53 protein-coding genes (1 of these 53 cut by a window edge) are annotated in these 55,867 nt (G+C 72.1%); 21 read left to right on the forward strand and 32 right to left on the reverse strand.

All coding sequences use genetic code 11. The features are described from left to right. Positions 1-59: 59 nt before the first annotated feature. Positions 60-1,940, reverse strand: coding sequence for a M14 family zinc carboxypeptidase (locus ACFQGL_RS21195; protein ID WP_377513945.1), 1,881 nt, complete (start codon positions 1,938-1,940; stop codon positions 60-62). A gap of 211 nt (positions 1,941-2,151) precedes the next feature. Between ACFQGL_RS21195 and ACFQGL_RS21200 the strand changes: the two genes are divergently transcribed. After that, a complete protein-coding gene (locus tag ACFQGL_RS21200) occupies positions 2,152-3,507 on the forward strand; it encodes a C39 family peptidase (RefSeq protein WP_377513946.1) in 1,356 nt (451 codons plus the stop codon). A gap of 70 nt (positions 3,508-3,577) precedes the next feature. Here ACFQGL_RS21200 and ACFQGL_RS21205 read toward each other — a convergent pair whose 3' ends face one another. The 3 genes from ACFQGL_RS21205 to mqnE all read right to left on the reverse strand — a co-directional run bounded on the left by ACFQGL_RS21205 (position 3,578) and on the right by mqnE (position 5,556). Beyond that, on the reverse strand, positions 3,578-3,853 hold the full coding sequence (locus ACFQGL_RS21205) for a DUF4229 domain-containing protein (RefSeq protein ID WP_377513947.1): 276 nt from the start codon (positions 3,851-3,853) through the stop codon (positions 3,578-3,580). Between the two features lie 72 nt (positions 3,854-3,925). Further along, positions 3,926-4,363 (reverse strand): hypothetical protein, encoded by a 438-nt coding sequence (locus ACFQGL_RS21210; protein ID WP_377513948.1) that lies wholly within the window; start codon positions 4,361-4,363, stop codon positions 3,926-3,928. A 23-nt stretch (positions 4,364-4,386) separates the two neighbouring features. Beyond that, positions 4,387-5,556, reverse strand: coding sequence for an aminofutalosine synthase MqnE (mqnE, locus tag ACFQGL_RS21215; protein WP_377513950.1), 1,170 nt, complete (start codon positions 5,554-5,556; stop codon positions 4,387-4,389). 233 nt (positions 5,557-5,789) lie between these two features. Here mqnE and ACFQGL_RS21220 point away from each other — a divergent pair, with 233 nt between their 5' ends. The 4 genes from ACFQGL_RS21220 (at position 5,790) to ACFQGL_RS21235 (ending at position 12,129) form a co-directional block, all read left to right on the forward strand. After that, entirely contained in the window at positions 5,790-7,331 is a 1,542-nt protein-coding gene (locus ACFQGL_RS21220) for a C40 family peptidase (RefSeq protein ID WP_377513951.1), read from the forward strand. A gap of 114 nt (positions 7,332-7,445) precedes the next feature. Next, the gene (locus ACFQGL_RS21225; protein WP_377513953.1) at positions 7,446-9,107 is read left to right on the forward strand and encodes a hypothetical protein; all 1,662 of its coding nucleotides are present in this window, start codon (positions 7,446-7,448) and stop codon (positions 9,105-9,107) included. A gap of 253 nt (positions 9,108-9,360) precedes the next feature. Beyond that, positions 9,361-11,394, forward strand: coding sequence for a DEAD/DEAH box helicase (locus ACFQGL_RS21230; RefSeq protein WP_377513954.1), 2,034 nt, complete (start codon positions 9,361-9,363; stop codon positions 11,392-11,394). A 114-nt stretch (positions 11,395-11,508) separates the two neighbouring features. Beyond that, complete coding sequence (locus ACFQGL_RS21235) at positions 11,509-12,129, forward strand: putative glycolipid-binding domain-containing protein (protein ID WP_377514135.1); 621 nt, start codon at positions 11,509-11,511, stop codon at positions 12,127-12,129. Between the two features lie 16 nt (positions 12,130-12,145). Here ACFQGL_RS21235 and cds1 read toward each other — a convergent pair whose 3' ends face one another. The 3 genes from cds1 to ACFQGL_RS21250 all read right to left on the reverse strand — a co-directional run bounded on the left by cds1 (position 12,146) and on the right by ACFQGL_RS21250 (position 14,724). Continuing rightward, positions 12,146-13,237 (reverse strand): L-cysteine desulfhydrase Cds1, encoded by a 1,092-nt coding sequence (gene cds1 / locus ACFQGL_RS21240; RefSeq protein WP_377513955.1) that lies wholly within the window; start codon positions 13,235-13,237, stop codon positions 12,146-12,148. 32 nt (positions 13,238-13,269) lie between these two features. Further along, positions 13,270-14,100 (reverse strand): SDR family NAD(P)-dependent oxidoreductase, encoded by an 831-nt coding sequence (locus ACFQGL_RS21245; protein WP_377513957.1) that lies wholly within the window; start codon positions 14,098-14,100, stop codon positions 13,270-13,272. A 165-nt stretch (positions 14,101-14,265) separates the two neighbouring features. Further along, positions 14,266-14,724, reverse strand: coding sequence for an Lrp/AsnC family transcriptional regulator (locus ACFQGL_RS21250; RefSeq protein ID WP_377513959.1), 459 nt, complete (start codon positions 14,722-14,724; stop codon positions 14,266-14,268). Positions 14,725-14,993: 269 nt separating this feature from the next. Between ACFQGL_RS21250 and ACFQGL_RS21255 the strand changes: the two genes are divergently transcribed. Continuing rightward, positions 14,994-15,260 (forward strand): BldC family transcriptional regulator, encoded by a 267-nt coding sequence (locus tag ACFQGL_RS21255; RefSeq protein ID WP_377513961.1) that lies wholly within the window; start codon positions 14,994-14,996, stop codon positions 15,258-15,260. Positions 15,261-15,392: 132 nt separating this feature from the next. Here the strand turns inward: ACFQGL_RS21255 and ACFQGL_RS21260 are convergent, their stop codons facing one another. Next, a complete protein-coding gene (locus ACFQGL_RS21260) occupies positions 15,393-16,022 on the reverse strand; it encodes a UbiX family flavin prenyltransferase (RefSeq protein ID WP_377513962.1) in 630 nt (209 codons plus the stop codon). Positions 16,023-16,173: 151 nt separating this feature from the next. On the opposite strand from ACFQGL_RS21260, the gene ACFQGL_RS21265 reads away from it, so the two are divergent. Continuing rightward, on the forward strand, positions 16,174-17,181 hold the full coding sequence (locus tag ACFQGL_RS21265) for a terpene synthase family protein (protein ID WP_377513963.1): 1,008 nt from the start codon (positions 16,174-16,176) through the stop codon (positions 17,179-17,181). A gap of 49 nt (positions 17,182-17,230) precedes the next feature. On the opposite strand, the gene mqnP is transcribed toward ACFQGL_RS21265, so the two are convergent. Together mqnP and ACFQGL_RS21275 are read right to left on the reverse strand one after the other, a co-directional pair. Further along, positions 17,231-18,142, reverse strand: a complete 912-nt coding sequence (mqnP, locus tag ACFQGL_RS21270) for a menaquinone biosynthesis prenyltransferase MqnP (RefSeq protein WP_377513966.1) — start codon at positions 18,140-18,142, stop codon at positions 17,231-17,233. Then, complete coding sequence (locus tag ACFQGL_RS21275) at positions 18,142-19,602, reverse strand: menaquinone biosynthesis decarboxylase (protein ID WP_377513967.1); 1,461 nt, start codon at positions 19,600-19,602, stop codon at positions 18,142-18,144. The genes mqnP and ACFQGL_RS21275 overlap by 1 nt, the downstream gene beginning before the upstream one ends. Positions 19,603-19,722: 120 nt before the next feature. On the opposite strand from ACFQGL_RS21275, the gene ACFQGL_RS21280 reads away from it, so the two are divergent. Then, positions 19,723-20,649 carry an alpha/beta fold hydrolase gene (locus tag ACFQGL_RS21280; protein ID WP_377513969.1) on the forward strand — a complete coding sequence of 309 codons (927 nt, stop codon included), beginning with the start codon at positions 19,723-19,725 and terminating at the stop codon, positions 20,647-20,649. A gap of 40 nt (positions 20,650-20,689) precedes the next feature. On the opposite strand, the gene ACFQGL_RS21285 is transcribed toward ACFQGL_RS21280, so the two are convergent. Further along, complete coding sequence (locus ACFQGL_RS21285) at positions 20,690-21,244, reverse strand: carboxymuconolactone decarboxylase family protein (RefSeq protein ID WP_377513971.1); 555 nt, start codon at positions 21,242-21,244, stop codon at positions 20,690-20,692. A 97-nt stretch (positions 21,245-21,341) separates the two neighbouring features. Between ACFQGL_RS21285 and ACFQGL_RS21290 the strand changes: the two genes are divergently transcribed. The 3 genes from ACFQGL_RS21290 (at position 21,342) to ACFQGL_RS21300 (ending at position 23,681) form a co-directional block, all read left to right on the forward strand. After that, positions 21,342-21,818, forward strand: coding sequence for a MarR family winged helix-turn-helix transcriptional regulator (locus ACFQGL_RS21290; RefSeq protein ID WP_377513972.1), 477 nt, complete (start codon positions 21,342-21,344; stop codon positions 21,816-21,818). Between the two features lie 151 nt (positions 21,819-21,969). Next, on the forward strand, positions 21,970-22,245 hold the full coding sequence (locus tag ACFQGL_RS21295; protein WP_377513973.1) for a hypothetical protein: 276 nt from the start codon (positions 21,970-21,972) through the stop codon (positions 22,243-22,245). Between the two features lie 77 nt (positions 22,246-22,322). After that, positions 22,323-23,681, forward strand: a complete 1,359-nt coding sequence (locus ACFQGL_RS21300) for a hypothetical protein (protein ID WP_377513975.1) — start codon at positions 22,323-22,325, stop codon at positions 23,679-23,681. Positions 23,682-23,759: 78 nt separating this feature from the next. On the opposite strand, the gene ccsB is transcribed toward ACFQGL_RS21300, so the two are convergent. Genes ccsB through hemL form a run of 6 tightly spaced genes read right to left on the reverse strand, consistent with a single transcriptional unit; the run spans position 23,760 to position 29,851 of the window. Continuing rightward, positions 23,760-24,740 (reverse strand): c-type cytochrome biogenesis protein CcsB, encoded by a 981-nt coding sequence (ccsB, locus tag ACFQGL_RS21305; RefSeq protein ID WP_377513977.1) that lies wholly within the window; start codon positions 24,738-24,740, stop codon positions 23,760-23,762. Beyond that, positions 24,740-26,395, reverse strand: coding sequence for a cytochrome c biogenesis protein ResB (gene resB, locus ACFQGL_RS21310; protein WP_377513978.1), 1,656 nt, complete (start codon positions 26,393-26,395; stop codon positions 24,740-24,742). Before resB ends, ccsB begins: the two co-directional genes overlap by 1 nt. After that, positions 26,395-27,294 (reverse strand): cytochrome c biogenesis CcdA family protein, encoded by a 900-nt coding sequence (locus ACFQGL_RS21315; protein WP_377513980.1) that lies wholly within the window; start codon positions 27,292-27,294, stop codon positions 26,395-26,397. Before ACFQGL_RS21315 ends, resB begins: the two co-directional genes overlap by 1 nt. Next, positions 27,294-27,860 (reverse strand): TlpA family protein disulfide reductase, encoded by a 567-nt coding sequence (locus ACFQGL_RS21320; RefSeq protein ID WP_377513982.1) that lies wholly within the window; start codon positions 27,858-27,860, stop codon positions 27,294-27,296. Before ACFQGL_RS21320 ends, ACFQGL_RS21315 begins: the two co-directional genes overlap by 1 nt. Next, positions 27,860-28,507 (reverse strand): histidine phosphatase family protein, encoded by a 648-nt coding sequence (locus ACFQGL_RS21325; RefSeq protein ID WP_377513984.1) that lies wholly within the window; start codon positions 28,505-28,507, stop codon positions 27,860-27,862. The genes ACFQGL_RS21320 and ACFQGL_RS21325 overlap by 1 nt, the downstream gene beginning before the upstream one ends. A 6-nt stretch (positions 28,508-28,513) precedes the next feature. Next, positions 28,514-29,851 carry a glutamate-1-semialdehyde 2,1-aminomutase gene (hemL, locus tag ACFQGL_RS21330; RefSeq protein ID WP_377513985.1) on the reverse strand — a complete coding sequence of 446 codons (1,338 nt, stop codon included), beginning with the start codon at positions 29,849-29,851 and terminating at the stop codon, positions 28,514-28,516. 155 nt (positions 29,852-30,006) lie between these two features. Between hemL and ACFQGL_RS21335 the strand changes: the two genes are divergently transcribed. Then, on the forward strand, positions 30,007-30,342 hold the full coding sequence (locus tag ACFQGL_RS21335; RefSeq protein WP_377513987.1) for an STAS domain-containing protein: 336 nt from the start codon (positions 30,007-30,009) through the stop codon (positions 30,340-30,342). Positions 30,343-30,357: 15 nt separating this feature from the next. Here the strand turns inward: ACFQGL_RS21335 and ACFQGL_RS21340 are convergent, their stop codons facing one another. Beyond that, the gene (locus ACFQGL_RS21340; RefSeq protein ID WP_377513988.1) at positions 30,358-30,912 is read right to left on the reverse strand and encodes a response regulator; all 555 of its coding nucleotides are present in this window, start codon (positions 30,910-30,912) and stop codon (positions 30,358-30,360) included. Beyond that, complete coding sequence (locus tag ACFQGL_RS21345) at positions 30,909-35,276, reverse strand: HAMP domain-containing protein (protein ID WP_377513989.1); 4,368 nt, start codon at positions 35,274-35,276, stop codon at positions 30,909-30,911. Before ACFQGL_RS21345 ends, ACFQGL_RS21340 begins: the two co-directional genes overlap by 4 nt. A 302-nt stretch (positions 35,277-35,578) precedes the next feature. On the opposite strand from ACFQGL_RS21345, the gene ACFQGL_RS21350 reads away from it, so the two are divergent. Beyond that, entirely contained in the window at positions 35,579-37,645 is a 2,067-nt protein-coding gene (locus tag ACFQGL_RS21350; RefSeq protein ID WP_377513990.1) for a SpoIIE family protein phosphatase, read from the forward strand. Between the two features lie 34 nt (positions 37,646-37,679). Here ACFQGL_RS21350 and ACFQGL_RS21355 read toward each other — a convergent pair whose 3' ends face one another. Beyond that, entirely contained in the window at positions 37,680-39,038 is a 1,359-nt protein-coding gene (locus ACFQGL_RS21355; RefSeq protein WP_377513991.1) for an FAD-binding oxidoreductase, read from the reverse strand. A gap of 96 nt (positions 39,039-39,134) precedes the next feature. On the opposite strand from ACFQGL_RS21355, the gene ACFQGL_RS21360 reads away from it, so the two are divergent. Together ACFQGL_RS21360 and ACFQGL_RS21365 are read left to right on the forward strand one after the other, a co-directional pair. Then, positions 39,135-41,231: a S9 family peptidase gene (locus tag ACFQGL_RS21360; protein ID WP_377513992.1), complete on the forward strand. Its 2,097-nt coding sequence runs from the start codon at positions 39,135-39,137 to the stop codon at positions 41,229-41,231. Positions 41,232-41,417: 186 nt separating this feature from the next. Then, positions 41,418-41,600, forward strand: coding sequence for a hypothetical protein (locus ACFQGL_RS21365; RefSeq protein ID WP_377513994.1), 183 nt, complete (start codon positions 41,418-41,420; stop codon positions 41,598-41,600). 9 nt (positions 41,601-41,609) lie between these two features. On the opposite strand, the gene ACFQGL_RS21370 is transcribed toward ACFQGL_RS21365, so the two are convergent. From ACFQGL_RS21370 to ACFQGL_RS21385, 4 genes are all read right to left on the reverse strand, one after another. Further along, positions 41,610-43,136 (reverse strand): FtsX-like permease family protein, encoded by a 1,527-nt coding sequence (locus ACFQGL_RS21370; protein ID WP_377513995.1) that lies wholly within the window; start codon positions 43,134-43,136, stop codon positions 41,610-41,612. Next, complete coding sequence (locus ACFQGL_RS21375; protein ID WP_377513996.1) at positions 43,133-43,834, reverse strand: ABC transporter ATP-binding protein; 702 nt, start codon at positions 43,832-43,834, stop codon at positions 43,133-43,135. The genes ACFQGL_RS21370 and ACFQGL_RS21375 overlap by 4 nt, the downstream gene beginning before the upstream one ends. Beyond that, entirely contained in the window at positions 43,831-44,367 is a 537-nt protein-coding gene (locus ACFQGL_RS21380; protein ID WP_377513997.1) for a PadR family transcriptional regulator, read from the reverse strand. Before ACFQGL_RS21380 ends, ACFQGL_RS21375 begins: the two co-directional genes overlap by 4 nt. Positions 44,368-44,504: 137 nt before the next feature. Then, positions 44,505-45,074, reverse strand: coding sequence for a TIGR03086 family metal-binding protein (locus tag ACFQGL_RS21385; protein WP_377513998.1), 570 nt, complete (start codon positions 45,072-45,074; stop codon positions 44,505-44,507). A 31-nt stretch (positions 45,075-45,105) separates the two neighbouring features. Here ACFQGL_RS21385 and ACFQGL_RS21390 point away from each other — a divergent pair, with 31 nt between their 5' ends. After that, complete coding sequence (locus ACFQGL_RS21390; protein ID WP_377514000.1) at positions 45,106-45,921, forward strand: DUF6597 domain-containing transcriptional factor; 816 nt, start codon at positions 45,106-45,108, stop codon at positions 45,919-45,921. A gap of 2 nt (positions 45,922-45,923) precedes the next feature. Here the strand turns inward: ACFQGL_RS21390 and ACFQGL_RS21395 are convergent, their stop codons facing one another. Genes ACFQGL_RS21395 through ACFQGL_RS21420 form a run of 6 tightly spaced genes read right to left on the reverse strand, consistent with a single transcriptional unit; the run spans position 45,924 to position 51,519 of the window. Next, complete coding sequence (locus ACFQGL_RS21395) at positions 45,924-47,462, reverse strand: SpoIIE family protein phosphatase (protein ID WP_377514136.1); 1,539 nt, start codon at positions 47,460-47,462, stop codon at positions 45,924-45,926. 2 nt (positions 47,463-47,464) lie between these two features. After that, a complete protein-coding gene (locus ACFQGL_RS21400) occupies positions 47,465-48,826 on the reverse strand; it encodes a sensor histidine kinase (protein WP_377514001.1) in 1,362 nt (453 codons plus the stop codon). Further along, the gene (locus ACFQGL_RS21405; RefSeq protein ID WP_377514139.1) at positions 48,823-49,836 is read right to left on the reverse strand and encodes a SpoIIE family protein phosphatase; all 1,014 of its coding nucleotides are present in this window, start codon (positions 49,834-49,836) and stop codon (positions 48,823-48,825) included. The genes ACFQGL_RS21400 and ACFQGL_RS21405 overlap by 4 nt, the downstream gene beginning before the upstream one ends. Further along, on the reverse strand, positions 49,833-50,252 hold the full coding sequence (locus tag ACFQGL_RS21410; RefSeq protein WP_377514002.1) for an ATP-binding protein: 420 nt from the start codon (positions 50,250-50,252) through the stop codon (positions 49,833-49,835). Before ACFQGL_RS21410 ends, ACFQGL_RS21405 begins: the two co-directional genes overlap by 4 nt. After that, positions 50,249-50,659 carry an STAS domain-containing protein gene (locus ACFQGL_RS21415; protein ID WP_377514004.1) on the reverse strand — a complete coding sequence of 137 codons (411 nt, stop codon included), beginning with the start codon at positions 50,657-50,659 and terminating at the stop codon, positions 50,249-50,251. The genes ACFQGL_RS21410 and ACFQGL_RS21415 overlap by 4 nt, the downstream gene beginning before the upstream one ends. Further along, entirely contained in the window at positions 50,659-51,519 is an 861-nt protein-coding gene (locus ACFQGL_RS21420; protein WP_377514005.1) for an STAS domain-containing protein, read from the reverse strand. Before ACFQGL_RS21420 ends, ACFQGL_RS21415 begins: the two co-directional genes overlap by 1 nt. A 166-nt stretch (positions 51,520-51,685) precedes the next feature. Here ACFQGL_RS21420 and ACFQGL_RS21425 point away from each other — a divergent pair, with 166 nt between their 5' ends. Next, a complete protein-coding gene (locus ACFQGL_RS21425; protein WP_377514006.1) occupies positions 51,686-52,042 on the forward strand; it encodes an STAS domain-containing protein in 357 nt (118 codons plus the stop codon). A 13-nt stretch (positions 52,043-52,055) separates the two neighbouring features. Here the strand turns inward: ACFQGL_RS21425 and ACFQGL_RS21430 are convergent, their stop codons facing one another. Continuing rightward, positions 52,056-53,339, reverse strand: a complete 1,284-nt coding sequence (locus ACFQGL_RS21430) for an MFS transporter (RefSeq protein WP_377514008.1) — start codon at positions 53,337-53,339, stop codon at positions 52,056-52,058. A 50-nt stretch (positions 53,340-53,389) separates the two neighbouring features. Here ACFQGL_RS21430 and ACFQGL_RS21435 point away from each other — a divergent pair, with 50 nt between their 5' ends. The 4 genes from ACFQGL_RS21435 to ACFQGL_RS21450 all read left to right on the forward strand — a co-directional run bounded on the left by ACFQGL_RS21435 (position 53,390) and on the right by ACFQGL_RS21450 (position 55,383). Continuing rightward, complete coding sequence (locus ACFQGL_RS21435; RefSeq protein ID WP_377514010.1) at positions 53,390-54,082, forward strand: FadR/GntR family transcriptional regulator; 693 nt, start codon at positions 53,390-53,392, stop codon at positions 54,080-54,082. Positions 54,083-54,122: 40 nt separating this feature from the next. Then, the gene (gene mscL, locus ACFQGL_RS21440; protein WP_377514011.1) at positions 54,123-54,596 is read left to right on the forward strand and encodes a large conductance mechanosensitive channel protein MscL; all 474 of its coding nucleotides are present in this window, start codon (positions 54,123-54,125) and stop codon (positions 54,594-54,596) included. A 79-nt stretch (positions 54,597-54,675) separates the two neighbouring features. Beyond that, positions 54,676-54,927: a hypothetical protein gene (locus ACFQGL_RS21445; RefSeq protein ID WP_377514013.1), complete on the forward strand. Its 252-nt coding sequence runs from the start codon at positions 54,676-54,678 to the stop codon at positions 54,925-54,927. An 81-nt stretch (positions 54,928-55,008) separates the two neighbouring features. Continuing rightward, a complete protein-coding gene (locus tag ACFQGL_RS21450) occupies positions 55,009-55,383 on the forward strand; it encodes a hypothetical protein (protein ID WP_377514014.1) in 375 nt (124 codons plus the stop codon). Here ACFQGL_RS21450 and ACFQGL_RS21455 read toward each other — a convergent pair. Further along, positions 55,296-55,867, reverse strand: the end of a protein-coding gene (locus tag ACFQGL_RS21455; protein ID WP_377514015.1) for a benzoate/H(+) symporter BenE family transporter. The gene runs 700 nt beyond the window's last position; the window shows 572 of its 1,272 coding nt (coding positions 701-1,272); the start codon falls outside the window, past its right edge; it ends in the stop codon at positions 55,296-55,298. The genes ACFQGL_RS21450 and ACFQGL_RS21455 overlap by 88 nt on opposite strands.

Consider the following 55,867-nt stretch of genomic DNA (forward strand, 5'->3'; position numbering starts at 1 on the left):
GGGAGGGTGGGGGGAGGGGGTGGTGGGGCCCCGCAGGGGCGGAACGGGGCCCCACCTGATTAGGAGGCGGTGATGGTTACGTTGTCTATGGCTGCTTCCACCAGGCTGGCGCCGGAGGCGTCCGCTGCCTCGACGAGGATGCGGACCGACTGGCCGGCGTACGGGGTGAGGTTGAGGTTCGCCACCGCCCAACTCCCGTTGCGGTTGGCCGCCGTGCCGGCCTGGGTGAGCAGGGCCGTGGTGCCGCCGTTGTGCACCACGCTCACCCGCAGGTAGTCCGCCGACGAGGCGTTCGAGCCGTGCGCCAGGTACCAGGCCAGCGAGAGGGTCAGGGTGCCCGAGGACGGCAGGGTCACCGCCGGGGACCGGGCGCTGGTCACGCCGCCGTCGAGGTCGTAGTCACCGGCCGCCGAGCCGGCGAGCCGGCCGGTGACCAGGTCGTTTGCGCCGGCGTACGGGGTGAGTTGCTTCGCGCCGGAGGAGGTGGTCGCCTGGGCGGCACCCCGTTCCCAGGCCCCGATGGTGGCGGTGTCGGTGCCGGAGGGGTTGGTGGTCCACCCGGTGGCGGTCTCGAAGGTGTCCGACCAGACCGTGGTGCCACCACCACCGCCGCCGCAGTACTGCGCCTGCTTGCCGATGGCCCGGTACGGGCAGTCGGCGTACTCGCTGAGCAGCAGCACGGCCTCCCGGTTGCGGCTGGTCTGCGCGGGGATCACCTCGTCGGGCGGGTAGAAACCGCCGCCGCCGGCCGAGCCCGGGTACATCTCGAAGGTGTACGCCCAGATGCCGTGGGTGGCCCACAACCAGTCGAGGCTGTCCCCGTCGGTGATGTAGAGGTCGCTGGACTGCTCCGGGGTGTAGCTGTTGGTGGCCGCCATCTGCTGGCCGATGGTGGCGAAGGTGTTGTACTGGTCCGCGCTCATCCCGGGCCCGGTGTTCGCAGTGGTGTAGCCGTACGGCCAGAGCACCAGCTGCGAGTACGTGTGGAAGTCGATGTTCGCCTTGATCTGCTGGGTACCACCGACCACCCGGCTGTTGACGAAGTTGCGCAGCGCCTGCGTCTCGGGGGCGGAGAACGCGGACGGGCCACGGTAGGTCTCGGACGAGGTGGAGCCGGACGAGCCGCCGCAGCAACCCCAGTTGTAGCCCCAGTTGCGGTTGAGGTCGGTGCCCACGTTGGACGAACCGCTGTTGGGCTGACGGTTCTTGCGCCAGGACCGGTACGAGCCGGTGGCGATGTCGTACTCGCTGCCGTCCGGGTTGACGGTCGGCACGATCCAGATCTCCCGGCTGTTGACGATGTTGGTGATCCGGGAGTCGCTGCCGTAGCTGTCGGTGAAGAGGTTGAGCAGATAGATCGCCATCTCGACGGTCAGGTGCTCCCGGGCGTGCTGCTGGGCGTTGAACAGGATCTCCGGTTCGCTCTCGTCGGTGCCCACGTTGTCGGAGATCTTCACGGCCATCAGGTCGCGGCCCTCGTACGACGAACCGATGCTGATCTTGCGGGCAATGGCCGGATGGTCGGCGACGGCCTGGTTCACGACGGCGGTCAGTTCGGCGTAGTCGTGGTAGTTGGAGTCGGCGGGCGGGAAGGCCAGCGTGCCCACCTCGCCGGCGCCGCGCTCGACGGATGGTGGCGGGGCGAGTGGTTCGAGGCGGAAGCCGAGCCGGCCGATCGCGGCGGCCTCGGTGGCGGTGGCCGAGATGTGCAGCACGCCGTGCTCGGAGTAGTCGATGGCGGCCCCGGTGCGGGCCACCGCGTCGCGGTCGGCGAGGGTTCGGGGGCCGAGCACCCGGTAGCTGGCGGCGGCCGGCTCGGCGGTCCGGTCCGGAGCCGGCCGGGCGGCGACCGGACCGGCGGCGACGGTGACGATTCCCAGCCCGGTGACGACGGCGAGCACCAGGACGCGGCGGAGGGAAATGGGTGTGCGGAGGGCCATGGACAACCTCCTCGATGGGCGGGAGATCCCGCTCGGTGGAGGACACTTCACCACCAGTCACATGGTCATATCAATATTCGTCGCTGCCTTGTGCATCCCAAGCGGATCATCACGGCGGCAATGATTTTCCACCTAGGAATGTCTGGCGAAACTTCCCGCCAAGCGGAAAACTGACCAGCGACGATGCCCCTCTCGACACCGCGGAGCACCCATGGCCAGATCCCGCCTGCGCACGGCCGCCCTCGCCGGCGTCACCGCGCTCGCCCTGCTCGCCGCCGCCACACCTGCGGCAGCGGCCCAGCCACTCGCCGGTGGCCGGCTGCCCACGACCGTCCACGACGAGCAGATCACCTTCCAGGACTGGTCCGGGCCCGTCGACTGGCACCGGGGCAGCCGGGCCGGCACCCGCGTGGTGCCCGGCCTGCGCGCCGGCGTCACGCTGGCCCGCCCGGCCGGCACCACCGAGTACGCCGATCCGCACACCGGCGTCACCCGCAGCTGGGAGTACGGCACCTGGACCTCACCGGTCAACCGGATCGGGTTCGACGCCACCGAGCTGATCGCCTCCTGGAACGCGGAGACCCCGGCCGGCACCTGGATCCAGGTGGAGATGCAGGGCAGCTACACCAGCGGCGACCAGACCCCGTGGTACGTCCTGGGTCGCTGGGCGTCCGGCGACACCGACATCAAGCGGACCAGCGTCAACCGACAGGGCGACCCCTGGTCGACGATCTGGACCGACACCTTCAGCATCGACGACGCCACCGCCGGGGTGCTGCTGCAGGCGTACCAGCTGCGACTGACCCTCTACCGGGCACCCGGGCAGACCGCCGCGCCGGTGGTCCGGATGCTCGGCGCGATGAGCTCCGCCGTACCGGACCGGTTCACCGTCACGCCGAGCGCCGGGCACATCGCCTGGGGCCGGGAGTTGTCGGTGCCGCGCTACTCGCAGAACGTGCACGCCGGGCACTACCCGGAGTACGACGGTGGCGGCGAGGCGTGGTGCTCCCCCACCTCCACCGAGATGGTGGTCGAGTACTGGGGCCGTAAGCCGTCCCCGGCCGACACCGCCTGGGTGGACCCGACCTACCCCGACCCGACGGTCAACCACGCCGCGCGGATGACCTACGACTACACGTACGACGGTGCCGGCAACTGGCCGTTCAACACCGCGTACGCGGCCAGCTTCCCGGGCCTGGAGGGGCGGGTGACCCGGCTGCACTCACTGGACGAGATCGAACGCTTCATCGCCGCCGGCATCCCCGTGGTGACCAGCCAGTCCTTCCTCGCCAGTGAGCTGGACGGAGCGGGCTACGGCACCTCGGGACACCTGTTCGTGGTGGTCGGCTTCACCGCCGACGGCGACGTGATCGTCAACGACCCCGCGTCGTCCAGCAACGACGTGGTGCGCAACGTCTACCCGCGCGAGCAGTTCGAGCAGATCTGGCTGCGTACCAAGCGGATCAACGCCACCGGCGGTGTCTCCGGCGGTTCGGGCGGCGTCGCGTACCTGATCAAGCCACTGTGGAAGCCCTGGCCGCACGTCGCCGGCTCCACCAACTGGTGACGGCGGACGAGCCCGGCCCTGTCGCAGCCGACCGTGCCGGGCTCGTCGCCCACCCAGGCGACCGCCCGTCCTACTCTTCCCGGCGCTCGGCCTCACCCGGCTGGTCGTCGCCGGCCAGGGCGGCGCGCAGGCGCTCCTTCTCGGTACGGCGACGCTCCGCCGCTCCGGCCATCTCCTCGGCCATCTCGTCGCGCCAGCCGCGCAGCAGGAAGAAGGAGAGCGCGGCCGAGAAGGCCAGCGCCAGGATCAGCTTCAGGAACGGGTTCATGTCGATCAGCCAGAGGCCCGCCAGCACGGCGACGAACAGCCCGACCCGGCCCAGCGTGTACTTGACAGCCGCGCTCACCTGCACCACTCCGTTCTCTTCGTCAGCCGCCGATGCCAGCGGAAGGTCGACCCGCCCGGCGGGCGGTCGGGGTCAGCCGGTCCGGCGGGCCAGCCAGCGGACACCCGGGAACCAGACCGTCGCGTACGCCACCGTGAAGGCCGCCGCGGCCAGCGCCCCGCCGAGCAGTGGCGGCAACCCGGACCCCAGGCCGGCCACCAGCAACCCGACGAACACCCCGACGGCTGCCGCGACCAACGCCGCCACCACCCGGGCCGCACCGAACTCCCAGGCCCGGAAATCATCCCAGAGCAGCCAGGCCGGCAGGATCACCGCCAGCCAACCGTTGGTGTGCCCGAAGTCGCCGGCACCGATCGAGGCGAACGCCCAGTCGAACAACACCAGCGCGAGCGCACCGATCACCAGGCCGGCGAGGCTCACCCCGAGGAGATCGCCGAGGGTACGGATGCGCCCCTCGGCGTCCCGTCGGGGAAAGCCGCCCTGCTGCTCGGAACTACGCTGCTCGGTCATCGACTGCGAGGGTACGGGCCGACTCAGGCCCAGACCTGCTGCGGCTCGGCGCGGCGCTCGGCCAACGACGGGGCCTTGTCGTACTCCTTGACCACGTTGTAGCGGGTGTCCCGCTCGACCGGCTGGAAACCGGCGTCCCAGATCAGGTGCAGCAGGTCGTCACGGTGCATGGTGTTCGGGGTGCCGTACGAGTCGGCGTCGTGCGTGATCTTGTATTCGACCACCGAGCCGTCCAGGTCGTCCACGCCGAAGTTCAGCGAGAGCTGGGCCACCGAGAGCCCGTGCATCACCCAGAAGTTCTTCAGGTGCGGGATGTTGTCGAACAGCAGCCGGGAGACGGCGAAGGTCTTGAGCGACTCGGCCGGGGAGGCCATCGTGGTGCGCGCCTGGATCCGGTTACGGATCTTGCCGTCCGCCGAGTCGACGAAGTCGTGCTGGTAGCGCAGCGGGATGAAGACCGCGAAGCCGCCGGTCTCGTCCTGCAGCTCACGCAGCCGCAGCACGTGGTCCACGCGGTGCCGGGGCTCCTCGATGTGGCCGTAGAGCATGGTCGCCGGGGTCTTCATGCCCTTGCTGTGCGCCAGGGCGTGGATCCGCGACCAGTCCTCCCAGTGGCAGGCGTGGTCGACGATGTGCTGGCGGACCTCCCAGTCGAAGATCTCCGCGCCACCGCCGGTCAGCGACTCCAGGCCGGCGTCCATCAGCTCGTCGAGGATCTCGCTGGCGCTGAGGCCGCTGATCTTCTCGAACCACTGCACCTCGGTCGCGGTGAAGCACTTGAGCTTGACGTTCGGCAGCGCCGCCTTCAGCTCGCGCAGCACCTTGGGGTAGTACCGCCAGGGCAGCGTCGGGTGCAGGCCGTTGACGATGTGCAGCTCGGTGAGCTGCTCGTCCTCCATCTCCTTGGCCTTGCGGACCGCCTCGTCGATGCGCATCGTGTACGCGTCCTTCTCGCCCGGCTTGCGCTGGAACGAGCAGTACGCACAGGACGCCGAGCACACGTTCGTCAGGTTGAGGTGCCGGTTGACGTTGAACATCACCCGGTCGCCGTTGAGCTCGGTGCGCTTGTGGTGGGCCAGTCGACCCAGCCAGGCCAGGTCGTCGCTGTCGTAGAGGGCGACCCCGTCCTCCCGGGTCAGCCGCTCACCGGCGTACACCTTCGCTTCGAGCTCACGCTTGAGTCCGGCGTCCATGGCACGTCCCTTCAACCTGCGGTCCGGGTCGAGCGTACGTCGGATCGCCGACGGTCTCCGCAGCACGGTCCGCGGCAGCGATCCACTTCACCAGACTCTCAGGCTCCCGTAACCCGGCGATGCATCGACATCACTGCCCGGGTGAGGTAAGACAGAACGGGGCGGAACACACACTGGTACCGTCCCGACGGTCGCGCCACCGAGCGCGGCGACAGCACCGGACGGGGAGCGGAATGGTCGACAGCGGGCGCGGGCGACGGCAGCGACGGCGGAGCCCGGTGATCTCGCCGGTGCTACGACCAAGGCTCTGGGCCGCCCTGCTCGGCGCGATCGCCGCAGCGGTTATGGCCACCCCCGCGTACGCCGAGCCGGCACTGCCCACGACGGTGCCCGACACCGGCTCGCGGCCAGCGGCGGTCGGCGCGCTCCAACTGCCCGGCAACGCGCCCGTCCCCGGCGTCCCGGCCCCGCCGGTGGTCAACATCGGCGCCGGCCCACTGGCCGCCCAGATCGCCGTCGGCGAGAGTCAGGTCGGCCTCCTCGGCGACCAACTGCTGGCGAGTCGACAGAAACGCACCGACGCGCAGACCCAGCTCGACGCGGCCGGCAAGGTGCTGGAGGTCGCGCAGGACGCGCTGCTCCGTGCTCAGCAGGCGGCCGACGTGGCCGCCTCGGACGCGATCAAGGCAGCCGCCGCGCTGCCGCCCGGCGATCTCGCCGACGACATCGAGGGGCTGAGCCGGCTCCAGCGGATCACCCGTGGCGAGAAGGTCCAGGGCGCCACCACCGGGGTGGCCGGGGAGTTGTCCCGGGCACGCGCCAGCGAGCAGGACGCCTACCAGAAGCACGCCGCGGCCAAGAGCCTGCTCGACGCCGCCGAGGCGGAGTTCACCACCGGCGAGAAGGCGCTGCGGACCGCCGAGGCCAACCTGCTCAAGCTGCGCCGGGACAACGCCGCCCAGCTGATCGAGATCGAACGCCAGCAGGAGGCCGCCGAGCAGCAGCTCGGCGCCGGCTACGTCGCTGGCCAGAGCATCAGCGGAATGGTCGCGCACCCCCGGGCCCTGGCTGCGGTCCGGTACGCCCTCGCCCAGCTCGGCGACCCGTACAAGTGGTCGGAGGAGGGGCCGGACCGATTCGACTGCTCCGGCCTGATGTGGGCGGCATACCGGTCCCCGGGTGCCGACTACTTCGACCTGCCCCGGGTCTCCCGCGACCAGTACGCCGCCACCCGCACCCGGACGGTGCCACAGACCGCGCTACTCCCCGGCGACCTGCTCTTCTTCGCCTCCGGCAGCAGCTACACCACGATCCACCACGTCGCCATGTACATCGGCAACGGCAAGATGGTGCAGGCGCCCACCACCGGCGACGTCGTCAAGATCTCGGTCGTCCGCTGGTCCCGGCTGTACGCCGCCACCCGGGTGATCGGCGCGGTGCCGGCCCCGATCGTGTCCACCCCGACGCCGACGCCCACCCCGAAGCCGACGCCCACGCCCAAACCGACGCCCACGCCGACGACCAAGCCGACGCCGACCGGATCGGCCACTCCGAAGCCCACCGGCAGCGCGACGCCGACGCCGACCACCTCACCGACCCCGACGCCCACCCCGAGCACCACCAAGCCGGCGACTCCGCCCCCGCCGCCGACCAGCGCACCGGCCACCTCGACGGCCACCCCGTCGCCGACCGGCGCGCCATCGGTCAGCCGGAGCGGGACGGGCAGCCTGAGCCCGGCGGCGAGTGCGGGAGGCAGCCCGAGCACCGGGCGCTGAGCCGCCACGATCGTCTCCGGCTGTCGACTGGGGGCGATCTGTGGCACCGTGACATCCAGGCACATCCGGTCCGACGTCACGGATCCGGGTGCGAGCGTGGCACGGAGGGCGGAGATGGCCGAGCAGAGAGATCCGGCGGAGACTGGAGACCCCGTCGACATCGACCGGGCCGACCCGCCGCCGCGCATCGCTGACCCAACAGGTTCGACCGACAGCGACGGTTCTGCCGACGACAATGCTGTCAATGCCGCCACCGACACCAGCGCAGCCGCGGACGCGGCCGCTCCGGGCGACGCCGACGCTCCGGGCGACGCCGACGCTCCGGGCGACGCCGACGCTGACGCCGGGACCCACGCCGACGAGCTGGCAGATGCCGACCGGCCGGACGTGCCCGGCGGGCGGCCGGCTCCGGATCTGGACGCCGGGGCGCCAGCCCAGGATGAGGAGCGCGCCGCCCCGGTACGAGCCCGGGCCAGTGTCACGACCGCCGCCGCGCTGCCCGACGAGCTCCCGGCCAGCGCCCCGGTCAGCGCGACCACCTACCGTGCGACCGGGTCGGCCGGCGGCCTGCTGCCCGGGCAGCGGGACGGCACGACAACCCCCGCCCGTGCCAGCGCCACGGTGCCCGGCAGCAGCCGGGTCGTAGCCGGTTCGGCAGAGGCTTCCAGCGCGCGGGCGAGCGCGCCAGCCGTCTACCGGTCCGGTCCGGATCCCGAGTCGCCCCAGCCACTGGAGCCGGAGCCGGCCCCGACGCCGTCGACCCCGGAGCCGGAGCCGGCCCCCGCGCCGCCCGCGCCCCGGCCGACCCTGCCGTCGCCGTCGGAGCCCGAGCCCGCGCCGACCCCGGGGCCGTACCCGCCCGGCCCGGTGCCGGCTCCGGGGCCCCGTCCCACGCCGTCACCCGGCCCGGTGCCGCCCGTCCCGGGCCCGCCCACGCCGCCGCCGTCGCCGATGCCGCCGATCCCGGGGCCGCCGGCACCACCCGTCCCCGGTCCGCCGGCACCACCGCCCGGCCCGCCGGTACCCGCGCCACCGCCGCCACCCGGCCCGATGCCGGCACCGCCGTTCCCACCACCGCCGGCGATGCCCGGCGCGTCACCGGCCGTACGCGCCACCGCCTCGGTGTCCGCTCCACCGAGCAGCCCCGTCGAGCGGGCCTCCGCCCCGACGTACGGCTCGCCGGCCGTACGCGCATCGGCCTCGGTCTCCGCCCCATCGGGAGGTTGGCCGTCCGTGCAGGTCCCGGCGCAGCCCACCCGGGGCGGCACGCGGGCCGAGGCGCCGGTCTCCGCCCCGCCGGTGGTGCCCGCACCCGCACTGCCCAGTTGGCCCCCGTCCACCACCGGCGCACCCTCCTCGGCTGGGACCGGCCCTGGCGGCTACCGGCCGACCACGACGGTCGTCGGCGGAACTCCGACCTCAGACACGCCCGGCGTCACATCGGCGGGCGGCCTGGCCGGGCAGGTCTCGGCCGACGTCCGCGGCGGACGGTACGACGGGGGCTCCGACCTGGCCGGCACCGTCTATGGCGGCGGGGACGGGCCGGGTTTCAGCACGGTCACGTTGCCGGCCAGCGCGGTGGAGAATTCCGGCTCGCTGACCGGGCACATCCTGGCCCAGGGCTGGGCGGACACACCGGCCGAGCGGTCCAGCACCGGCCGCGTGGTGATCGTCCTGGTCGCCGCGTTGGCGCTGCTGGTGACGGTCAGCGTGCTGGTCGTCCTGCTCGCCAACGACGCTTTGGACGGGCTGGTCGGCAGCGTCCTCAGCGGCTGAGTCGACCATCGGGAGCGATGGTGAGTCGGCCCACTACCGTCGGGCAACCGGCTGGCGGGATCGCCAGACCGCCGTACACTTGGCGAGATCACTGACCCGGCGCGCGTGGTGTGCGCCCATAGGCGATCTTGCGGGCGATCCGACGGCACAGCCGCGGCAGAGGCCATCGCGAAGATGCGCCCCGCTCGAGAGGCATTTGTTGACCACCTCTGCTGACCCCAGCATCGTTCCGTCCGTTTTCGATTCCGCTCCGATGGCGGCCGACACCGTCTCGGAGACCCCCGAGGCCGCCCCGGCCGGCACCGCGCCGGCAGCCGCCGCCACCGGTTCGGTCGAGCCTGCGGCCGTCCCGGCCGAGACCGCCGAGGCGATCGACTTCGCCGCGCTCGGCCTGCCCGAGCCGCTCGTCCGCGCGCTGGCGCGGCAGGGCATCACCGCCCCGTTCGAGATCCAGCGGGCCACCGTTCCGGACGCGCTGGCCGGCCGGGACGTGCTGGGCCGGGGGCAGACCGGGTCGGGCAAGACGCTCGCCTTCGGCCTGCCGCTGCTGGCCCGGGTCGCCGCCGGTAAGCCGGCCCGGCCGCTGCGGCCGCGCGCCCTGGTCCTGGTCCCGACCCGGGAGTTGGCCATGCAGGTCAACGACGCTCTGCTGCCACTGGGCAAGGCGCTCAACGTGTTCCTGAAGACCGCTGTCGGCGGGGTCCCGTACGACCGCCAGATCGACGCGCTGCGACGCGGCGTGGAGATCATCGTGGCCACCCCGGGCCGGCTCGGCGACCTGATCGAGCGGGGCATCTGCCAGCTCGACGACGTCGAGGTGACGGTGCTCGACGAGGCCGACCAGATGGCCGACATGGGCTTCCTGCCCGAGGTGACCGATCTGCTGGCCAAGACCCCCGCCAACGGTCAGCGGCTGCTCTTCTCGGCCACCCTGGACGGTGACGTCGACGCGCTGGTCAAGCGGTTCATGAACGACCCGGTGACCCACTCCACCGCACCCTCGACCGCCTCGGTGTCCACCATGGACCACCACATGCTGCTGATCCCGCCGCACGACAAGTTCCCGGTGGCTGCCTCGATCGCCGCCCGGGACGGCCGGACCATGGTCTTCGCCCGTACCCAGCTTGGTGTGGACCGGCTGGTCGAGCAGCTCGCCGCGGTCGGCGTACGGGCCGGTGGGCTGCACGGGGGCAAGACCCAGCGGATGCGGACCAAGACCCTGGCCGAGTTCCGTGAGGGCCGGATGAACGTCCTGGTCGCCACGGACGTGGCGGCCCGGGGCATCCACGTCGACGGGGTCACCCTGGTGCTGCACGTCGACCCGCCCAAGGACCCCAAGGACTACCTGCACCGCGCTGGCCGTACCGCCCGGGCCGGCGAGTCGGGTGCGGTCGCCACGCTGGTGCTGCCCAAGCAGCGTCGCACCACCCTGGCGATGCTGGAGAAGGCCGGCGTCGCGCCGGCCGAGGCCCGGGTCCGGACCGGCGATCCGCTGCTGGCCGAGCTGACCGGTGCCCGCGAGCCCAGCGGCGTTCCGGTCCGCGTGGAGTCCGAGTCCCGGGGATTCGGCGACCGGTCCGGCGGCCCGCGCCGATTCGACGACCGTTCCGGCGGCCCGCGCCGCTTCGGCGACCGGCCGACCGGCGAGCGACGGTACGGCGACCGGCCGCAGGGCGAGCGGCGCTTCGGCGACCGCCCGACCGGCGAACGGCGCTTCAGCGACCGCCCGCAGGGTGAGCGTCGCTTCGGCGACCGGCCGCAGGGCGACCGCCAATACGGCGACCGCCCGACCGGCGAGCGCCGCTTCAGCGACCGGCCCCAGGGCGACCGCCAATACGGCGACCGCCCGACCGGCGAGCGACGGTACGGCGACCGCCCGCAGGGTGAGCGTCGCTTCGGCGACCGCCCCCAGGGCGAGCGCCAGTACGGCGACCGGCCGCAGGGCGAGCGCCGCTTCGGCGACCGCCCCCAGGGCGAGCGCCAGTACGGCGACCGGCCGCAGGGCGAGCGGCGGTACGCCGACCGGGACAGCCGGGGCTACGGCGACCGGCCGCAGGGCGAGCGCCGCTTCGGCGACCGGCCGCAGGGCGAGCGGCACCAGGGCGACCGGCCCGCCGACGAGCGTCGGTTCGGGGATCGGCCGCAGGGCGATCGCCGATTCGCGGACCGGGACACCCGTGGTGGCTTCCGCGCGGAGGGCCGCGGGCGGGACGACCGGACGCGCGACGATCGGCCGCGCGACGACCGGCGCGGCTTCGGCGGGCGACCCCCGGCGCGTACCCACTGATCCACTGATCCACTGATCCACCGAACGCCGCCGCGGAGCGTCTGCTTCGCGGCGGCGTTCGCGCATGCCCTGCCGATGCCGGTTCGGTCGCGTAACGTCCGGCTCATGCCGACCATGCCGAAGTCGCTCTTCTGGTCCCGGACGGACACCGCCGGCAGCGAGCAGGTCGTGCTCGACGACGGCAACGGGCTGTCGGCCCGGGGCACGCTGCTCGCCGTGGACCCGATCCCGTGGACCGCCCGCTTCCAGCTGTCCACCGCACCGGACTGGACCACCAGCCGGCTCGAGGTCGAGGTCGAGGGGGCCGGGTGGCTTCGCAGCGTACGGCTGGAGCGGGCCGTGGACCGGTGGCGGGTGACCACCGCCGAGCAGGGTGACCTGGACGGGGCTCTGGTCGCGGCCGGGCATGGCCGGGCGGGCCTGCCGGGCACCGACGACCCGGACCGGCTGGCCGAGGCGCTCGATGTCGACCTGAGTGGGTCGCCGCTGTTCAACAGCCTTCCGGTCCACCGGCTCGGGCTGGCCGCGATGCCGGCCGACCTGCCCCACCGGATCACCGTGGCCTGGGTGTTGCTGCCCAGCCTGGAGGTCGTGCCGGCCGAGCAGATCTACACCGGGATCGGGCCGGGTCGGGTGCGGTTCGTGAACGACACGTTCACCGCCGACATCGATCTCGATGCCGACGGCTACGTGGTGCGCTACCCAGGGCTGGCCGAGCGGATCGACCCGCGCTGAGACAGCGTGTCGGGGCTCAGGCCGGCCAGGCGCCGCTGGTCAGGAAGTGTTCGATGGTGGCCCGGTGCGGCGCGAGGTCGAGGCCCTGGGCAGCCAGCCAGTCGTCGGAATAGTAGGTGTCGGCGTACCGGTCACCGGCGTCGCAGATCAGGGTGACCACCGACCCGACCCGGCCCTCGGCGAGCATCCCGGCGATCAGGCCGAACGCGCCCCACAGGTTGGTGCCGGTGGAGCCGCCCACCCGTCGGCCGAGCACAGCCGAGCCGGCCCGCATGGCGGCCAGCGACGCCGCGTCCGGCACCTGGACCATCCGATCCACCACGGCGGGCTGGAAGGACGCCTCGACGGTGGGTCGGCCGATGCCCTCGATCCGGGAGCCCTTGCCGGTGCGTACCGACCAGTCGGCGGCCAGCCAGGCCGGATAGAAGGCGGAGTTCTCCGGGTCCACCACGCAGAGCTTGGTGGGCAGCCGGCGGTACCGGGCGTACCGGCCGATGGTCGCGCTGGTGCCCCCGGTACCGGCACCCATCACGACCCAGGTCGGGATCGGGTGCCGCTCCAGCTCGAGCTGCGCGTAGATCGACTCGGCGATGTTGTTGTTGCCCCGCCAGTCGGTGGCCCGCTCGGCGTACGTGAACTGGTCCATGAAGTGGCCGCCGGAGTCCTCGGCCAGCCAGCGGGCCTCGACCACCGCGGTCGCCGGGTCGTCGACCAGGTGACACCGGCCGCCGTGGAACTCGATCTGCGAGATCTTCTCCGGGGAGGTGGAGGCGGGCATCACCGCGATGAACGGCAAACCGAGCATCCGGGCGAAGTACGCCTCGGAGACCGCCGTGGAGCCGGACGACGCCTCGATGATCGTCGTACGTGGGCCGATCCAGCCGTTGCACAGCCCGTAGAGGAACAGCGAGCGGGCCAGCCGGTGCTTGAGCGAGCCGGTCGGGTGCACCGACTCGTCCTTGAGGTAGAGGTCGATCCCCCACTCCCGGGGCAGCGGGAACGGCAACAGGTGGGTGTCGGCCGAGCGGTTCGCGTCCGCCTCGACGGCGGCGATCGCCTCGGTCACCCAGGAGCGGCTGGCTTCGTCGCAGCGGTCGAGATGAGTCACGCTCGGAAACGTAGCAAGCAGGCCGGGTACGGTCAGCCTCGGTCCGGCTGCGCGGCCCGGCGCAGCTGACGGCGTTGCCCGGCCCGCCCGACGGCGCGGAGCAGGGGAATCACGCCGATGGCCAGCCGGGGCAGGGCGTCCAGCAACCGGACCTGTGCGCCCCGCCAGCGGGGCAGGCTGACCACCGGGCGTGGCCGGCGGGCCAGCCGGACCGCTCGGGACGCCACCCGCTCCGGGGTCAGCATCGAGCCGGTGAACGACGCCAGCGCCCCCGGGTCGTCCAGCCGGTCGTGCAGCATCGGGGTCCAGATGCCGTCCGGGCAGAGACAGGAGATGTGTACCCGCCGGTGCCCGGCCATCCGCAGGTCGGACAGGGTGCCGAGGCTGAACGCCAGCAGCGCGTGCTTGCTGGCCGCGTACACCGTTTCGCCAGGCGCGGCGACCAGCCCGGCCAGCGACACGACGTTCAGCACGTGGCCGTGCCCCTGCCCGCGCATCACCGCCAGCGCGGCGAGGGTGCCGTTGATCGCGCCGAGTGTGTTGACGTCGAGAACGCGACGGCGGGTCGGCCCGTCGTGCTCCCACGCGGGGCCGGTGACCAGGATGCCGGCGTTGTTGACCCAGAGGTCGAGGCCACCCCGGCTGGCAGCGGTCGCGGCGATTTGCGCGCAGGCGTCCTCGTCCCGGACGTCCAGGGCGGCCGACCAGCCGCCGAGCGGCGCGGCGGCACCGGCCACCGCCGCCGGGTCGAGGTCGGTGAGCAGCACCGACCAGCCGTCAGCGTGCAGTGCGGCGGCGATGGCGCGGCCCAGGCCGCCGGCGGCCCCGGTCACCACGGCCACTCCACGTCCGGGCTGGTTCATCGGCGCACGCTACCGCCGGCCGCCGGGCCGGCACCAGGGCCGACCGGCCACGCCCGGCAACTCCGGCCGCCCGGCCACGACCGACCGCGCCAGCCAATCGGGTACGACCGGCCGGCCGCGCCGGCCGGGGCCGGACCGACGCGGGTTCGACGGGTACGGCGATGCTCAGGCGGGCGGCGGGGCGACCGGCTGGGGGCGGTTCTCCCACTTGGTGGAGAGGGCGATGGCGGTCCGGGTGGAGGCGACCCCGGCTGTCCGGTTCAGCCGCACGATCAGCTGTTCCAACTCGGCGATCGTGCCGACCCGCGCCTTGAGCAGGAAGGATTCCACTCCGGCCATGAAGTAGCAGGACTCGATCTCGGGCAGCACCCGGAGCGACTCGAGCATGTCGTCGGTGTCCGCGCCGGAGTCCTCGACGATGCCGATCAGCGCGGTGACGCCCAGGCCGATCTGCTCCGGGGCCACGTCCGCCCGGTAGCCGCGGACCACGCCGCTGCTCTCCAGCTTGCCGACCCGCTCGTGTACGGCAGGGGCGGACAGGCCGACCTGTCGGGCCAGCTCGGCGTACGAGAGGCGGGCGTTGCCGCGCAGTAGATCGACGAGGCTCAGGTCGATGGCGTCCACGGAGAGTGACCTTAACTGGTGGGGCGTAACGAGATGCCCTCGGCATCCGTTGCACACAACAGTGAGTAACTGTTCACGGACTGACGGTCAAGGTAGGAGTTGCGCCAGTACCATTTACTAACCTCCCAGTCAGTGCATTTTTCGCGTTTGGCGGACAGGCCAGGTCCCTGGTGCTGTAATTGCCATACGTCCCTCATGACGGCTCTGGGCTCGCACCAGCCGGGGGCAGTGTGTTCAGCCAGGGGCTTCGTCGACGCGAGGAGGGGGCTGTGGACACTGGAGATCGCCTGCTGACACCGGGTGAGGTCGCCGCGCTGTTTCGGGTGGACCCGAAGACTGTGACGAGATGGGCGGCGGCCGGCCGGATAGGAAGCATCCGGACTCCAGGCGGGCATCGCCGGTTTCGGGAATCCGAGGTGCGAGCCCTGCTTGAGGGGGAGGGCATGCTGGACGAGGTGGATGAGGTCGGGAAGCCACGCAACGTGGGACCGGCCACCTCCACAGGGCCGGGTCCGGCCAACGCCGGCATGTACTGAACTGGTGCGGACATCGCTACGCGGACCGGACATCAGTCCGGTCCGCGGCCCGCTAGGACCGGGTCGCCCGCGACGAGGACCGCGCGGACACCCACCCGCCAACCGGCGTGACCGGTCAGCCTGAGCGCAAGCTCAGCTCCGGGCCGCGCCGAGCTGGCCGGACCACCGTCGGAACAGGGTGTGCGGTACGCCGAGCGCGTCCAGCACCTTGCCGGCCACGAAGTCGATCAGTTGCTGCGCGCTGGCCGCCGCGCCCGCGCCGTAGAAGCCAGGGCTGGCCGGCAACACCACCGCGCCGGCGTCGTGCAGCGCGATCAGATGCTCCAGGTGGCTGCGGGTCACCGGCGTCTCCCGGGGTACCACCACCACCGTTCGGCGTTCCTTGAGGTTGACCTCGGCGGCGCGCTGCAGCAGGTCCTTGGAGAGCCCGATCGCGATGCCCGCGCAGGCGGCCGTGCTGGCCGGCACCACCGCCATGCCGCGTACCCGGTAGGAGCCGCTACTCGGCCCGGCCGCCAGGTCGCCCGCCGGCCAGTGCCGCACGTCCACGCCGGTCAGGTCCCGGCCGAGCCAGGCGCCCAGGTCCTCGGCCCAGTGCGCGTCGCGGAACGCGCGGCCGGTCTCGTCGAGCACCGTGAGCCGCGCCGCTCGGGACACGATCAGGTCCACCGGCTCGCCCGCGTCGAGCAACCCGCCGATGACGGCCGCCGCGTACGGCGTGCCGGAGGCCCCCGAGACCCCGACCACCCATGGTTCCCGCATGCCTCCAGCCTGCCTGGTCGGGCTCGTCCGCCGGTGGGCACCCCCGGGTCGGCCCCGTCCGAGTTGTCCGGGCGGGCAGTTGCGTGTTCCGCCGACCTGAGATGCTGCCGTCGGCGATTTGCACCGGAGGCAGTTCGCACGGGAGGCATCGGTGACGACCGGCGAGGTCCTCTGGACGCTGCGCGCCGAGTGTCCGATCCCGGCCCGGGTCTCGCCGCACGTCGACCGAGTGCAGGAGTGGCTGGTCGGCCTGCTGCCGGAGTTGGGTCTGCCGCTGGACGACGAGGCGTTGCGCCGGTTGGCCCGGGGCGCATTCGCCCGGTACGCCGGCCGCCTCTACCCGGACGCGACCGAGGTCGATCTGCGGGTGCTGACCGCCCTGTTCACCTGGTTCTTCCTGGTCGACGACGCCTGCGACGGGCCCCAAGGGCTCGCGCCGGAGCAGATCCGCGCGCTGCGGTCCGGCACGCTGGCGCTGCTGCACGACGGTCCCCGCCTGCGGCATGCCGGGTTGGCCGGCCCGTTACGGCGGCTACTGGTGCTCGCCTGGCGCGAGCCGCGCCGCCGGATGCCGGCCCGATGGCGGCTGCGCTTCGCCGACGCGGTGGCCCGACACCTCGACGGCACCTGGCAGGAGGCCGTCAACAAGGCGGTCGGCCACCGGCCCGGCGTCACCGAGTACGTCGAGTTGCGCCGGGCCACCTCGGCGGCGGACGTGTCGTACCCGCTGGTGGAGTTCGTCAGCGGTCGGCCGCTGCCGGACGCGGTCTACCACCACCCGCTGCTGCGCCGGATCGCCCGTACCGGCAACGACCTGCTCTCCTGGTACAACGACCTGGCCTCGCTGGAACGGGACCGGGACAGCGCGGGTGGGCACAACCTCGTCCTGGCGATGCAGGACGAGTGGGGCGTGCCGCCCGAGGTGGCGGTCGACCGGGTGGCCGAGCGCTGGCGCGAGTCGATGCGGCTCTTCGTCGCGCTGCGGGCCGCGGTGCCGTCGTTCGGACCGGCGCTGGACGAGGCCGTCACCGCCCACGTCGACGGGGTCGCCGACGCGGTGCGCGGCACCATCGAGTGGACGTTGGAGAGCGGCCGCTACCCCGACGGCAAGGAAGGGCACCTTCTTAACGCCTCCGGTAGAGGAAGGGTCCCTTCCTAACAACCGACCGGCACGACCGGCACGACCGGCACGACCGGCACGACCGGCCTCAGGGCCGCAGGTTGAGCCGGATCACCAGGTCGAGCAGGGCGAAGGCGAACAGGGCGATGCCGACGAAGCCGTTGGCGGTGAAGAACGCCCGGTTGACCTTGCTCAGGTCGGTCGGGGTGACCACCAGGTGCTGGTAGCCGAAGGCGACCGCGGTGAGCGCCAGCCCGATCCACCAGAGCCAGCCGAAGTCGACCTGCACGCCGAACCAGATGAACAGTGCGAAGGTCACCACGTGCGCGACGGTGGAAGCGTGCAGCGCGAAGCGCCGCCCGTAGCGGGCGGGCACACTGTGCACGCCGATCTGCTGGTCGATCTCGGAGTCCTGGCAGGCGTAGATCAGGTCGAAGCCGCCGATCCACAGGCCGACCGCCGCGCCGAGCAGCCAGGCCGGTCCGGAGCCGTGCAGGGTGCCGGTGACCGCCAGCCACGCACCGACCGGGCCGACCGCTTGAGCCACCCCGAGGATGGCGTGCGGCCAGTTGGTGAACCGCTTGGCGTACGGGTAGACCACCAGCGGCACCACGGCGAGCGGCGCCAGCACCAGGCAGAGCGGGTTGAGCAGGGCGGCGGCGGCGAGGAAGACCACCACCGCGACGGCCGCGCCGGTCCAGGCCGTCCGCACGCTCACCGCCCCGGTGACCAACTCCCGACCGGCGGTACGCGGGTTCCGCGCGTCGATCCGACGGTCCAGGATGCGGTTGGCCGCCATCGCGAACGTCCGCGCGCCGACCATCGCCACGGTGATCAGCAGCAGGTCCACCCAGCGCACCCGGCCGCCGTTGACCTGCATCGCGGTCAGCGCCGACAGGTACGCGAACGGGAGCGCAAAGACCGAGTGCTCGATCGCGACGAGCTTGAGGAATGACTTGATCCGGCCCGGCCGTTCGGCCGGCGCGTCGAGGACTGCCATCAGATGCCGTACTCCTTCCAACGCTTGTCGACCAGGGAGGTGACCTCCGGCGACATGCTCATTTCTTCCGGCCAGCCGCGGGTGTAGCCCTCGGTGGGCAACTTGCGGGTGGCGTCGACGCCCACCTTGCCGCCCCAGAACTGCTGGTACGACGAGTGGTCGAGGTGGTCCACCGGGCCCTCGGTGAGCAGCAGGTCGCGCGCGTAGTCGACGTTGCCGAAGGCGCGGAAGGCGACCTCGTTGTAGTCGTGCACGTCGCAGTCCTCGTCGACGATCACGATCAGCTTGGTCAGCGACATCAGGTGCGCACCCCAGATCGCGTTCATCACCTTCTGCGCGTGCTTCGGGTAGCGCTTGCGGATCGACACGATCGCACAGTTGTGGAAGACGCCGGCGGCCGGCAGGTCGTAGTCGACGATGTCCGGGATCAGCAGCTTGAGCAGCGGCTGGAAGATCCGCTCGGTGGCCTTGCCGAGGCCGTGGTCCTCCTGCGGAGGCTTGGAGGTGACGATCGAGTGGTACACCGGCTTGCGCTGCATGGTCATCGCCTCGATGTGCAGCACCGGGAACGGCTCGACCGGCGTGTAGAAGCCGGTGTGGTCGCCGAACGGGCCCTCGGGCAGCCGCTCGCCGGGCTCCAGGTAGCCCTCCAGCACGATCTGCGCGTGCGCCGGCACCTGCAACGGCACGGTGAGGCAGTCGACCATCTCGACCCGCTCGCCACGTAGGAACCCGGCGAACAGGTACTCGTCGATGTCGCCGGGCAGCGGGGCGCTGGCCGCGTACGAGACGACCGGGTCGCAGCCGATCGCGACCGCGACCGGCAGGCGCTGCCCGAGCCGCTCGGCGACCGCGTGGTGCGCGGTCGAGTCCTTGTGGATCTGCCAGTGCATGCCCAGGGTGTTGCGGCCGTGCTGCTGGAGCCGGTAGAGGCCCAGGTTGCGCTTGCCGGTCTCCGGGTGCTTGGTGTGGGTCAACCCGTAGTTGTGGAAGATCCCGCCGTCGCCGGGCCAGACCTGGAGACCGGGCAGCCGGTTGAGGTCGACGTCGTCGCCCCGGTAGACCACCTCCTGACAGGGTGCGGTCTTCACCTTGCGCGGCGGCACCGACTTGAGCTGCATGACCTTGCCCAGGCCCTCCCGGATGCCGGACCAGCCGACCGGCAGCTCCGGCTTGACCAGCGCGCCGATCCGGGCCCCGATCTCGTCCAGCGAGTCGACGCCGAGCGCCATCGCCATCCGCTTCTCGGTGCCGAACAGGTTGATCGCCACCGGCATCTCACCCCGGGTCGGGCGCTCGAAGAGCAGCGCGGGCCCGCCGGCCCGCACGGTCCGGGTGACCACCTCGCTGATCTCCAGGGTGGGGTCGACCGGGACGTCGACCCGCCGCAGCTCCCCCGCGCGCTCGAGCGCCGCGAGGAAGTCCTTGAGATCGGTGTACGGGAAGCCACGAGCCGCCATGCCCGCCAGTCTCCCGCACCGGCCCGGGACTCGCCCAAGCCGGGTGCTGCGCAGTAAGGAAGGTCCCCTTGTTAACGCCTCCGGTAGAGGAAGGGTCCCCTGCTAACAGGTCGCCCGGGCATGGCTCCCGACCAAACGGGTAGCCGGGCGGCCGGCGAGACGGGGGCGACGATGGGCGACGGACGGGTTCCGGAGGGGTTCACCGAGCAGCGGGCCCGGGTCGGTGACGTGACGCTCAACTACGTCCGGGGTGGGCGTGGCCCGACCCTGGTGTTGCTGCACGGCTATCCGCAGTGTTGGTACATGTGGCGGCCCCTCCTGCCGGAGCTGGCGCGGCACTTCGAGGTGGTCGCGCCGGACCTGCGCGGCTTCGGCGACAGCGACGCGCCGGACGGCGGGTACGACAAGAAGACCGTTGCCGCCGACCTGCACGGCCTGCTCGACCAACTCGGCCTGGCCGATGATCTCCGACTGGTCGGGCACGACCTGGGGACCATGGTGGCGTACGCGTATGCCGCCGCCCACCCGCAGCAGGTCAGCCGGCTGGTGCTCAGCGAGGCGCCGATCCCCGACGAGAGCATCTACTCGTTCCCCGCGCTGACCGCGGCTGGACCGGGCGTGTGGAACTTCGGCTACTTCTCGATCGGCAACGGGCTGCCGGAGGCACTGGTCAGCGGGCGGGAGTCGCTCTGGGTGGACCGGTTCACCGACGCTCTGATGGTGCGCAAGGGCAGCATCGCCGCGCCCGACGTCGAGGAGTACGCCAGTCACCTGCGCGACCCTGCGCACCTGCGGGCGAGCTTCGGCTACTTCCGGGCGTTCGATCGGGACATCGCCGACAACACGGCGTACCGGGCCACGAAGCTACCCATGCCGGTGCTGGCAATCGGGTCCCGGGCCAGCCTCGGCGGGACGGTGGCCGAGCAGGCCGGCCGGTACGCCGACACGGTCCGCGGCGAGGTGATTGACGACTGCGGGCACTGGCTGTACGAGGAGCGCCCGGAGGAGATGCTGACCCTGCTGCGCGACTTTCTCGGACCCGCCTGAGCTCGGCCCGATCGCACTTGAGCCCGGCCCGATCGCACGGTCAGGCGGCGGGCGCCCAGGCGTGGGCGGCCAGCGGCGGGTCGAGGGGCGCACGGGTGAGCCGGTTGGCGAAGGTGGAGATGGTGTAGGCACCGACGCCGAGCACCACGTCCAGCGCGTGTCGGGGCTGGTAGCCGGCGGCCAGGAAGTCGTCCAACTCGCCGTCGGACACCGCGCCGCGCTGGTTCAGCACGGCCAGCGTGAACCGGCGCAGCGCCTCCAGTCGTGGCTTGGGCAGCGCCGTGCCGGCGCGCAGCGCCGTGATCAGCTCGGCGGTCGCGCCGAGCCGGGTGAGCGTGCCGGTGTGCAGCGCGACGCAGACGTGGCATTCGTTGGTGGTGGCGACCGCGAGGATCACCACCTCCCGCTCCAGCGGTTCGAGGGCGGTCTGCTCGAAGCCCGCGTTGGCGGTGAGGAAGCCGGCGAGCAACTGCGGCGACTCGGCCATCAGCGCCACCGGCGTGGGCAGCCAGCCGAACCGGCGGGTTACCCCATCGATGGTCGCGCGGGCAGCGGCGGGCGCGGTCTCGGTCGTGTGGGTGGTGAAGACGGACACGGTTACCTGCCTTCAAACAGCGTCGGTCGGGGCGTCGGACGCGCGTCCCGTACGATAGTCAACGTGGTTGACGAAACAGTAAACCTGGTTGTCGAAGATGGCAACCGCTGACCCGTCCCGGCCCGGCTTCCAGCTACCGCTGTTGCTGCTGGCCGGCTTCCGCACCCTGATCGACGACCTGCACGCCGAGCTGGCCCGACAGGGGCACCCCGAGCTGCGACCACTGCACGGCTTCGTGCTCCAGGCCGTCGGGGTGGACGGCACCACCGCCACCGAGCTGGGTCAGCGGCTGGGCATCTCCAAGCAGGCGGCCGGCAAGACGGTGGACCGGCTGGTCGCCATCGGCTACCTGGAACGGGTCGACGATCCCCGGGACGCCCGCCGCCGGCTGGTCCGGATGACCCCGGCCGGCATCGACGGGCTCGGCCGCTCGGCGGAGATCTTCGACCAGCTGCGTACCCGGTGGGCCGAAACCCTCGGCCCGCACCGGGTCGACGCCCTGGAGGACGACCTGCGCACGATGGCCGCCGCCAACTGGTTCCGGCTCGACGTGCCGGGCTGGTTCGGCGGCTGAGCCAGCAGGATTGACGACACCAGGTGGCCGATCGGACGGTGCCTCCCGCGCGGGACCGCCCCGACAGCGCCGCCCTGGTGAGGAGCAAGCCGGGCGGACGAATCTCACTGACAATGGCGTACCGCGCCGGGTGGGACGCAGTCTGAGGGGCATGTCGGACGCATACGTCGTCGGTGACCCGGACGGGTTGTCGCCCCTGCTGGTCGAGCTGCGCGACGCCATCGCGCGCGAGTTGCACGCGCAGTTGGCGCTACGCGCCGAGCGGATCGAGCTGGCCGACGTGCCGGAGGTGGCGTACCAGGTCACCGTCCAGGTGGACCGGACGCTGCGCGGCTGGCGGCCCGGGCCGCAGGCGCGTACGGAGCGCCGGGTCGACGGGCATCGGGACCGGATCGACAGATCGAAAAGTGTCACAGGTGATCTCTAGAATCGAGGGCGCCGGTCGGGTCGGGGGTGTGCGGCCCGGCTACTTCCGACCGGCTCATCCCTCACCCAAGGAGATCGATGAGATCTGTGCGCTTTCCGCGTGGGCTCCTGCGCGGCCTGACCGCCCTGGTCGTGGCCACCGCGGGGATCGGTGCGGCGGCTGGGCCGGCCGCAGCGGAGGATGACCCAGGCTGGGTCAACACCTGGCTGGACGACGTCACGATCGGCGCGTCCGGTGCCCCGGGCCGGACGGTTCCGCTGACCCTGACCAGCAGTGGGGCCACCGAGCCCCGGGTGATCGTCGACCTGGCAGGGCTGGCCGGCGTGGCCACCGCGAGCTTCCCGGACTGGTGCGTCACCGAGGGCACCTCGGTCACCTGCCCGATGCCGTCGTCGGCGACCGACGATTTCGGCACGCTCACCGGCACTGTTCCGGTGGTGATCCACCCGGCCCCCGGCGCCGCCGGTAGCGCGATCGGCACCATCACCTACACCGCACGCGCCGAGCAGGTGCAGAGCGAGCCCCAGCAGGCGACGATCGGCGTACGGTCCGGGCCCGACCTGCTCGACACCGTCGACGAGTACGTCTCCGGCACCGAGGTGGGCGACACCCGCTCCGTGCCGGTGGCCGTGGTCAACGCCGGCGACCAGCCGGCCGTGGATGTCCGACTCACGTTCCGCTTTCCGGTCGGCCTGGTCCCGGCCAGCTACCGCAACTGCCGGTACGGCACCGACCAGGTGCTCGCCACGATCGTGGTCTGCACTCTGCGGGGCACGTTCGCGCCGGGCCAGCGGCACGAGCTGAAGCAGGCCCTGACCACCACTCTCGGCCCGGCCACCATCGGCGACAAGCGGATCACGCAGCTGGTGGAGCCGCTGGCCAGCGCCGGGCCGCTCCCGAACGGGGTGCAGCTCAAGCACCGCGAGTCCGACGTCGCTCTGCGGCTGCGGCCGGTCGGGGCGCCGCTCGACGTGATCCCGGTCGAAGCGACCGGCGCCGGCGGCCAGACCTACCTGCGGGCGGTCCACGGAGCCTTCGACATCGTCGCCCAGGGTGCCGCCGTCACCGGGGCCGTCGGGGACACCGCCCGGGTCACGGTCGGCCATCGCAACGACGGCCCGGGCGTGCCGGACGGCACCATCTCCGGCGACAGCGTCGGTGCCTTCCTCTTCACCCCACCGACCGGGGTCACCGTTCTCGCCAACCCGCTGGGCTGCTCGCCGTACGGTGACGAGGAGGGCGCTGGCGACGCCCCGGCAACCTGGCGTTGCGAAGGACCGGGCTCGGTGTTCCGTGCCGGCACCAGCTACACGGTCGCGTTCGACCTGCGGATCGACAGTCTCTCCGGAGCCCCCGGCGAGGTCCAGCCCTTCAACCGGTACCCGCGGGTGGACGACGACCCGAGCAACGACGTCGCCCCGGTCACCGTGGGCTGACCGAGCCGGACCAACCGAGCGGTACGGCGCGGGCCGGCCACGGACGACTCAGTGACCGGCCCGTGCGCGTTGCCAGGGTCAGTCCAGCCCGCCGTACGAGTGCAGGCCGGTGAAGAAGATGTTCACGCCGAACAGGTTCATCAGCATGGTGAGGAAGCCGAGCACCGCGATCCAGGTCGCCACGTTGCGCTTGACGCTGGGCGTCGCCCGGGCGTGCAGGTAGCCGGCGTAGACCACCCAGGAGATGAAGGCCCAGGTCTCCTTGGGGTCCCAGCCCCACGGGCGACCCCAGGCCGCCTCGGCCCAGATCGCCCCGGCGATCACCGCGAAGGTGAAGATCGGAAAGGCGAAGGCGTGCAGCGCGAAGGTCAACCGCTCCAGGCCGGCCGCCTGGGGCAGCCGCTTGGCCAGGGTGTACGGGAAGCTCCGCTTGCCCTGCTCGTAACCGGCGCGCATCAGGTAGCCGACCGCCGGCACCGCGCCGAGCAGGAAGATGCCGGACGCGAACACGATGGTCGAGACGTGGATGACGAACCAGTACGAGTTCAGAGCCGGCACCAGGGGCACGATCGGCACGTACAGCACCAGCTCGGCGGTGGCCACCAGCAGCACCATCACCAGGGTGAGGAACAGCCCGAGCTTGCGCAGCGAGGGCCGCTTCCAGAGCACCACGAGCCAGGCCGCCACCCCGATGAACGTCACCGTGAGCAGGAACTCGTACATGTTGCCCCAGGGCATCCGGTCGGCGGCGAGGCCGCGAGTGACCAGCGCCGCGAGGTGCAGCACGGCGGCGAGCGCGGTGGCGCCCACCCCGACCAGGCCGGCGACCCGGGCCCGTCGCTCCGAGCGCTCGGCCGGAGCCGCTGGCGCAACCGGCGCGGGCTGCGGCAGCACGACACCGCCGCCACCGACGCCGGCACCCACCAGCTCGCGGGTGGCAGCCGCTGCGGCGACCCGGGTACGGGAGTTGCCCAGCGCGTACTCCACGGCGTGGCCGATCATCGCGATCAAATACGCCAGGATCGCGAAGGTCACCAGATTGTCGGAGAGTGCGGACATCACTCGGTCCCTTCTCGCGCGTCGGCACGGGCACTGGAGTCAGCGTCCGCGCCGGCCCGCTCGGCCGCCCCACCGTCACCGCTGAACGCGGCGAGGAGCTGGGCGAACTCATCGGCGAACCCTGGATAGTCGGTACGCGGCAACCCACCGACCTCCATCAAGCTACTACCGCCCGTCGGAGATCCGTCCGCCGGGTCGGCCGGAATCACCCGGAACCACACTCGACGGCGTCGCCCGAACAGCGATCCCATCAGCCCGACCAGCAGGAACGCGCAGCTGATCAGCAGCGGCGTCGCGCCCGGATCGTGCCGGACGGAGAGGGTCACGTACCGCTCGGTGCCCAGGAACTCGACCTTGGTGCCGTCGTCCAGTGTCCAGGTCTCGCCCTTGCGGAGCAGCTTGGTGCCGATCTCCTTGACCTTGCCGGTCCGTACCTGCCGCTGGTCGAGCTGGTAGACCGAGCCGGGGATGCCGGCGTCCAGGCCGAGGTTGCCCCGGTACGCGACCAGGTTCAGCACCGGGTTGCGCTCGGTCGGATACTGCGAGCGGACGAACGGCGCCTGTTCGGGTGCCGTGGGCAGGTAGATGCCGGTGAACGCCACCTGCAGGTCCGATGCGCGCTTGCCGGTGGCCGGGTCGACGTTCGCATCCGGGAACTGGGCCAGCCCCTCGCTGGTCAGGCCCATGTCACCGGTGGTCAGGAACGGCTCGTCGCTGATCTGGCTGTTGCCGAACCGGTCGGTGTAGCGGATGACCGGGGCGTACCCGTGCCCGAGCAGGTAGACGCTCGCGTCGCCGAGGCGCAGCGGCGAGTTCACCGAGAAGTCCGCGGTGCGGGTCGGCTCGTCGGGGCCGTCGACGGTCACCGTGGCGTTGAAGAAGTCCGGCTGGCCGGAGGCCAGGAACCGGGCCTGGAAGTCGTCCAGCCGCAGGCAGAAGCGGGGCAGGTCGGCGCTGTCCACGCGGGGGCCGAGCTTCGCCTCGGCGTACTGCTGTCGGGTGTTGCAGAACGCGTTGTCCGCACCCGCCACCAGCAGGCGGTTGCCGCTCCAGCCGTACCACGAGCCGAGCGCGACGCCGATCAGCACGGCGATCAGCGAGGTGTGGAACAGCAGGTTGCCGGTCTCCTTGAGGTAGCCCTTCTCGGCGGAGACCTCGTCGCCGCGGACCTCCACCCGCCAGCGCCGACGGCGCAGCACCTCGGCGATCGCCGCCGCGCCGCCGGTCGGGGCGGAAAGCACCGTGTGCTGCGGCAACCGCGACATCCGCTTCGGCGCGACCGGCGGTCGGGACCGCAGCGCGCGGACATGATCCCGCAGCCGGGGCGTGATGCAGCCGATCAGGGAGGTGAACAGCAGCAGGTAGATCGCAGAGAACCAGACCGAGCCGAAGACCTCGAACGCGCCGATCTGGTTCAGCCGGGGGGCCAAATCCGGGTGGTCGACGAAGTACTGGTTGACCTTCTCCGGGCTGATCCCGCGCTGCGGCAGCACCGAGCCGGGGATGGCGGCGATGGCGAGCAGGAAGAGCAGGATCAGGGCCGTACGCATGCTGGTCAGCTGCCGCCACGAGTTGCGCAGCAGGGCCAGCAGCCGGTTGGGCCGACGCCGGGGTGCCGGGGCCGTGGTCTCCGGCCGATCGTCGACGACCGTCATCAGATGCTCACCTCGCCCACCCCGACAGTGGTCTGCAGCCAGATCACGAAGTTCTGCCATCCGCCGGTGACCAGCGCCAGGCCGATCAGGATGAGCAGGGCGCCGCCGACCCGGGTGACCCAGCGGCTGTTGCGCCGGACGGCGCGGAAGACCCCGAGCAGGCGCTGGAAGCCCAGCCCGAAGACGACGAACGGTACCCCCAGCCCGAGGCAGTACGCCACGGCGAGCACCACGGCACGGTCGGTCTGACCGCTCGCGGTTGCCATCCCCAGCACGGCACCGAGCGTGGGGCCGGTGCAGGGCATCCAACTGAGCGCGAAGACGGCACCGAAGACCGGGGCGCCGAGCAGCCCCGCGGCGGGCAGCCGGGAGATCCGGAGCTCCCGTTGCAGGCCCGGGACCAGCCCGAGGTAGCCCAGCCCGAGCACGATGATCAGCGCACCGACGACGATCTCCAGCTGCCGCTCGTAGTCGAAGAAGACCTTGCCGATGCTGGCGAAGAGGATCGCGGTGGCGACGAAGACGACGGTGAAACCGGCGATGAAGAGCATCGTCCCGGCGAGCACCCGACCCTTGACCGAGCCGACCCGCGCCACCCGCTCCCGTACCGCGACGCCCCCGCCGGCCCTGTCGCTGCCGCTGTCGCTGTCGCCGTCGCCGTCGCGCTCGACCGCTTCGTTAGCAGGGGACCCCTGCTCTACACCAGGCGTTAGTAAGGTGCCCTTCCTTGCACGGCCTTCCAGGTCGGTGCCGGCCAGCCCCGTGACGAACGAGAGGTAGCCGGGGACCAGCGGCAGCACGCACGGGGACAGGAAGCTGACCAACCCGGCGAGCACCGCCGCGCCGATGGCGAACAGCAGTGGGCCGCTCTCGGCCAGGTGCTTGAAGGTCTCGCCCATCAGCGGGACGCCGGCTCTTCGGCAGCGATCCGCTCGACGATCGGTTGCAGGCCCTCCTGCTTGACCGCGGCACGGATCACCACGGCGATGCGGCCCTTCCGGTCGAGCACCACGGTCGCCGGGACGGTGTTCGGCGGGATGTCCAGGGCGAGCGCCAGCTTGCTCGACGGATCGAACAGGCTTGGATAGGTGACCCGACCCTCCTCGAACGCCTTGGCCTTGTCCCGCTGGTCCTGCACGTTGATGCCCAGGAAGGTCACCGCGGAGCCCTTGGTGGCCTGGTAGGTGCCCTCCAGGTCGTCCGCCTCGGCGCGACAGGGCGCGCACCAGGAGCCCCAGAAATTGAGCACCACCACCTGGCCACGGGCCTGACTGACGTCGTAGGTGCCGCCGGCGAGCAGCTCACCGGAGAGCTTCGGGGGTGCCGAGCGCTGGTCCGGTGCGCACTCGAAGATCCCGTCGGTGGTGGTGTTGCAGGTCTTCTCCTGGCTCTGCGACGTGCAGCCGACCAGCGCCACCGCGGCGACGGTGGCGAGCAGACCGGCGGTCCACCTCCGGGCGTTCATCAGGCCCCCTTGGCCGTCCGAGCGGTCGCGGAGAGGGCGATCAGGTGCGCTGCCGGCTCGCTGTAGCCGATGCCGACCACCTTGGCGCCGTCGAAGTGGAACGAGGTGAGGCTGGCCAGGCCGCACTGCCGCTTGCGCGGGTCGTGCCAGAGCCGCTTGCGCTCGACGTGCCGGCGCAGCGTCCAGATCGGCAACTGGTGCGAGACCAGCACCGCCTCGCGCCCCTCGGCAGCGACCCGGGCGGCGTGCAGGGCACCGAACATCCGCTCCGCGATGGCCCGGTACGCCTCGCCCCAGGACGGGGTCACCGGATCCCGCAGCACCCACCAGTTGCGCGGGTCGCGGAACGACCCGTCACCCGGGGACACCTTCTTGCCCTCGAACCAGTTGGCGCTCTCGATCAGCCGCTCGTCCACCCCGACCGGCAGCCCGAACTGGGCGGCGATCGGCTCGGCGGTCTGCTGGGCGCGCTCCAGCGGGCTGGCCACCACGTGCACGATCTCCCGCTCCGCCAGCCCCTCGGCGGCGGCCTTGGCCATCTGCACGCCCAACTCGGAGAGGCGGAAACCGGGCAGCCGACCGTAGAGAATCTGGCCAGGGTTGTGCACCTCGCCGTGCCGAAGCACGTGGACCACCGTCTTGCTCACCGCTCGTTACCCCCCGTGACCCGCCGCTGCCGCCGCGTTCGCCGCCGTCGGCAGCGCGGCGGCGATCTGCTCCAGAGCGGCGTCGTCGATCGCCGCCGACACGAACCATGACTCGAACGCGCTCGGCGGCAGGTAGACGCCGGCGGCGAGCATCGCGTGGAAGAACGCCTTGAACGCCGGCACCTGCTGGGTACGGGCGCTGTCGTAGTCGACCACGTCGGCGTCGGTGAAGAAGACCGAGAACATGCTGCCCGCGTACGACAGCCGGTGCGGGACCCCGGCGGCGGCCAGCGCGTCGGCGGCCAGCTTGCCCACGACGGCGGCCGTCTCGTCGAGGCGGCGGTACAGGGCGTCGTCGGCGAGCCGCAGGGTGGCCAGGCCGGCGGCGCAGGCCAGCGGGTTACCGGAGAGCGTGCCGGCCTGGTAGACGGGGCCGGCCGGGGCGAGCCGCGCCATGATCTCGGCACGTCCGCCGAACGCGGCGGCGGGCAACCCACCCCCCATGACCTTGCCGTACGTCCACAGGTCGGCGTCGGAGGGGTCGAGGCCGTGCCAGCCGGCGCGGGAGACCCGGAACCCGGTCATCACCTCGTCCACCACGAGCAGCGCGCCGTGCGCGTGCGCGATCTGGGCGAGCTGCTGGTTGAAGCCGTCGCGGGGGGCGACCACGCCCATGTTGCCGGCGGCCGCCTCGGTGATCACCGCGGCGATGTGCGGGCCCTCGGCGGCGAAGACCTCCTCGACCGCCCTGATGTCGTTGTACGGCAGCACGATCGTCTCGCTGGCCGCCGCGCCGGTGACGCCGGGCGAGTCGGGCAGACCGAGGGTGGCCACGCCGGACCCGGCGGCGGCGAGCAGCGCGTCGACGTGCCCGTGGTAGCAGCCGGCGAACTTGACGATCTTAGAGCGACCGGTGAAGCCGCGGGCCAGCCGGATCGCCGACATGGTCGCCTCGGTGCCGGAGTTGACCAGCCGGACCTGCTCCACCGGGGTCCGGTCGACGATCTCGGCGGCCAACTCCACCTCGCCCGGGGTGGGCGTGCCGAAGCTGGTGCCCCGGGCGGCGGCGGCCTGGACGGCGTCCACCACCTCCGGGTGCGCGTGCCCGAGGATCAGCGGACCCCAGGAGCAGACCAGGTCGACGTAGCGACGGCCATCGGCGTCATGCAGCCACGGGCCTTCGCCACGGACCATGAAGCGCGGGGTGCCGCCGACCGCCTGGAAGGCGCGCACGGGCGAGTTCACCCCGCCCGGCACGATGGCTCGGGCGCGGTGGAACAGGGCCTCGGAAGCGGGAGCTTCGGCCGGGTAGCGGCCGGATCCAGCGGAGAAGGTGTCGGTCACGATGCCGCCCATTGTGTCAGCGCCGGACGCCCAATCCGCAGCCACCCCGGGCCAGGGTTACCGGGCTCACCTGCCCCCGGTGCTCGCGAGCCGGGCCGGGTGGCGGCTCGCCGCCTCAACAGGCCGGGTTGGTCGGATCGCGCTAGGCTGACCGGGTGGATCGTGCCGAACTGTCCATCACGCTACACCGGACGGGCGACGAAGCAGTGTTGCGCCTGGCTGGTGAGATCGACATGCTCACGGCCGCGCGGCTCTCAACCGTGGTCAACGAGGTGCTGGCCGACCCGCCGCCGAAGATCGTGCTAGATCTCGGCGGCGTCACCTTCTGTGACTCACAGGGCCTGGGCACCCTGGTCGTGCTGAGTCGCAAGGCCAGCCATGCGCAGAGCCTGCTGATGCTCACCCATGTGGGCGATTTCCTGCTCCGCGTCCTGGACATCACCGGCCTGCGGAGCGCCCTGATGATCCGCAACGACCAGCCCGCCGGCTGAGCACCGCGCCTCCGATCAGGAGTTGCTGCCCCAGCGGGCCTGTTCGAGAAGCCCCACCGCGCGGTCCCGCGCGTCCGGCTCGTCGGTACGCAGCAACGTGGTGGCCTCGTCGACCGCGTCGGTGAGCCGCCGCCACTGCGCGTCGCGTTCCCGGACCAGATCCGACTGGGCTGCCAACTGCCGGGTCTTCACCCACAGCTCGACGAACACCGACACCTTGGCCCGCAGCACCCACGGGTCGAACGGCTTGGTCAGGTAGTCGACCGCGCCCACCTGATAACCGCGCAGGGCCAGTTGAGCGTCCCGGTCGGCGGCGGTGAGGAAGATGATCGGCACATGCCGGGTCCGTTCTCGGCGTTTGATGTGGCTGGCCGTCTCGAAGCCGTCCATGTCCGGCATCTGCGCGTCCAACAGGATCACCGCGAAGTCGTCCACCAGCAGCTGCTTGAGGGCCGCCTCGCCGCTCTCCACCGCCACCGACTGGACCGGCAGGCCCTGGAGGATCGCCTCCAGGGCCATCAGGTTCTCCCGGCGGTCATCCACGAGCAGCGCCTTGGCCAGTTGGGTCACGAAGTCTCCTCGGTCCGGCTGCCGCTGATCCAGGACGACATCAACTCGATCAGATCGTCCAGGTCGACCGGCTTGGTGATGTAGTCGCTACCCCCGGCCGCGAGCGCCGACTCGCGGTCGCCCGGCATCGCCTTCGCGGTCAGGAAGACCACCGGCAGGTCGGCGAACCGGTGGTTGCGGCGAATCTGACGGGTGGTCTCGTACCCGTCCTGGTCCGGCATCATGGCGTCCATCAGCACGATGTTCACCTCCGGGTGCTCGGCCAGCAGGCGGACACCGTCCGCCCCGTTGTCCGAGTACAGCACGGTCATCCCGTGCAGCTCCAACGCGCTGGTCAGGGCGAAGACGTTACGCACGTCGTCGTCCACGATCAGCACCGTCGAGCCGTCCAGCTGGCGGGTCGCCGGCGCCTCCGGCCGCTCGGCCAGCAGCTCCAGCGGCGGCATCAGCAGCGACGACGGCAGGCCGGCGCGCTGCGGGGACGGTGGCGCGGGCGCCACCACCGCGTCCGGGGCCAGCACGTGCGGCACGAACAGGGTGAACGTCGAGCCCTGCCCGGGCGCCGACGACACGGTGATGGTGCCGCCGATCAAACGGGCCAGGTCGCGGCTGATCGACAGGCCCAGGCCGGTGCCGCCGTAACGACGGCTCGTGGTCCCGTCGGCCTGCTGGAACGCCTCGAAGATGATCGACAGTTTGTCGTCGGAGATGCCGATTCCGGTGTCGATCACGGTGAACGCGATCACCTGCTGGGCGTTGGTCAGCGCCGGTACGTCGAAGACCACGTTCTCCGCGGCCGGGGCGATCCGTAGGGTCACCGCGCCGTTGTCGGTGAACTTCACCGCGTTGGAGAGCAGGTTGCGCAGGATCTGCTGCAACCGCTGCGCGTCGGTGACCAGCGCCGGCGGCAGATCCTTGCTGACCCGCACCTGGAAGTCCAGGCTCTTCTCCTCGGCCTGCGGCGCGAACGCCTGCTCCACGTAACTGCGCAGCTCGGCGAACCGGATCTCGGTCGGCTCGACGTCCATCCGACCAGCCTCGATCTTGGACAGGTCCAGGATGTCGTCGATCAGGCGCAGCAGGTCGGAGCCGGACCCGTGGATCGTACGGGCGAACTCGATCTGCTTCGGGTTGAGGTTCTGCTCCGAGTTCTCGGCCAGCAGCCGGGCCAGCAGCAGCAGCGAGTTCAGCGGCGTCCGCAACTCGTGGCTCATGTTGGCCAGGAACTCCGACTTGTACGCCGAGGCGCGGGTGAGCTGCTGCGCCTTCTCCTCCAGGCCGAGACGGGCCAGCTCGATCTCCCGGTTCTTCGTCTCGATGTTGCCCTTCTGCTCGGAGAGCAGGGTCGCCTTCTCCTCCAGTTCGGCGTTGGTGCGCTGCAACTCGGCCGACTGCTCCTGCATCTCGTGCGCCAGCCGCTGCGACTGCGCCAGCAGCTCCTCCGTACGCCGGTTGGCCTGGATGGTGTTGACCGCGATGCCGATGGTGAGCACCAGCCGCTCCAGGAACGACAGGTGCAGCTCGGAGAAGGCCGCCACGCTGGCGAACTCGATGACGCCGAGCAGTTCCCCCTCGAACAGCACGGGGAGCACCACCAGGTCGGACGGGGGCGTCTCGGCCAGCCCGGACCGCAGGGTGAGCCGGCTGTTCGGGGAGGCGCTGACCCGGATCGTCCGGCGGGAGAGCGCGGTCTGCCCGACCAGGCCCTCGCCCGGCCCGAAGGTGACGTCGTGCCCGCGCGCCACGTACCCGTACGAGGAGGTCAGCTTGAGTCGCATGCTGCCGTCGGTGTCGTCGGCCAGGAAGAAGGCGCCGAGCTGGGCGTCGACCAGCGGGGTCACCTCCGTCATGATCATGCGGCAGACCTCGCCGAGGTCCCGCTGGCCCTGCAACAGGCCACCGATCCGGGCCAGGTTGGAGTCCAGCCAGCCCTGCTCGGCGTTCTTCTTGGTCGTCTCCCGGAGGGTGACGATCATCTGGTTGATGTTGTCCTTCAGCTCGGCGACCTCGCCCTGCGCCTTGACCGCGATCCGCTGGGTCAGGTCACCTCGGGTCACCGACGTGGACACCTGGGCGATGGCCCGCAGCTGGGTGGTCAGCGTCGAGGCGAGTTGGTTGACGTTCTCGGTGAGGTCCCGCCAGGTGCCGCTGACGCCCTTGACCTGGGCCTGACCGCCGAGCTTGCCCTCGATGCCGACCTCGCGGGCCACCCGGGTGACCTCGTCGGCGAACGAGGAGAGCTGGTCCACCATCGTGTTGACCGTGGACTTCAGCTCCAGGATCTCGCCCTGCGCGTCCACCGTGATCTTCTGGCTCAGGTCGCCCTTCGCCACGGCGGTGGTCACCGAGGCGATGTTGCGGACCTGGCTGGTCAGGTTCGACGCCATCGAGTTCACGTTGTCGGTGAGGTCCCGCCACGTACCGCTGACGCCCTTGACCTGCGCCTGACCGCCGAGCTTGCCCTCGGTGCCCACCTCACGGGCCACCCGGGTCACCTCGTCCGCGAACGACGACAACTGGTCCACCATCGTGTTCACCGTGGACTTCAGCTCCAGGATCTCGCCCCGGGCGTCCACCGTGATCTTCTGCGACAGGTCACCCTTCGCCACCGCCGTGGAGACCTGCGCGATGTTCCGCACCTGGGCGGTCAGGTTGGAGGCCATCGAGTTCACGTTGTCGGTGAGGTCCCGCCAGGTGCCGGCGACACCACGTACCTGGGCCTGGCCGCCGAGCTTGCCCTCGGTGCCCACCTCACGGGCCACCCGGGTCACCTCGTCGGCGAACGACGAGAGCTGGTCCACCATGGTGTTCACCGTGGACTTCAGCTCCAGGATCTCGCCCCGGGCGTCCACCGTGATCTTCTGACTCAGGTCACCCTTCGCCACCGCGGTGGTCACCGAGGCGATGTTCCGCACCTGGCTGGTCAGGTTCGACGCCATCGAGTTCACGTTGTCGGTGAGGTCCCGCCACGTACCGCTGACGCCCTTGACCTGGGCCTGACCGCCCAGGTTGCCCTCGGTGCCGACCTCACGGGCCACCCGGGTCACCTCGTCGGCGAACGACGAGAGCTGGTCGACCATGGTGTTCACGGTGTTCTTCAGCTCCAGGATCTCGCCCTGGGCGTCCACCGTGATCTTCTGCGACAGGTCACCACGCGCGACGGCGGTGGAGACCTGGGAGATGTTGCGGACCTGGCTGGTCAGGTTGCCGGCCAGCTGGTTGACGTTCTCGGTGAGGTCGCGCCAGGTGCCGGAGACACCGCGGACCTGGGCCTGGCCGCCGAGCTTGCCCTCGATGCCCACCTCACGGGCCACCCGGGTCACCTCGTCGGCGAACGACGACAGCTGGTCCACCATCGTGTTGACGGTGTCCTTCAGCTCCAGGATCTCGCCCTGCGCCGCCACGGTGATCTTCTGGGACAGGTCACCGCGCGCCACCGCCGTGGAGACCTGCGCGATGTTCCGCACCTGGGCGGTCAGGTTCGACGCCATCGAGTTGACGCTGTCGGTCAGGTCCTTCCAGGTGCCGGCCACGTTCGGCACCTCGGCCTGGCCGCCCAGCTTGCCCTCGGTACCCACCTCGCGGGCCACCCGGGTCACCTGCTCGGCGAAGAGCCGCAGCGTGTCGGTGAGGTAGTTGATCGTGTGCGCCAGCTCGGCGACCTCGCCCTTGGCCGACACGGTGATCTTCTGCGACAGGTCGCCCTTGGCCACCGCGGTGGACACCTGTGAGATCGACCGCACCTGGTAGGTGAGGTTCGACGCCATGGTGTTCACCGAGTCGGTGAGGTCCTTCCAGGTGCCGGCGACACCCCGGACGTCGGCCTGGCCGCCGAGCTTGCCCTCGGTGCCCACCTCGCGGGCCACCCGGGTCACCTCGTCGGCGAACGACGACAACTGGTCGACCATCGTGTTCACGGTGCGCCCGATGCGCAGATATTCACCGCGCAGCGGCCGGCCGTCGATCTCCAGGGCCATGTGCTGGGACAGGTCGCCGTCGGCGACCGCCACGATGACCCGGGCGATCTCCGTGGTCGGTCGGCCCAGGTCGTCGATCAGCGAGTTGATCGCCCGCTGCCCCTCCGCCCAGGAGCCGTCCAGCCCCTCGTCGTCCAGCCGCTCGGTGAGCCGGCCGTCCCGACCGACGATCCGGCTGATCCGCCGCAGGTCGAGGTACTGCCGCTCCTGGAGCGAGACGACCTCGTTGAAGGCGTCGGCCACCTCACCGGCCGTGCCGGCGCGACGGGGTAGCCGAACCTTCAGGTCGCCGCGACGGACCCGTCGCAGCGCCTCGGTCAACTCACCGAGCAGCGCCTCGTGGTCGGGCGCGGACGGATCCGCGAGCGACTGCTTCGCCGTGGTCATCATTCCTCGCTCAGCTCGGGGGCACCGGTCCGTGCGGACAGGCCGGCACCCCATATTGTGCCCGCGCGCGCCGGAGTGCCAGGGTGCGCGACCCGCCGACCGGCACCGGACGGCCCACCGATCCGCTCGATGGGGGGCGGTCCGACACGCCGGGTCACACACCTCGCCCGGACACCCGGACCCGCCACGGCCACCCGATCGGCCGCAGTCGGGCACAGAGCGCAGGGGTAGCGGCCCGACCACGACCCGCGCGATGCTCGATCGGCTTGGCACCCGGCGGGGGGACGGTGGAGGATACGGGGGTGTCAGCCGAGGCGGGGCCCGCGACGGCCGGGGCCCGGAACGGGGCCGTCCGGCGTGTCCGACTGCCCGCTGACCGTCGTACCCCCGCCGCCGCCCGTGCGGTCGTCCGTTCGGTGCTGACCGAGGCGCACCTCGACGAGTTGGTCAACGAGGCGCTGCTGCTCACCACGGAGTTGACCACCAACGCCGTGGAGCATGCCCGTACCGAGTTGGACATCGAGGTCATCGCGGACGAAGCCGGGCTGGCGGTGACCGTCTCCGACTTCGCGCCCGGAGCGGGCGACGAGCTGACCGTCGGCACCCGCAACGACGCCAGCGAGATCAACGAGGTCTCCGAGCGGGGTCGAGGGCTGCTGCTGGTCGACCACTTCGCCAGCCGCTGGGGGACCACCTACCTGCCCACCGGGAAGGGCGTCTGGTTCCGGCTGGACCGGCCCGGCACCGAGGCGCCCGGCACGGACGACGAGCCGAGGAGCAACGCGGGCCCGGGGGCCGGCGCCGTCGACAGTTCCGCGCCGAGCGCCGGCGCGATGAGCGAACTCATGCAGACCACCCCCGACATGTACGCGGACGACCCGCTGCCCGACTTCGCCGCCAGCCTGCTCAGTCGGGTCGCCGAGATGGTGGGAGCGGCCGGCGGCGCGATCCGGCTGGACCGGGGCGACGGACAGGGCGGTCAGGTGCTGGCCCGCTTCGGCCGCCCGCCCCGCCCCGGCGGGGAACTGCTCCGGGTGCCGTTGACGGTGCACCGCCCGTACGCCGGGGAGCTGGAGCTGGACGCCGCGCCGTCGGCGTACGCCCGGCCGTTGGCGGTGCTCACCGCCGAGCGGCTGTCGCTGCACCTGGAGAACGACCGGCTGCGCCGTGCCGACGTCCGTCGCCAGACGTGGCTGACGTTCCTGGCCGAGGCGAGCGAGCTGCTGGCCCAGTCTCTGGACGTCGAGCTGACCATGGCACTGATTCCGCAGCTGGTGGTGCCCCGACTCGGCCAGTGGTGCGCGGTGCACACCGCCGACGAGTGGGGCCGGCTCCGGCTGGCGGCGGCCAGCCACGCCGACGAGTCGGTGCTGCCGCAGCTGCACAAGGTGCTGGCCGAGACCGGGCCGGAGTCGATCCAGGCGCGGCTGCGCGAGGCGTCCCGCAGCGCCGCGCAGATCCCGCTCGGCGGCCCGATGGAGGGCTTCGCGGTCCCGTTGATCGCGCGCGGGCAGCGGCTCGGCACCCTGGCGGTGGGCCGGCACCAACGGCACCGGCACGACCCGGACGAGGTGGCCGTCCTGGAGGACGTGGCCCGGCGCGCCGCGCTGGCCATCGAGAACGCCCGGATCCACGCCGAACGCCGCCGCGTGGCGCAGACCCTCCAGCAGTCCCTGCTGCCGCCGGTACTGCCACTGGTCGACGGGATCGGCTTCGCCGCCGAGTACGTCCCCACCGGCGACGACGCGGAGGTGGGCGGCGACTTCTACGACGTGGTGCCGCTGCCCGACGGTCGGTGGCTCGTGGTCATCGGGGACGTCTCGGGCAAGGGCGTCCAGGCAGCCGCGGTCACCGGCCTGGTCCGGGACGTGATCCGGGTGCTGGTCGGCGACGGCAAGCCGTTGCCGGAGGCGCTGGCCCGGCTCAACGAGACGCTGGTCGAGCGGGGTGGCGGCCGGTACTGCACGCTGGCCCTGGCGGCGGTCGGGCCGGGCGACGGCAATCAGTTGGACGTTTCGCTGCACCTCGCCGGGCACGACCGACCGGTGCTGCTGGCCGGCGCGGGCGGTGCCCGGTTCGTCGGCACCGGGGGCACCGCGCTGGGCCTGCTCGACACGATCACCTCGCCGACGGCGGAGATCACCCTCGCGCCGGGCGACGCCCTGATCTTCTATACCGACGGGGTCACCGAGCGGCGGCGCGGGCGGGAGCTGTTCGGCACCGACCGGCTACGCGACGCGGCGGCGCCGCTGGCGGGGTACTCGGCCGACGTGGTGGCCGCCCGGCTGCGCGCCGCGGCGATCAACTTCTCGGTCGAGCCACCCCGGGACGACATCGCCGTCCTGGTGCTCCGCAACGACGCGACCTGACCGTCGGGCGGCCCGACGTGGTCGAGCGCCCCGGTCACAGGCCGCCGGGGAGGCGGCCGGGCGCGAGTCGGTGCTGCGGATCGAGATGCTCCTTGGCGGCCCGCAGCCCGGCCAGGCCGGCCAACTCGCCCCACAGGTCGACGGCCTGCCGGACGGGTGCGGGGGCGGAGACCACCACGCAGCGGCCCTGCCGGGCCAGCAGCACCCCCCGGACGGCGGCCAGGATCGACGCCACCCGGTCGGGCGCCAGCGCGCCGGGCAGCGCCGCGTGCACCACGCCCAACCCGGCGGAGCCGCGCACCGGCACCGGGGCGCCCGCCGCGTCGCGCAGTGCGTAGACGGCGGCGTGCAGGTCGCTGATCGGCACCTCCAGGCGCAGCGCCGTGTCGCCCGGCGCGAACGGGTAGCGCCGCCACCACTGCGGCGCGGAGTGCGCGATGGTCGCCTCCCCGTGCAGCAGGCCGACCAGACGCTCCGCGCGCTCCATGACGTCGGCCGGACCGCCCTCGAGCAGCACCACCAGGCTGCCCGCGCGAGAGGGGGCACCGGCTCGGCCGGACATCGAGGGGTGGCGTTCCCGAGCGGTGGCGGCCGGATGACCCGGCGGGTACGGCGTGCGCGGCCGGGGCGTCCCGCCGGGCAGGTCCAGCTCGATGGCCGACGGCTCCAGTCGAGCGGCGAGGATCGACCGGACCAGGTCGTGCACCTCCAGCGGTGTCCACACCGGTCGGGACACCCAGAGCCGGCTGGCCGGCACGGGCTGCACCCGCACGCTCGCCGAGACCAGCACGCCGAGCGCGCCCTGCGAGCCGCAGAGCAGCCGGGCCAGGTCGAGCCCGGGCGCACCGCCACCGGCGCTGACCAGCTCACCGTCGGCCGCGAGGTAGCGCACGCCGAGGAGTTGGTCGCAGGGGCTGCCGTGGCGGTGCCGCAACGGGCCGGACTCCCCGGCGGCCAGCACCCCACCGAGGGTCGCTCCGGGTGACGGCGCGTCCATCGCCAGCCGCTGCCCGGTGCGCTCCAGGGTGGCCTGCACCGCCCGCAACGGAGTGCCGGCGCCGACGTCGGCCACCGGCGCGCCGGTCGGCTCGTGGCCGATGCCGGCCAACCGGCCGGTGTCGAGCATGATGTCGACCCGGGACGGCGCCGCACCCCAATCGATCTTCGTGCCGGCACCCCGGGGCACCACGGCCAGGTCGTGCGTGGCGGCCAGGCGCAGCACCTCGGCCGCGGCGTGTGGACCGCCCGGCACCGCGACCCAGCGCGCCGGCCGGCCGGCCACCTCGTCGGCGGGACCGGCCAGCCGGGCGAACGGCGGACCGCAGATCGCCGTCAACCGCCGGGTGATCTCGATGGCTCCGGACCGGCCGAGGGAACGCGCTGCTGCCGCCATGGCGGTTATCGTACATGTGTTCTAAAGCAGTGGTGACGACTATCGGGATGCCGCTGGTCCGGCACACGACGCGGGCCGGCCGGTAACGTGGCCGCCGTGACCACCGAGACTGCCCCGCCCGCGGCGAAGCGGGTGCCCGCCGAGCGCACCCACCACGGCGACACCGTCCTGGACGAGTACGCCTGGCTCGCCGCCAAGGACGACCCGGAGACGATCGCCTACCTGACCGCCGAGAACGCGTACACCGACGAACGCACGGCGCACCTGGCGCAGCTGCGTACGGAGCTGTTCGAGGAGACCCGCCGGCGTACCCGGGAGACGGACCTGTCGGTGCCGACCCGCAAGGGCGGGCACTGGTACTACACCCGGACGGTCGAGGGGCAGCAGTACGGGGTGCAGTGCCGGCGCGCGGTCCGGGACGCCGAGACCGACCCGCCGGTCAGCGCGGACGGCGCCCCGCTGGACGGCGAGGAGGTGCTGCTCGACGGCAACCTGCTGGCCGAGGGGCACGACTTCTTCTCGCTGGGCGCCTTCGACGTCAGCCCGGACGGGCGCTGGCTGGCATACTCCACCGACTTCTCCGGCGACGAGCGGTTCACCCTGCGGGTGAAGGACCTGACCACCGGCGAGCTGCTGGCCGACGAGGTGCCGGACACCTTCTACGGCACCGCCTGGTCGACGGACGCCTCGGTGCTGTTCTACGTGACGGTGGACGACGCCTGGCGGCCCAACCGGGTCTGGCGACACACCGTCGGCTCGGCCGCCGCCGACGATGTGGTGGTCCACCAGGAGGACGACGAGCGGTTCTGGGTCGGCGTGGAGCTGACCCGGTCGGAGAAGTTCATCCTGATCGACATCCACAGCAAGGTCACCAGCGAGGTGCTGGTGATCCCGGCCGGCAACCCGACCGGAGCGCCAGCCGTGATCGCGCCACGCCGGCAGGGCGTCGAGTACGCCGTCGAGCACCACGGTCACCGCTTCCTGATCCTGCACAACGACGGCGCGGAGGACTTCGCGCTGGCGTTCACCTCGGCGGACGCGCCGGGCGACTGGGTACCGCTGATCGAGCACAGCCCCGGCACCCGGCTGGAGGCGGTGGACGCCTTCGCGAACCACCTGGTGGTGTCGCTGCGCACCGACGGGCTGACCGGGCTGCGGGTGCTGCCGGTCGGCAGTGGCGACGCGTACGACATCGACTTCCCCGAGCCGCTCTACAGCGTCGGGCTGGACGCGAACCCGGAGTACCGCACCGGGCAGGTCCGGCTGCGCTACTCCTCGCTGGTCACCCCCGACTCGATCTACGACTTCGACCTGGTCACGCGCCAGATGGTGCTGCGCAAGCAGAAGCCGGTGCTGCCCGGGCCGGACGGGCGACCGTACGACCCGGCCGAGTACGAGCAGCACCGCGACTGGGCGCTCGCCGACGACGGCACCCGGGTGCCGATCTCGCTGGTCTGCCGGGTCGGCACGCCGCGCGACGGCTCGGCCCCCTGCGAGCTGTACGGCTACGGCTCGTACGAGGCCAGCATGGACCCGTGGTTCTCGGTGGCCCGACTGTCCCTGCTGGACCGGGGCGTGGTCTTCGCCGTGGCACACACCCGGGGCGGCGGTGAGCTGGGCCGGCGCTGGTACGACCAGGGCAAGCTGCTGGCCAAGAAGAACACCTTCACCGACTTCGTCGCGTGCGCCCGACACCTGGTCAAGGCCGGCTGGACGGCCAGCGACCGGCTGGTCGCCCGGGGCGCCTCGGCTGGCGGCCTGCTGATGGGCGCGGTGGCCAATCTCGCCCCGGAGGCGTTCGCCGGAATCGTCGCGCAGGTGCCGTTCGTGGACGCGCTCACCTCGATCCTCGACCCGTCGCTGCCGCTGACCGTCACCGAGTGGGAGGAGTGGGGCAACCCGCTGGAGGACCCCGAGGTGTACGCGTACATGAAGTCCTACACGCCGTACGAGAACGTGGCGCCGGTGAACTATCCCGCGATCCTCGCGGTGACCAGCCTCAACGACACCCGGGTGCTCTACTCCGAGCCGGCGAAGTGGATCGCCCGCCTGCGGGCGGTCGCCCCGGGCGGTGACTACCTGCTCAAGACCGAGATGGGCGCCGGGCACGGCGGTCCGAGTGGCCGTTACGACGCCTGGCGCGAGGAGGCGTTCATCAACGCCTGGATCCTGGACCGGTTCGGCCGAGCGTGATCGCGCTGGCCGCACGCACGCCGGGCCTGATCGCGCTGCGCCGCGCTGGCACGGCCTGAGCGCGCTGGAACGTGGAAGTAGTGGTCCCGTCCGCCCGTCGGGGCCACTACTTCCTGGTTGGTGCCCGGTCACCCGGCTGCTGGCGCATCGACTCGGGCGGGCGGCGGAGCCGCCTAGACTTCCGGGGTGAGCGACGCAGGTGGAGACCCCGACGGGCCGGTGGCCGACACGCCGCCGGGAGCGGCCCGACGTGCGTCCGCGTGGATGATCCTCGGCGTGGTCAGCGCCGCCCTGCTGGTCTGCTGCTGCTCCGCCGCCGTCGGCCTGCTGATCTCATGGTCCGCCGGGCTCTTCCACAACCCGGCCTGATCGGCGGGCTCAGGCCGTGCGCAGCTCCTCGACGGTGGTGCTGACGCGCAGGAAGAGCAGGCCGACGCCGACCGTCAGCAGCACCGCGGCCAACGCGCCGGCACCCAGCCACGCCAGCTGCTCCAGCGGTACGTCCGGAGCCCGGTCGACCGCCGGAAAGTGCCTCACCTCGGTGTACTGCGCACGGGTCGCCGGATCGGCACAGAGCGACGCCTCGGCGGAACACACCTCGATGGACCACTCACCCGAGGTCACCCGCCGCCCGTTCAACCCCGTGCCGAGCAGCATGCCCACGGTGAGGGCGAGCAGGATCGCCGGCACCGCGGGAGTCAGCGCCTGCCAGGCCACCGACCGACCCAGTGTGCCGCGTGACACCCCGGTGGCGACCAGGGCGGCATAGGCGCGGCGACGGGCGACGATCCCCTCGACCAGCGCGACGATCAGCCCGCCCGCCGCGATCAGCACGGCCACCGCCACCGCGGCGTCGACAAGATCCATGGTGGACAGGTAGAACGAGTTCCCGCCTCCGATCTCCCCTGCGAGTAGGGCATGCTCCCGCTCGATCTCGTCCTTGGTGGCGAAGTAGGCACGGATCGCGGCCGCGCCCGCCCCGAAGATCACGGCAGCCAGCAACGCGGCGAACGTACGACTGCCCGCCCAGGGGTCGGACATCAACCGGCCCGCGGCGAGCAGCGCCGGCGCGCGACGGGCATGCCGGCGCAGCAGCACCCCGCAGCGGTACGAGATCCAGCCGGTGCCCAGCACCACCCCGATCATCGCCGCGAAGCCGCCCGCCAGGAACAGCAGTGGCACCAGCCAGCGCACCAGCGCCTCGTCGTCCTCCAGTTGGTAGAGCAACGGGCGGGTCCCGACGAAGCAGAGCAGGCCCAGCCCGATCAGCACCCCGGCCCAGGGACGCGGGCCGCGCTCCCGGGCGGCCTTGCGGCTCACGCCGAGCGGGGTGGTGGTGACCGTACGCAGCATCAGGGCGGTGGCCAGCGCCGCGACCACCGGCAGGCCCAGCACCACCGCGGCCAGTGCGCCGGACGACGGCAGCACGTCGGTGGGCAGGGCCAGTCGACCCCGCTCGTCGGGCCGGTGCAGCAGGTCCCGGCCGACCAGGTAGGTGCCCAGCCCGATGAGTGTGCCGAGCAGGCTGGCCAGGCCGGTCTCCAACACCGCCAGCCGGGTGACCTGGCCCGGGGTGGCGCCGGCCAGCCGGAGCGCGGCCAGCCGTCGGTCCCGGGCCGGCGCGCCGAGCCGGGCACACTGGCCGGCCAGCGCCAGCACCGGGATCGTCAACAACAGCAGCGCGAACGCCGTCCCGCCGCGCAGCCCCGGCTCCCGCAGCAGGGCGTTGCGGTACTGCTCGGACTCCGCCCACGCATCGCCGGCCGGTTTGGGAATCGCCAGCACGGTGAGTGCCGCCAGCACGGCCAGGGTCGCCAGCAGGGCGCTGAGCGCGGTGAGCACCACCCGGGCGGTGTCGGTGCGGTTGCCCGCGAGCGCGAGCCGGACCAGGGTCGCCGGCCTCACCGGGCGCCGCCGGCCAGCGGCAGGTCGAGCCCCAGGCCGGTGTGGTCGACCAGGCCGTCGCGCAGCACGATCTCGCGATCGGCGTACGCGGCGATCCGCGGCTCGTGGGTGACCAGCACGACGGCCGTACGCTGCTCGCGGGCGAGCCGAACCAGTTGGGTGAGCACCTGCTCGCCGGTGAGCGTGTCGAGCGCGCCGGTCGGCTCGTCGGCGAACAGCACCCGGGGTTCGGTGACCAACGCCCGGGCGGTGGCACAGCGCTGCTGCTGACCGCCGGACATCTCGCCGGGCCGCAGGTCGGCCAGCTCGGCCACCCCGAACCGCTCCAGCCAGGTGAGCGCCGCCGTCCGTGCCTCTCGCCGCCCCGTGCCGGCGAGGAGCAGGGGCAGAGCGACGTTCTCCGCCGCGGTCAGCTCGGCGACCAGCTGACCGAACTGGAACAGCACCCCGAACTCGGTGCGCCGCAGCCGGGACCGGGCCGACTCCGACCAGGTGTCGATCCGGTGGCCACGCCAGGTGACCTCGCCGGCGTCCGGGCGCAGGATGCCGGCCAGGCAGTGCAGCAGCGTGGACTTGCCGCAGCCGCTCGGACCGGTGATGGCGACGATCTCGCCCTCGGTCACGTCGAGCGTCACGCCGCGCAGCGCGGGTGTCGGGCCGTACGCCCGGACCACGCCGCGAGCCTGGAGTTGCGTCACGGATGCACCTCCCGGTGCCAGTCGGCGACCCGGCCCAGGGTGGCGTGCAGCCACCGCAGGTCCGCGTCGAGGTGGGCGATCGCGAAATCCGCCGCGACCACGTCGCTGAGAGCGGCGGCCGGGTCGGCCTTGACCGCGGTGAGCTCGCGCAGCCGGGCGGTGTGCGCGGCGCGCTGGGCGATCAGGTAGGACCGGGCCCGGTCGACGTCGGTGACCAGCAGCGCCACCACGACCTTGGCGAAGAGCGTGCTGGCCACGTACGGCATCGGGGTTTCCACGGTGGACAGCCACTCGTCCAGCGCGGCCCGCCCCTCGCTGGTCAGCGCGTACGCCGTGCGATCCGGCCCGGCCGCGCGGTCCTGGCCGGCGGCGGCCACCAGACCGTCGCGCTGGAGTCGACCGAGGGTGGCGTAGACCTGCCCGAAGGCCAGCGGACGTGCTCGGGGCAGCCGCTCGTCATGCGCACGCTTGAGCTCGTAGCCGTGCCGGCTCCCACCGGCGAGCAGCCCGAGCAGTACGTGCGAGGTCGACACCCCGGCAACTATTCACTCAGCGAATACCCGGTGTCAACAACCCACCCCATCCACCCTCGTGATCATGACGTTGTCGCCACGCCACGCCGGGCCGGATCGCGACAACCTCATGATCAACGAGGCAGGGGGTGAAGCGGTCAGGAGGTTGTGGGCCAGGTGGGGTTGCGGCCGGTCTGGGTCAGGAGGTGGTGCAGGTCGGTGGGGGTGGGGGCAGCTGGGGGGTCGGCGAAGACGCCCATCTTGCGGGCGGTTGGGCCGAGTTGCTCGACCAGGCCGCGCAGTTCGGTCACCGCCTCCGGCGCCGGCTGGTACGGCTGACCGGTGGCGACGGCGAGGTCCCAGCCGTGCACGGTGAGGTCGAGCAGCGCCATGCCGCCGATCACGGACTGCGGCATCCCCATGCCGGGCGAAATGCCCTCCAGGGTGGACGGATCCGACCAGGCTTCGACCAACCGGCCGGTCTCGGCCTCGAACCGGTCCTGCCAGCCGTCGACCAGATGGTCCGGCTTGTCGGCCCACTCCACCGACCGCTTCAACGCCAACTCCTGGAAGTTCACCACCACCTCGATCAGGTGGTTGAGCAGGTCGCGTACCGCGTAGTCCTGGCACGGCGTGGGCAGGTCGAGCTGGTTGTCGGCGATGCCGCGCACCACATCGACGGTTCGCGGCGCGGCAGCCGCCAGCAGATCGCTAGTCTGAGTGGCCATAGGGCCAGCGTATGAGGGTGGTCTTGAAGAAATGCGACAACGAGCGCGCGCCGACAGCCGCGGCATCCTGGACCCTGGACGGTTGCTGCGCGAGGTCCGCTTCCACCGGCACCTGCCGGAGGAGTCGCTGCGCCCGTGGGTCGAGCACTACTGGCTGATCGACTGGGCGTTGACCGCACCCTTCGAGCAGCGGATCGTGCCGCACCCGGCGGTCAACGTCGTGTTCCTATCGGCCGGCGACGGGCCGGAGGCCGGCGACGGGCCGGAGGCCGGCGAGGTGGCCGGGGTGGGCCGCGACCTGTTCACGATCACGCTGACCGGCACCGGCAGGGTCTGCGGCGTCCAGTTCCGCCCCGGCGGCTTCCACCCGTTCTGGCATCGATCGGTCGCCGAGCTGACCGGGCGCCGGCTGCCACTGCCCGCCGGCCGGCTGGCGGGCCCCGCCGGCCGGGTCTGCGCCGGCACCGACGACGATCGCTGTCACGCGCTGGACACTCTGCTCACCGGCTGGGCACCCGGGCCGGACCCGGCGGCCGACGAGGCCGTCCGGCTGGCCGAGGCGATCCGGACGGACCGTACGGTGCTGCGGGTCGACGATTTCGCCACGCGACACGACGTCCCGGTCCGCCGGCTGCAACGGCTCTTCACCGAGTACGTGGGGGTCGGCCCGAAGTGGGTGATCCGCCGCTACCGGCTCCAGGAGGCCGTCGAGCAGGCCGCCGGCAGGCCGCTGAACTGGGCGGGCCTCGCCGCCGACCTCGGTTACAGCGATCAGGCCCACCTGGTCCGTGACTTCACCTCGGTCGCCGGTGTGTCGCCCGCCGCGTACGCCCGGTCGGTGCACTGAGCTCAGCGGCGGCGCAGGACGACCACGGCCACATCGTCCTGGATCTCCGGTGGTGCCAGCTCCACCAGCAGCCGGGCGCAGAACCGTTCCAGGTCCGCGTCCACCGTGGTGCACACCGCGGCGAGCGCGGCCAGCCCCTCGTCGATGGTGGCGTCCCGCCGCTCGATCAGCCCGTCGGTGTAGAACACCAGCGTGGCCCCGGCCGGCAGCACGAACTCCAGGTCGGCCGGGCGAGGCGCGCGGACGCCGAGCAGCGGTGCGGAGTGCTGCACGAACTCCACCTTGCCGTCCAGGCTGAGCGCCGGCGGCAGGTGACCGGCGCTGGCCAGCCGGACCCGACCGCTCGGCGGGTGCAGCAACAGCACGCAGAGCGTGGCGATCTCGGCCGGCAGAAGCGTCCGCATCAGCTCGTTGACCCGGTGCAGGATCTCCCCGGGCTGGTGCCCCTCGACCGCGTACGCCCGCACCGCGTGCCGCAGCTCGGCCATCACCGTCGCCGCGTGCAGCGAGTGGCCGGCCACGTCGCCGATCGCCAGCAGCAGGTGCCCGTCGAGCATCACCAGCTCGTAGAAGTCGCCGCCCACCTCGGTCTGCGCGCTGGCCGGCTCGTAGCGCACCGCGAGATCGAGCCCCGCCACCTCGGGCAGCCGGCGCGGAAGCAGGCTGCGCTGGAGGGTGACCGCGATCCGGTGCTCCTCGTCGAACGAGCGCTGCGCCTCCACCGCCGCCGCCACCGCCTGGGCGAGCTGCACCAGCACCGGAGTCCGGGCGGTCTGGGTGGCGGTCGGGACCACCACGTACAGCGGGGCCCGGTCCTCCCGGAGCCGGGCGGCGGCCACCGTCACCGAGTCGCCCGTCGGCCAGACGAGCAGGCCCCACCGCTCGGGGGCCTCCACCCGGACCGTCGCGCCGGTCGGCACCCCGGTGTCGTCGACGACCCACGGCACCACGGCTGCCTTGGCGCCCGGCCCGGCACAGATCCCGGCGATGCAGTCACCGTCGAACGTCTCGGCGACCACCGCCGCCGGGCTCTTGAAGATCTCGGCGGCACCCGCCGCGGCGGTCTCCAACAGCCGGGCGAAGGTCGGCGCGGCGTGCACCGCCACCGTCGTGTCGGCCAGTCCGAGCAGCCGCTCGGCGAGCAGCTCGGCACGCTGTCGCGCCTGGTAGTAGCGGAGCACCGCGCGGGCGGTGGCGATCAGCTCCTCCGGCTCGATCGGCTCGGCCAGGTACGCGTCCGCACCCCGGGTCAGCCCCTGGGCGCGGTCGGCCACGTCCACCGCGTGCGCCGACACGTGGATCACCGGCGTCGCCGGATGCCGAGTCTTGATCCGTTCGCAGACCTCGTAGCCACTCAGGTCGGGCAGCCGGACGTCGAGGACCACCAGGTCGATCCGGTCCACGTCGACCCGGGCCAGCGCCTCGGCGCCGTTCTCCGCCTCCAGCACGGTGAACCCGGCCCGGGTCAGCCAGCTGACCAGCAGGTAACGCTTGGTACGACTGTCATCGACCACCAGAACGGTCGTCGGCCCGCCGTCCACCGTCACGCTCCACCCACGGGAAGGGACACTGTGAACGTGCTGCCCTGGCCCGGCTCGCTGGTCAGCTCCAGCGTCCCGCCGAGCAGCGTGACCAGGCGCCGGGCGTACGGCAGGCCGAGGCCGGTGCCGCCGACCCGGGTCGCCCCCGGCACCTGGTAGAACTCCTCGAAGATCCGATCGTGCAGCTCGGGGGCGATGCCCGGGCCGCTGTCGCTGACCGTGAATCGCAACCGGTCGTCGTGCTGCCGGACCCGCAGCCGCACCTCACCACGCTCGGTGAACTTCAACCCGTTGTGCAGCAGGTTGCGCAGCACCTGGCCGAGCAGCACCTCGTCGGTTCGCAGCACGGCGGGCGGGGGCGGCTCCTCCACCACCAGCTCCACCTCGGCCCGGGTGGCCAGTGCGCGTAGCGTGCCGCGCAGCTGACCGAAGACCGAGCGCAGGTCGACCTCCGCCCAGTCCGGCTCGATCCGGCCGGACTCCGCCTTGGCCAGGTCCAGCAGCTCGTTGACCAACCCGAGCAGGTCGGACGCCGAGGAGCGGATCAGATCGACCTGGCGGGCCTGCTCGGTGGTGAGCGGATCCGAGGCGGAGTCGGTGAGCAGCCGCCCCAGCCCGATGATCGCGGTGACCGGGGCGCGCAACTCATGGCTCACGTTGGCCAGGAACCGGCTCTTCGACTCGCTCGCCGCGCGCAGCTGGGCGGACTTCTCGTCCAACTCGGCGTAGAGGGCGACCACACCCCGGTTGGTCTCCTCCAGCTCCTCGGTGAGCTGGTTGTAGAGCGCCAGCACCCCGCGGTTGGTCTCGGCCAACTCCTCGTTCAGCACGGCCAACTCGTCGCGGTGGCTGCGCGCCTCGTCGAGCGCCGCGATGAGCTGCCCGTTCTGGGCGGTCAGCTCATCGAGCGCGCTGGCCGGCATCGTACGGCCGAGTTCGGCACGGAACTCGGCGAGCCGCTCCGGGGTCGGCGTCGGCGCATTGGCCGGGACTCGTCGGGACATCCTCACGACCGTAACCCCCTCGACGGTCGACGCGCTCAGGGTGTCGACCAGTCGGGACACCGCGCCGGACTGTGGCTCGTACCGGCCGTCCGGCAGCGGCGCCACCGGGGCCAGGTCGGCACGCAGGTGGAACCGGTTGTCCGCGCCGGTGTCGATGTGGAAGGAGACATCCGCGCCACCGACGGTCCGCAGCAGATCCCGGGCCACCTCGCTGAGCGCGGTGGCGATCCGGATCTGGTCCTGGTGTTCCAGCCCGACCACGGCAGCCACCTCGCGGCCCCGCTGACGAATCACGAAGATGTCCTGCTCGACCCGCAGCGCCATCTGCAGCAGCGGAAGCGCAGCCGGCTCCCCGGTCATGCCCAGGACCTCGCGACCAACACACAGGCGTCGTCACGTCGTACTCCGGCGTCGCGTAGCAGGGTCGCCGCCATCACCAACGGGGACCGCTCGGCCAGGCCCGGGTAGTCGGTCAACCGCCAGCGGTCGACGACTCCGTCGCTGTGCATCACCAACCGGGCACCCGGGCCGAACGGGTAGGCGTACTCCCGGACCGTCGGCCGTTGGTGCCCGGCGATGCCGGGCAGCGACACCAGCCCTCGACGCTTGCCGTCGCCCTCGACGATCACGCCGGAGATGTTGCCCAGGCCGGCGTAGTGCAGCATCCCGGCCGCCGGTGCCAGCTCGGCGACCGCCAGCGCGGCGCCACGGGTGTACGACATCGCCCGGTGCAGGTGGCTGACCACCACCGCCGGCGGGCCGGCCGGGGCGTCGCGGAACGCGGCCAGCGCCGCGTCGGTGGCGGCGGCGGCCAGCGGGCCGTGCCCCAGGCCGTCGCTGACCAGCACCTGGTGCCGCCCCTCGGCGACCCGGACGGCGTACCCGTCTCCACTGACCGTCTCACCGGTCAACGGCCGGGACAGGGCTCCCGCCCAGGACGGCTGTGCCGCCTCGCCCGGCCAGACCTGTACGGCGAGAACGGTGCCCCGGCCGGGCAGCGAGTATCCGTCGAACCAGCTCGCCTGCCGGACGATGGCGCCCAGGCCGATGCCGAGCGTGCCGGTGGTGGAGTGCCCGTCCCGGGACGAGACGGTCAGGTCGGCCATGCCCGGCCCGGCGTCGATGGCGATCAGCTCCACGCCGGCCCTACCGGCACGGCGTACCGGCCGGAGCAGCAGGACACCGTCATCGGCGTGCTTGACCAGGTTGCTGGTCAGCTCGGCCGCCACGATGGCCAGGTCGGCGGTGCGGGACTGACCCAGCTCCACCTGATCGCCGAGGCGCTCGGCGGCCCGCCGGACGGCGCTCGCCGCGCTGCTGGCCTCCACCCGGAACCAGATGCCGCTGTCGGTGACCGCGTCCCCGTTCACCGGGACCACTTGGTCACCGTGATCCGGGTGCCGGTCTCCGCCGACGTCTCGATCTCGAATTCGTCGACCAGCCGCCGGGCACCGCTGAGCCCGAGGCCGAGCCCGCCGCCGGTGGTGTAGCCGTCGGTGAAGGCCAGGTCGAGGTCGGCGATGCCGGGCCCGGAGTCGGCGAAGACGATGCGTACTCCCCGCCGCCGTCCGTTGTCCACGGTCGCCACCTCCACCGCGCCGCCACCGCCGTACACCAGGGTGTTACGGGCCAGCTCGCTCGCCGCGGTGACCACCTTGGTCTGGTCGACCAGCGAGAGCTTGACGGCCACCGCCACGGTACGGACCAACTGCCGGACGCGCACGACGTCCTCGTCGCTCCGGATCGCCTGTGCCTGCGGGTGGCCCAGGTCGATGCCCGCGGTCATGACGTGGCCGTCTCGGCGTCCGGATCGTCGTCGAGCTGGTACTCGAGCTCGTCGCCGCGGGCCGCCGCGATCAGGTCCATGCCACGCTCCACGTTCAGGGCGGTACGGATGCCGTTCAGCGACAGCCCCAGTTCGACCAGGGTGATGGCGACGGCGGGACGCATCCCGACCACCACCGTCTCGGCGTCGAGCACCTTGGAGATCGAGGCGATGGTGGAGAGCATCCGCCCGACGAAGGAATCGACGATGTCCAGCGCGGTGATGTCGATGATGACGCCGTGGCAGCCGGTGTCCACGATCCGCTCGGCGAGGTCCTCCTGGAGCTGGACCGCGGTCTGGTCGGACATGTCGAGCTGGATGGAGACGAGCAGGATGTCGCCGATCTTGAGGATCGGTACGCGTTCCATCAGACGTCCCGACGTGGCTGCCGGCGGGCGGTCTCCACCCCGGTCAGCCGCAGCACGTGACGCAGCGCGTCGGCGAGGGTCGCCTTGGTCGCGATGTCGCCGAACTCGATGCCGAGCGCGACGATGGTCTGGGCGATCTGCGGGCGGATGCCGGAGATGATGCAGTCGGCGCCCATCAGTCGGGCGGCCACCACGGTCTTCAGGATGTGCTGGGCGACCTGGGTGTCGACCGCCGGGACGCCGGTGATGTCGATGATCGCGTACGGGGAGCTGGTGTCGACGAGGGTCTGCAGCAGCCGCTCCATGACCACCTGGGCCCGGGCCGAGTCCAGGGTGCCGACCAGCGGGACGGCGACCACGCCCTCCCAGAGCTTGACCACCGGCGTGGAGAGTTCGAGCAGCTGCTCGGCCTGGTCGGCGATCAGGCTCTCCCGGGTGCGTACGAAGCTCTCGAAGGTGAACAGGCCCATCTCGTCGACCAGCCCGGAGAAGGCGACGTAGTCGCGCAGGGCGTTGTCGCCGCCGGCCTCCTGCACCCGATCGGCCAGCACGTCCTTGAGCGCGAAGATGCTGATCGCGGTCTCGGTGGCGGAGAAGCCCTGCCGGGCCCGGCCGCGGGACAGCTCGGAGAGCGCGGCGCGCAGGTCGGCGGTGCTCTCGGCGGACAGGTCGATGGCACCCTGCTGTCCGGCGGCGACGATGGCGTGGTGCAGGTCCTGCACCTGCCGGTGCAGTTCGGCCTGGCTCAGCCGACCGCGCAACGAACTGGCGACGATCTCGGTCCACCGCTGGGTGACCCGTTCGGCCTGACCGCTCAGCAGCGCGGCGAGTCGACCACTTTCCTCGGCGCTCAACGCCATTGCGAAACCCCCCTCGACCTGGACCGGGCCGGACTCTATCACCGGAGACTGATCAACTACTTGCCCCGTAGCAACGGAATGATGAAGGCCGCCGGATCACGGCTCCCGTTCTGCGTACGACCCGGTTCGTGGGATACCGTTCCCCCGATAACAGGAGGTCTGGCGAATGTCCTTGACGGTGCACACGGAACAACGCGGCGACGTGGTCGTCGTGTCGGTCGCGGGCGAGTTGGACATGGCGACCGCACCGCAGTTGCAGGACCAGATCACCGACCTGCTCGACAAGGGCCGCAACCGGCTGGTGTTCGACCTGGCGGACGTCTCGTTCTGCGACTCGACGGGTCTGTCGGTCTTCGTTCGCGCCAAGAACAGCTGTGACGAGGCCGGCGGCGTGGTGCGGCTGGCCGCCCCGCAGCGGGGGGTGCTGCGCATCCTCGAGGTGAGTGGCCTCGTCGAGGTGCTGCACACCTACCCGACGGTGGACGAGGCCGTGGCCGGCAACCCGACGCCCGCCTCGTCCTGAGCGCTGCCGCTCGTCACTCGTCCTCGACGTACCGGGGTCGGGCGATCACCAGGCCCGCGGTCGTCTGCACGGCGAGCGCGGCCAGCAGGAACCCGACCGGCGCGGTCCAGCCGCCGGTGGCCTCATAGAGGATGCCGACCAGCAGCGGGCCGAGCGCCGCGATCACGTACCCGGTGCTCTGCGCGAAGGCGGAGAGCGCGACGGTCCCCTCGGCGGTGCGCGCGCGCAGCCCGATGGTCGTCAGGATCATCGGGAACGCGCCCTGGCCGATCGCCAGCAGGGTCACCCAGAGCAGCGCGCCGTCGTGCGGGGCGAGCGCCAACCCGAGGTAGGCCAGCGCCGACGCGGCGGTCAGGCCGAGCACCAGCGGGCGCAGGGTGGCCAGCCGGCCGGCCAGCGTGGGCATCAGCAGCGCGATCGGGACGCCGAGCGCGGTCACGCCGGCGAGCAGCAGCCCGGCCGTCTCGGAATGGAAGCCGGCGTCGCGGAACAGCTGGGCCAGCCAACCCATGATCGCGTACCCACTGAGCGACTGGGCGCCGAAGTAGACCGCCATCGCCCAGCCCAGCCGGGTCCGCGCCGGCCGGACCCGCGTCGGCGGGGCGACAGCCGCCGTCGGGGTCGTCGCCCGCCGCGCGGCCGCTCGGGCCCGCAGCGCCAGCGGCACCCACGGGAGTACGGCCACCGCGGCCATCGCGGCCCAGATGCCGAGCCCGGCCCGCCAGGACCCGAAGGCGTGCGCGATCGGCACCGCCGAGGCCGCGGCCACCGTCGTGCCCGCGGTCAGCGCCATCGTGTACGCCCCGGTGACCAGGCCGGTGCGGTGCGGGAAGTGCTGCTTGACCAGCATCGGCAGCAGGATGTTCGCCACCGCGATGCCAGCCAGCGCCAGCGCGCTGGTGAGCAGGAAGACCCAGGTCGAGTCGGTGAGGACCCGGAGCAGTTGACCGGCGGCCAGGGCGAGCATGGCGATCACCAGCACCCGGGCCGGCGCGACCCGGCGGACCAGCCACGGGGTCAGCGCGCCGAGGCCGGCGAACGCGATGGTCGGCAGGGTGGTGACCAGGCCGGCGGTGGTCCCGGAGAGCCCCAGACCGTCGCGGACCTCGTCGAGCAGGGCACCGAGGCTGGTCACGGCGGCGCGCAGGTTGAGCGCGACCAGCAGCATCCCGACCAGCACCAACGCGCCGCCCGTCGCCGGGTGGGTCCGACGGCCGGTACCGGGGTCGCGCGCCGGGCCAGGGGTGCCGGCGACGGGAGCGGGCAGCGCCGGAGCGGCGGTCGGTGGCGGGGTCATGGCGCCTAACCTACAATCATGGGATGAATTCTGGACGGGTGTTGTAACCAATGCCACCGTCGGTTAATTCCGGGCCCGTGCCGCCGCTGCCGCCCCGCGGTCACCGCGTTCGGCAGACGATCGAGCAGCTCCGGGCCCGGATCCTGGGCGGCGAGTGGCCGGTCGGCGGGCGCATCCCCACCGAGCCACAGCTCGTCGCCGCGCTGGGCGTCGGCCGCAACACGGTCCGCGAGGCGGTCCGCGCCCTGGTGCACGCCGGGGTGCTGGAGCCCCGGCAGGGCTCCGGCACGTACGTGGTGTCCACCGACGAGCTGGCGCCGGTGGTGGCCCGCCGGCTCGGTGACGACCGGATGACCGAGGTCATCGAGGTACGGCGAGCCTTCGAGGTGGAGGCCGCCCGGCTCGCCGCGCTACGGCGTACCCCTGCCGACCTGGCGGCGCTCGACGGCGCGCTCGCCGAGCGTGAGGCGGCCTGGCACGGCGGCCGGGTCGACGCGTTCGTCGAGGCCGACGCGGCGCTGCACACCGCGGTGGTCGCCGCCGCACACAACGCCATGCTCGCCGAGCTGTACGCCTCGGTCGGCACCGCCCTGCGCAGCACGGTCGCCCACGCGATGGGTGACGCCCTCGCACCCGAGCGCTACGTCGACCACGCCCGGCTGATCGAGGCGATCAGGGCCGGCGATCCGGCCCGGGCAGCGATCGAAGCCGGCGCTTTTCTGGAGGCCACTCCCGGGGCATAGGTTGTTGCCGACAAAAAAGCCGGACACCTCGGGAGTACGGATGCTCAAGGGTTTCAAAGACTTCATCATGCGCGGCAACGTCGTCGACCTGGCGGTCGGTGTCGTCATCGGCGCCGCGTTCACCGGCGTGGTCACCCAGCTCACCAAGTCGTTCCTCGATCCCCTGATCCGGGTCATCGTGCTGCTGATCACCGGCAGCGACAAGGGCCTGGCCGGCACCGCGCCCAAGTTCCGCGGCATCGAGTTCGACTGGATCGCCTTCGTCAACGCGGTGATCACCTTCCTGCTCACCGCGGCCGCGCTCTACTTCCTGGTCGTCTACCCGATGAACCGGCTGGCCGAGCGGCGCAAGCGGGGCGAGGAGCCGCCGCCCTCGGCGCCGAGCGAGGAGGTCAAGCTGCTCACCGAGATCCGGGACGCGCTGGTCTCCGCCGGCCACACCACCCCGGGCCAGCAGCGCGGGGCGCTGGACGACGTGCTGGGCCGCCGTACCGAGCCCCCGGCGCCGCGCTGACCGTCGAATGCACATCGGCCCCTGCGGGTTATCCGCAGGGGCCGCACACTCTCGTACGTGTGTTCGATAGAGTCCCGCCATGGAGCAGCGGAAGCACTGGTGGAACGGGAAATGGGGGCGGCTGGCCCGCCGGGACGTCTTCCTGCGGGTGGACGCCGACCGGTGGCACGTCGAGCAGCGCGCCGGCGGCGCCGAGGGCATCTCCCGGTTCTACGAGTACGGCAGTGCGGACGAGGCCGAGGAGACGGTCCGGGCACTGCTCGACGGCTCGGACGCCTGGCGGGAGCTGTCGCCGCGCCCGCCGAGCGGCTGGGCCTCGCCCAACGACTGACGTCCGGTCGGTCAGACGGTCCCGGGCACCGACGCGCCGGAAGGGCGTTTGATCCGGCTCTGCCCAGGGAACCGCGCCAGGATGAAGCAGCAGGGCACCGACGAGCAGACGACCATCTCCCGGGTCACCACGGGCATGCCGGTGATCGACGTCGCTGGCACCGAGGTCGGCACGGTCGACCTCGTCCAGCGGGGAGACCCGAACGCGGTGACCGTGCAGGCATCGACCGCCGACCCGGGCAGCAGCCTGGACGAGTTGATCGAGGCCACTGCGGTCGAGGAGCCGGAGGTGCCGGCCGATCTGGCGGCGCGGCTGCTGCACGGCGGCTACCTGAAGGTCTCCACCGAACTGACCCGCACCGGCGCGGTCTACGTACCGGCCGACCGGATCGGGTCGGTGGCCGACGGCCGAGTTCTCCTCGCGGTCGGCGTGGCCGACCTGCCACCGGAGGAGTGACCTGGTGTGGGTCTTGTCGGTGCGTCGGCCGGTTGGCGGTGCCGGAAGAGCAGCAGCATCAGGCAGCCGGCGACCAGCCCCCAGAACGCGCCGCCCACGCCGATCAGCGTCACGCCGGAGGCGGTGACCACGAAGGTGACCACCGCGGCCTCCCGGGTCGCCGGCTCGGTGACCGCCGAGGCGAGCGCGGTGGCCAGTGCGCCCAGCAGTGCCAGCCCGGCGACGGCCTCGATGAGGATCGGCGGGGCGACCGCGACCAGCGCGGTGGCCACGCCGGCACCCAGTCCGAGCAGGGCAAGCCCGACTCCGGCGGTGACCGAGGCGACCCACCGGCGCTCCGGGTCCGGGTGCGCGTCGGGGCCGGCAGCCAACGCCGCGGTGATCGCCGCGAGGTTCACCGCATGCCCGCCGGCCGGGGCCGCCAGCAGGCTGGCCAGTCCGGTGGCTCGCAGGGCGGCCCCGACCGGCGGCCGGTAGCCGTAGC

The sequence above is a fragment of the Micromonospora vulcania genome (genome assembly GCF_042658605.1).
In the GTDB taxonomy this organism is placed as follows: Bacteria; Actinomycetota; Actinomycetes; order Mycobacteriales; family Micromonosporaceae; genus Micromonospora; species Micromonospora vulcania.

What these genes read in the sequence shown, in the direction of transcription:
- ACFQGL_RS21195 (WP_377513945.1), bottom strand. Translation starts at nt 1,940, where the DNA reads ATGGCCCTCCGCACACCCATTTCCCTCCGCCGCGTCCTGGTGCTCGCC.
- ACFQGL_RS21200 (WP_377513946.1), top strand. Translation starts at nt 2,152, where the DNA reads ATGGCCAGATCCCGCCTGCGCACGGCCGCCCTCGCCGGCGTCACCGCG.
- ACFQGL_RS21210 (WP_377513948.1), bottom strand. Translation starts at nt 4,363, where the DNA reads ATGACCGAGCAGCGTAGTTCCGAGCAGCAGGGCGGCTTTCCCCGACGG.
- mqnE (WP_377513950.1), bottom strand. Translation starts at nt 5,556, where the DNA reads ATGGACGCCGGACTCAAGCGTGAGCTCGAAGCGAAGGTGTACGCCGGT.
- ACFQGL_RS21220 (WP_377513951.1), top strand. Translation starts at nt 5,790, where the DNA reads ATGGTCGACAGCGGGCGCGGGCGACGGCAGCGACGGCGGAGCCCGGTG.
- ACFQGL_RS21225 (WP_377513953.1), top strand. Translation starts at nt 7,446, where the DNA reads ATGGCCGAGCAGAGAGATCCGGCGGAGACTGGAGACCCCGTCGACATC.
- ACFQGL_RS21230 (WP_377513954.1), top strand. Translation starts at nt 9,361, where the DNA reads ATGGCGGCCGACACCGTCTCGGAGACCCCCGAGGCCGCCCCGGCCGGC.
- ACFQGL_RS21235 (WP_377514135.1), top strand. Translation starts at nt 11,509, where the DNA reads ATGCCGAAGTCGCTCTTCTGGTCCCGGACGGACACCGCCGGCAGCGAG.
- ACFQGL_RS21245 (WP_377513957.1), bottom strand. Translation starts at nt 14,100, where the DNA reads ATGAACCAGCCCGGACGTGGAGTGGCCGTGGTGACCGGGGCCGCCGGC.
- ACFQGL_RS21260 (WP_377513962.1), bottom strand. Translation starts at nt 16,022, where the DNA reads ATGCGGGAACCATGGGTGGTCGGGGTCTCGGGGGCCTCCGGCACGCCG.
- mqnP (WP_377513966.1), bottom strand. Translation starts at nt 18,142, where the DNA reads ATGGCAGTCCTCGACGCGCCGGCCGAACGGCCGGGCCGGATCAAGTCA.
- ACFQGL_RS21275 (WP_377513967.1), bottom strand. Translation starts at nt 19,602, where the DNA reads ATGGCGGCTCGTGGCTTCCCGTACACCGATCTCAAGGACTTCCTCGCG.
- ACFQGL_RS21280 (WP_377513969.1), top strand. Translation starts at nt 19,723, where the DNA reads ATGGCTCCCGACCAAACGGGTAGCCGGGCGGCCGGCGAGACGGGGGCG.
- ACFQGL_RS21290 (WP_377513972.1), top strand. Translation starts at nt 21,342, where the DNA reads ATGGCAACCGCTGACCCGTCCCGGCCCGGCTTCCAGCTACCGCTGTTG.
- ACFQGL_RS21295 (WP_377513973.1), top strand. Translation starts at nt 21,970, where the DNA reads ATGTCGGACGCATACGTCGTCGGTGACCCGGACGGGTTGTCGCCCCTG.
- ACFQGL_RS21300 (WP_377513975.1), top strand. Translation starts at nt 22,323, where the DNA reads ATGAGATCTGTGCGCTTTCCGCGTGGGCTCCTGCGCGGCCTGACCGCC.
- ccsB (WP_377513977.1), bottom strand. Translation starts at nt 24,740, where the DNA reads ATGTCCGCACTCTCCGACAATCTGGTGACCTTCGCGATCCTGGCGTAT.
- resB (WP_377513978.1), bottom strand. Translation starts at nt 26,395, where the DNA reads ATGACGGTCGTCGACGATCGGCCGGAGACCACGGCCCCGGCACCCCGG.
- ACFQGL_RS21315 (WP_377513980.1), bottom strand. Translation starts at nt 27,294, where the DNA reads ATGGGCGAGACCTTCAAGCACCTGGCCGAGAGCGGCCCACTGCTGTTC.
- ACFQGL_RS21320 (WP_377513982.1), bottom strand. Translation starts at nt 27,860, where the DNA reads ATGAACGCCCGGAGGTGGACCGCCGGTCTGCTCGCCACCGTCGCCGCG.
- ACFQGL_RS21345 (WP_377513989.1), bottom strand. Translation starts at nt 35,276, where the DNA reads ATGACCACGGCGAAGCAGTCGCTCGCGGATCCGTCCGCGCCCGACCAC.
- ACFQGL_RS21355 (WP_377513991.1), bottom strand. Translation starts at nt 39,038, where the DNA reads ATGGCGGCAGCAGCGCGTTCCCTCGGCCGGTCCGGAGCCATCGAGATC.
- ACFQGL_RS21385 (WP_377513998.1), bottom strand. Translation starts at nt 45,074, where the DNA reads ATGGCCACTCAGACTAGCGATCTGCTGGCGGCTGCCGCGCCGCGAACC.
- ACFQGL_RS21390 (WP_377514000.1), top strand. Translation starts at nt 45,106, where the DNA reads ATGCGACAACGAGCGCGCGCCGACAGCCGCGGCATCCTGGACCCTGGA.
- ACFQGL_RS21400 (WP_377514001.1), bottom strand. Translation starts at nt 48,826, where the DNA reads ATGACCGGGGAGCCGGCTGCGCTTCCGCTGCTGCAGATGGCGCTGCGG.
- ACFQGL_RS21410 (WP_377514002.1), bottom strand. Translation starts at nt 50,252, where the DNA reads ATGACCGCGGGCATCGACCTGGGCCACCCGCAGGCACAGGCGATCCGG.
- ACFQGL_RS21415 (WP_377514004.1), bottom strand. Translation starts at nt 50,659, where the DNA reads ATGGAACGCGTACCGATCCTCAAGATCGGCGACATCCTGCTCGTCTCC.
- ACFQGL_RS21420 (WP_377514005.1), bottom strand. Translation starts at nt 51,519, where the DNA reads ATGGCGTTGAGCGCCGAGGAAAGTGGTCGACTCGCCGCGCTGCTGAGC.
- ACFQGL_RS21425 (WP_377514006.1), top strand. Translation starts at nt 51,686, where the DNA reads ATGTCCTTGACGGTGCACACGGAACAACGCGGCGACGTGGTCGTCGTG.
- ACFQGL_RS21430 (WP_377514008.1), bottom strand. Translation starts at nt 53,339, where the DNA reads ATGACCCCGCCACCGACCGCCGCTCCGGCGCTGCCCGCTCCCGTCGCC.
- ACFQGL_RS21435 (WP_377514010.1), top strand. Translation starts at nt 53,390, where the DNA reads ATGCCACCGTCGGTTAATTCCGGGCCCGTGCCGCCGCTGCCGCCCCGC.
- mscL (WP_377514011.1), top strand. Translation starts at nt 54,123, where the DNA reads ATGCTCAAGGGTTTCAAAGACTTCATCATGCGCGGCAACGTCGTCGAC.
- ACFQGL_RS21445 (WP_377514013.1), top strand. Translation starts at nt 54,676, where the DNA reads ATGGAGCAGCGGAAGCACTGGTGGAACGGGAAATGGGGGCGGCTGGCC.
- ACFQGL_RS21450 (WP_377514014.1), top strand. Translation starts at nt 55,009, where the DNA reads ATGAAGCAGCAGGGCACCGACGAGCAGACGACCATCTCCCGGGTCACC.